The organism is Streptomyces sp. NRRL B-3229 (assembly GCF_000719505.1).
GTDB classification, from domain to species: Bacteria; Actinomycetota; Actinomycetes; order Streptomycetales; family Streptomycetaceae; genus Streptomyces; species Streptomyces griseorubiginosus.
Genome location: NZ_JOGP01000014.1, coordinates 1 through 57,671, shown reverse-complemented (window position 1 = coordinate 57,671; position 57,671 = coordinate 1). Strand labels below are relative to the sequence as shown.

41 protein-coding genes are annotated in these 57,671 nt (G+C 71.4%); 17 read left to right on the top strand and 24 right to left on the bottom strand.

The annotated features are described in order from the left end of the window. Position 1 precedes the first annotated feature (1 nt). On the top strand, positions 2 to 922 hold the full coding sequence (locus IF54_RS0123300) for a helix-turn-helix domain-containing protein (RefSeq protein WP_030321778.1): 921 nt from the start codon (positions 2 to 4) through the stop codon (positions 920 to 922). Positions 923 to 1,310: 388 nt separating this feature from the next. On the opposite strand, the gene IF54_RS0123295 is transcribed toward IF54_RS0123300, so the two are convergent. Then, complete coding sequence (locus IF54_RS0123295) at positions 1,311 to 1,910, bottom strand: YdcF family protein (protein ID WP_030321776.1); 600 nt, start codon at positions 1,908 to 1,910, stop codon at positions 1,311 to 1,313. Between the two features lie 325 nt (positions 1,911 to 2,235). Between IF54_RS0123295 and IF54_RS0123290 the strand changes: the two genes are divergently transcribed. Together IF54_RS0123290 and IF54_RS0123285 are read left to right on the top strand one after the other, a co-directional pair. Continuing rightward, the gene (locus IF54_RS0123290) at positions 2,236 to 5,415 is read left to right on the top strand and encodes an amidohydrolase family protein (protein ID WP_030321775.1); all 3,180 of its coding nucleotides are present in this window, start codon (positions 2,236 to 2,238) and stop codon (positions 5,413 to 5,415) included. Positions 5,416 to 5,570: 155 nt separating this feature from the next. Continuing rightward, positions 5,571 to 7,046 carry a glutamate-cysteine ligase family protein gene (locus tag IF54_RS0123285; protein ID WP_030321773.1) on the top strand — a complete coding sequence of 492 codons (1,476 nt, stop codon included), beginning with the start codon at positions 5,571 to 5,573 and terminating at the stop codon, positions 7,044 to 7,046. Here IF54_RS0123285 and IF54_RS0123280 read toward each other — a convergent pair whose 3' ends face one another. Together IF54_RS0123280 and IF54_RS0123275 are read right to left on the bottom strand one after the other, a co-directional pair. Continuing rightward, positions 7,047 to 8,144, bottom strand: coding sequence for a Gfo/Idh/MocA family protein (locus IF54_RS0123280; RefSeq protein ID WP_030321771.1), 1,098 nt, complete (start codon positions 8,142 to 8,144; stop codon positions 7,047 to 7,049). Beyond that, positions 8,114 to 8,824, bottom strand: coding sequence for a ThuA domain-containing protein (locus IF54_RS0123275; RefSeq protein WP_030321770.1), 711 nt, complete (start codon positions 8,822 to 8,824; stop codon positions 8,114 to 8,116). The genes IF54_RS0123280 and IF54_RS0123275 overlap by 31 nt, the downstream gene beginning before the upstream one ends. 208 nt (positions 8,825 to 9,032) lie before the next feature. Here IF54_RS0123275 and IF54_RS0123270 point away from each other — a divergent pair, with 208 nt between their 5' ends. Beyond that, a complete protein-coding gene (locus IF54_RS0123270; protein WP_030321768.1) occupies positions 9,033 to 10,175 on the top strand; it encodes a S1 family peptidase in 1,143 nt (380 codons plus the stop codon). Between the two features lie 53 nt (positions 10,176 to 10,228). On the opposite strand, the gene IF54_RS0123265 is transcribed toward IF54_RS0123270, so the two are convergent. Then, positions 10,229 to 12,427, bottom strand: coding sequence for a protein kinase domain-containing protein (locus tag IF54_RS0123265; protein WP_234439040.1), 2,199 nt, complete (start codon positions 12,425 to 12,427; stop codon positions 10,229 to 10,231). A gap of 279 nt (positions 12,428 to 12,706) precedes the next feature. On the opposite strand from IF54_RS0123265, the gene IF54_RS0123260 reads away from it, so the two are divergent. The 3 genes from IF54_RS0123260 to IF54_RS0123250 all read left to right on the top strand — a co-directional run bounded on the left by IF54_RS0123260 (position 12,707) and on the right by IF54_RS0123250 (position 17,703). Further along, complete coding sequence (locus IF54_RS0123260; RefSeq protein ID WP_037820451.1) at positions 12,707 to 15,091, top strand: tetratricopeptide repeat protein; 2,385 nt, start codon at positions 12,707 to 12,709, stop codon at positions 15,089 to 15,091. Positions 15,092 to 15,214: 123 nt separating this feature from the next. Beyond that, positions 15,215 to 16,432, top strand: a complete 1,218-nt coding sequence (locus tag IF54_RS0123255; RefSeq protein WP_234439039.1) for a hypothetical protein — start codon at positions 15,215 to 15,217, stop codon at positions 16,430 to 16,432. Then, positions 16,429 to 17,703 carry an alpha-glucoside ABC transporter substrate-binding protein gene (locus IF54_RS0123250; protein WP_030321760.1) on the top strand — a complete coding sequence of 425 codons (1,275 nt, stop codon included), beginning with the start codon at positions 16,429 to 16,431 and terminating at the stop codon, positions 17,701 to 17,703. Before IF54_RS0123255 ends, IF54_RS0123250 begins: the two co-directional genes overlap by 4 nt. A 28-nt stretch (positions 17,704 to 17,731) precedes the next feature. Here IF54_RS0123250 and IF54_RS0123245 read toward each other — a convergent pair whose 3' ends face one another. Then, positions 17,732 to 18,478, bottom strand: coding sequence for a phosphotransferase family protein (locus tag IF54_RS0123245; RefSeq protein ID WP_030321759.1), 747 nt, complete (start codon positions 18,476 to 18,478; stop codon positions 17,732 to 17,734). Between the two features lie 82 nt (positions 18,479 to 18,560). On the opposite strand from IF54_RS0123245, the gene IF54_RS0123240 reads away from it, so the two are divergent. Beyond that, positions 18,561 to 19,205, top strand: coding sequence for a DUF6629 family protein (locus IF54_RS0123240; protein ID WP_037820449.1), 645 nt, complete (start codon positions 18,561 to 18,563; stop codon positions 19,203 to 19,205). Positions 19,206 to 19,224: 19 nt separating this feature from the next. Here IF54_RS0123240 and IF54_RS0123235 read toward each other — a convergent pair whose 3' ends face one another. The 5 genes from IF54_RS0123235 to IF54_RS0123215 form a co-directional block, all read right to left on the bottom strand. Continuing rightward, positions 19,225 to 20,256 (bottom strand): LacI family DNA-binding transcriptional regulator, encoded by a 1,032-nt coding sequence (locus tag IF54_RS0123235; RefSeq protein WP_030321756.1) that lies wholly within the window; start codon positions 20,254 to 20,256, stop codon positions 19,225 to 19,227. 89 nt (positions 20,257 to 20,345) lie between these two features. Then, on the bottom strand, positions 20,346 to 21,413 hold the full coding sequence (locus tag IF54_RS0123230) for a glycerophosphodiester phosphodiesterase family protein (protein WP_030321754.1): 1,068 nt from the start codon (positions 21,411 to 21,413) through the stop codon (positions 20,346 to 20,348). A gap of 138 nt (positions 21,414 to 21,551) precedes the next feature. Continuing rightward, positions 21,552 to 21,875, bottom strand: coding sequence for a hypothetical protein (locus IF54_RS0123225; RefSeq protein WP_030321752.1), 324 nt, complete (start codon positions 21,873 to 21,875; stop codon positions 21,552 to 21,554). Between the two features lie 197 nt (positions 21,876 to 22,072). Then, positions 22,073 to 24,244, bottom strand: a complete 2,172-nt coding sequence (locus IF54_RS0123220; RefSeq protein WP_030321750.1) for an MMPL family transporter — start codon at positions 24,242 to 24,244, stop codon at positions 22,073 to 22,075. A 292-nt stretch (positions 24,245 to 24,536) separates the two neighbouring features. After that, positions 24,537 to 25,541, bottom strand: a complete 1,005-nt coding sequence (locus tag IF54_RS0123215) for an aldo/keto reductase (protein ID WP_030321747.1) — start codon at positions 25,539 to 25,541, stop codon at positions 24,537 to 24,539. 87 nt (positions 25,542 to 25,628) lie between these two features. Between IF54_RS0123215 and IF54_RS0123210 the strand changes: the two genes are divergently transcribed. Further along, entirely contained in the window at positions 25,629 to 26,543 is a 915-nt protein-coding gene (locus tag IF54_RS0123210; protein ID WP_030321745.1) for an AraC family transcriptional regulator, read from the top strand. Positions 26,544 to 26,760: 217 nt separating this feature from the next. Continuing rightward, entirely contained in the window at positions 26,761 to 29,991 is a 3,231-nt protein-coding gene (gene icmF / locus IF54_RS0123205; protein ID WP_030321743.1) for a fused isobutyryl-CoA mutase/GTPase IcmF, read from the top strand. Here the strand turns inward: icmF and IF54_RS39725 are convergent. After that, a complete protein-coding gene (locus tag IF54_RS39725; protein WP_037820426.1) occupies positions 29,942 to 31,390 on the bottom strand; it encodes an MFS transporter in 1,449 nt (482 codons plus the stop codon). The genes icmF and IF54_RS39725 overlap by 50 nt on opposite strands. 148 nt (positions 31,391 to 31,538) lie before the next feature. Then, entirely contained in the window at positions 31,539 to 32,585 is a 1,047-nt protein-coding gene (locus tag IF54_RS0123195) for a LacI family DNA-binding transcriptional regulator (RefSeq protein ID WP_030321739.1), read from the bottom strand. Positions 32,586 to 32,732: 147 nt separating this feature from the next. Between IF54_RS0123195 and IF54_RS0123190 the strand changes: the two genes are divergently transcribed. The 3 genes from IF54_RS0123190 to IF54_RS0123180 all read left to right on the top strand — a co-directional run bounded on the left by IF54_RS0123190 (position 32,733) and on the right by IF54_RS0123180 (position 35,260). Continuing rightward, positions 32,733 to 33,791, top strand: coding sequence for a glycoside hydrolase family 5 protein (locus IF54_RS0123190; RefSeq protein WP_030321737.1), 1,059 nt, complete (start codon positions 32,733 to 32,735; stop codon positions 33,789 to 33,791). 298 nt (positions 33,792 to 34,089) lie between these two features. Further along, positions 34,090 to 34,695, top strand: coding sequence for a restriction endonuclease (locus IF54_RS0123185; RefSeq protein ID WP_051735508.1), 606 nt, complete (start codon positions 34,090 to 34,092; stop codon positions 34,693 to 34,695). Between the two features lie 94 nt (positions 34,696 to 34,789). Next, positions 34,790 to 35,260, top strand: coding sequence for a carboxymuconolactone decarboxylase family protein (locus IF54_RS0123180; protein ID WP_030321734.1), 471 nt, complete (start codon positions 34,790 to 34,792; stop codon positions 35,258 to 35,260). 58 nt (positions 35,261 to 35,318) lie between these two features. On the opposite strand, the gene IF54_RS0123175 is transcribed toward IF54_RS0123180, so the two are convergent. Genes IF54_RS0123175 through IF54_RS0123150 form a run of 6 tightly spaced genes read right to left on the bottom strand, consistent with a single transcriptional unit; the run spans position 35,319 to position 42,002 of the window. Beyond that, positions 35,319 to 36,335 (bottom strand): ABC transporter ATP-binding protein, encoded by a 1,017-nt coding sequence (locus IF54_RS0123175; protein WP_030321732.1) that lies wholly within the window; start codon positions 36,333 to 36,335, stop codon positions 35,319 to 35,321. After that, positions 36,332 to 37,393, bottom strand: coding sequence for an ABC transporter ATP-binding protein (locus IF54_RS0123170; RefSeq protein ID WP_030321730.1), 1,062 nt, complete (start codon positions 37,391 to 37,393; stop codon positions 36,332 to 36,334). The genes IF54_RS0123175 and IF54_RS0123170 overlap by 4 nt, the downstream gene beginning before the upstream one ends. Further along, complete coding sequence (locus tag IF54_RS0123165; RefSeq protein ID WP_030321728.1) at positions 37,386 to 38,354, bottom strand: ABC transporter permease; 969 nt, start codon at positions 38,352 to 38,354, stop codon at positions 37,386 to 37,388. The genes IF54_RS0123170 and IF54_RS0123165 overlap by 8 nt, the downstream gene beginning before the upstream one ends. A 2-nt stretch (positions 38,355 to 38,356) precedes the next feature. Beyond that, the gene (locus tag IF54_RS0123160) at positions 38,357 to 39,382 is read right to left on the bottom strand and encodes an ABC transporter permease (RefSeq protein WP_051735502.1); all 1,026 of its coding nucleotides are present in this window, start codon (positions 39,380 to 39,382) and stop codon (positions 38,357 to 38,359) included. Continuing rightward, complete coding sequence (locus IF54_RS0123155) at positions 39,370 to 41,088, bottom strand: ABC transporter substrate-binding protein (RefSeq protein ID WP_030321723.1); 1,719 nt, start codon at positions 41,086 to 41,088, stop codon at positions 39,370 to 39,372. Before IF54_RS0123155 ends, IF54_RS0123160 begins: the two co-directional genes overlap by 13 nt. Positions 41,089 to 41,105: 17 nt before the next feature. After that, on the bottom strand, positions 41,106 to 42,002 hold the full coding sequence (locus tag IF54_RS0123150) for a proline iminopeptidase-family hydrolase (protein ID WP_030321722.1): 897 nt from the start codon (positions 42,000 to 42,002) through the stop codon (positions 41,106 to 41,108). 241 nt (positions 42,003 to 42,243) lie between these two features. On the opposite strand from IF54_RS0123150, the gene IF54_RS0123145 reads away from it, so the two are divergent. Beyond that, entirely contained in the window at positions 42,244 to 42,999 is a 756-nt protein-coding gene (locus tag IF54_RS0123145) for a FadR/GntR family transcriptional regulator (protein ID WP_030321720.1), read from the top strand. Positions 43,000 to 43,110: 111 nt separating this feature from the next. Here IF54_RS0123145 and IF54_RS0123140 read toward each other — a convergent pair whose 3' ends face one another. After that, complete coding sequence (locus tag IF54_RS0123140) at positions 43,111 to 44,583, bottom strand: L-fucose/L-arabinose isomerase family protein (RefSeq protein ID WP_030321718.1); 1,473 nt, start codon at positions 44,581 to 44,583, stop codon at positions 43,111 to 43,113. A gap of 25 nt (positions 44,584 to 44,608) precedes the next feature. Further along, entirely contained in the window at positions 44,609 to 45,907 is a 1,299-nt protein-coding gene (locus IF54_RS0123135) for an MFS transporter (RefSeq protein WP_030321716.1), read from the bottom strand. Between the two features lie 240 nt (positions 45,908 to 46,147). On the opposite strand from IF54_RS0123135, the gene IF54_RS0123130 reads away from it, so the two are divergent. Next, on the top strand, positions 46,148 to 50,107 hold the full coding sequence (locus tag IF54_RS0123130; protein WP_030321714.1) for a glycosyl hydrolase: 3,960 nt from the start codon (positions 46,148 to 46,150) through the stop codon (positions 50,105 to 50,107). Here IF54_RS0123130 and IF54_RS0123125 read toward each other — a convergent pair. Further along, complete coding sequence (locus IF54_RS0123125; protein WP_030321713.1) at positions 50,084 to 51,109, bottom strand: LacI family DNA-binding transcriptional regulator; 1,026 nt, start codon at positions 51,107 to 51,109, stop codon at positions 50,084 to 50,086. The two genes, IF54_RS0123130 and IF54_RS0123125, sit on opposite strands and share 24 nt — an antisense overlap. A 381-nt stretch (positions 51,110 to 51,490) precedes the next feature. On the opposite strand from IF54_RS0123125, the gene IF54_RS0123120 reads away from it, so the two are divergent. Then, a complete protein-coding gene (locus IF54_RS0123120; RefSeq protein ID WP_020137002.1) occupies positions 51,491 to 51,688 on the top strand; it encodes a hypothetical protein in 198 nt (65 codons plus the stop codon). A 104-nt stretch (positions 51,689 to 51,792) separates the two neighbouring features. Then, positions 51,793 to 53,022 carry an aminotransferase class V-fold PLP-dependent enzyme gene (locus IF54_RS0123115; RefSeq protein WP_030321710.1) on the top strand — a complete coding sequence of 410 codons (1,230 nt, stop codon included), beginning with the start codon at positions 51,793 to 51,795 and terminating at the stop codon, positions 53,020 to 53,022. A gap of 100 nt (positions 53,023 to 53,122) precedes the next feature. Here IF54_RS0123115 and IF54_RS0123110 read toward each other — a convergent pair whose 3' ends face one another. The 3 genes from IF54_RS0123110 to IF54_RS0123100 form a co-directional block, all read right to left on the bottom strand. After that, positions 53,123 to 54,574 carry a glyceraldehyde-3-phosphate dehydrogenase gene (locus tag IF54_RS0123110; RefSeq protein ID WP_030321709.1) on the bottom strand — a complete coding sequence of 484 codons (1,452 nt, stop codon included), beginning with the start codon at positions 54,572 to 54,574 and terminating at the stop codon, positions 53,123 to 53,125. Positions 54,575 to 54,650: 76 nt separating this feature from the next. Continuing rightward, positions 54,651 to 55,880, bottom strand: coding sequence for a DegT/DnrJ/EryC1/StrS family aminotransferase (locus IF54_RS0123105; RefSeq protein ID WP_030321706.1), 1,230 nt, complete (start codon positions 55,878 to 55,880; stop codon positions 54,651 to 54,653). A 118-nt stretch (positions 55,881 to 55,998) separates the two neighbouring features. Continuing rightward, positions 55,999 to 57,138: a GNAT family N-acetyltransferase gene (locus tag IF54_RS0123100; RefSeq protein ID WP_030321704.1), complete on the bottom strand. Its 1,140-nt coding sequence runs from the start codon at positions 57,136 to 57,138 to the stop codon at positions 55,999 to 56,001. Positions 57,139 to 57,671 lie beyond the last annotated feature (533 nt).

The following is a 57,671-nucleotide window of genomic DNA, read 5'->3' as shown; positions in this document are numbered from 1 at the left end:
GGTGGTTCTCGGTGCACGCGACACCACGGCCGGGACGGGAGCAGTCGAGATCGCGCGGCTCGGTGGCCTGTGGCGGGTCACGCGGCCCTGGCATCCCGGACTGCGGCCGCACTTGCGCAGTTACGTCGGCTACTGGGAGGCCGTGCCCACGCCGTACGAGGCGAGGCTGGTGCCGACCGGGTGCGCGACCCTGCTGATCAGTCTCGCGGAACCGTTCACGCAGCTGCGCAGGCTCGGCATGCGGGACGGGGGCAGCGGGTCCATCGGATCGCTGGTGGTGGGGCTGGAGGACCGGCCCGCGATCTGTACCCACCCCGGCGGTCAGGAGGCGATCCGGGTCGAGTTCACCCCGCTCGGCGCGTACCGGCTGTTCGGCATGCCGATGAGCGAGTTGACGAACCTGGCCGTCGAGATCCGGGACGTCCTGGGTCCCGGGGCAGGGGAGTTGGTGGAACGGATGGCGGCCACCCGGGACTGGGCCGCCAGGTTCGACCTGCTGGACGCGGTGCTCCTCGACCGGCTCGGTCTCGGCCCCGAACCCACTCCGGAGGTCGACCAGGCCTGGCAGTTGCTCTCCGGCAGTGCGGGAGCGATCCCGATCGCCCGGATCGCCGCCGAAGTGGGCTGGAGCCAGGGGTACTTGATCCGGCGGTTCACCCAGCAGATCGGGCTCACGCCGAAGGCGTCCGCCCGGGTGCTGCGGTTCCGCCGTGCCGTGACCCTGCTCGGCCGCGGGACGGCGAGCCTGGCCGAGATCTCCACTGCCTGTGGCTTCTACGATCAGGCCCATCTCAACCGTGAGTTCCGGGCCATCGCCGGAACCACGCCCGGGCGGATGGTGGCGGCACGGCGGATCGAAGGGGCGGTGGCGCTGACCAGGAGTGCAAATTCTTCCAAGACCGCGTCGGCAGCGGCCCGATAGCGTCCCGGCTCGTACGACCGATGGCCGGTCGGACGGCACGGGGGACCGTCCGACCGGCCGGACCTAGGGCCTGTCTGACAATTCCCGTCTGCCTCGCGACGCCATGCACGCACTCTCGCCGCACCGGGCGCAGACCCAAGTACGTCCAGTACGAGGGCCTGCGCCCGGCACGCCGAGAGCACGCACCTGACGCCGCGAGGCCGCCCTTCGGGCGACGACGGGAACTGTCAGACAGGCCCTAGCGGTGCGGGGTGGCGTGCGCCGCAGCCCCGAGCTACGGCCGCTGTCCTTGCCGGAATCCACGCGACGAACGGAGTTGACTCTGAGCGGCCCTCGCACACCCCCTCCGCCGAGGCGGACTCCCAACGGCCCCCGCCGACACCCCCGCCTATGACGAGACAGTCCGCTCGTCGGCCTCCAGGACCCGCAGGGTCCACAGCCCGTACAGAGCCAGCAGCGGTTTGACGAGCATCCACTCGCCCACCCGGTAGTCCTCCGCACGCACCAGCTTCGCCGCCAGATCGGGGCGCTGCCGACGCAGGTACGCGCGGGCCTTGAGCGCGTGAGCCGGCTGCGACACGATCTTGATGCGGTCCACGTCCTCGATCAGCGGGATGACGTTCGTGATGTTCTCCCACGTCGTCGTGGACCGGTCCTCGAGGAGTACCGTGCCGTCGAACGCGAGCACCGATCGCGCGTAATCGGCCATCAATTGGGCCTCCGTGCCCCCGGCGCCGTTCTCGCCACCGCTGAAGACCACGCGGGTTTCCCGTGCACCGTCAGCGGTGACGGAGCGGAGGCCGACACGGACTCGCCAGCGGTTGATCAAGTTCGCCCTCGGCCCGGGATTGCGGTACCCCAACACCACCACGGCCGTCGAAGTGCCCGCTCGGTCACCCACGAGAACCCGGGACCAGCGCCAGTTCAGCCACTCACCCCACGCGAGGACGGCAACTGCGGCCGTCGCCAGTCCGGTTGATCGTCGCATCCGGTGACTCTAGGACACATCGACCTCACGCACCCCTCGTCTGCCGGAGACGTGTGGGGGGTCCGTCCGCTTCGTCAGCGACCGCAGTCACCTGACCGGGCAGACCGCACTCCGGCACCTGGACCCGCGCCCGAGCCACCCCTCTCGTCGGGGAAGTTCCGCGGATCGTCGCGGTCATGGTGCGTGACGTGCGGTGAGTTGAGGGGTTGGTGTCCGGGGGGCGCAAAACCGCTCCTGGACCCGGTGCCCGAGCGCAGGACCCGTCCTCACGGGGAAAGTCCCTCAGGTCCGGCACCGGCACCTCACCCGCGCACTGGAGACTCCCTTGGACGCCCACGGCACTCCCGGTCCTTCCCTCCCCGGCCCGCTCTCCCGCCGCACCTTCCTCCAGGCGGCCGGTGTCACGGCCACCGCCACGGCCGTATCGGGCGCCGGCACCCCCGCCTCGGCCGCCGCCCCCGCCCGGCCGGTCAGCCTCACCCTGACCGCCACCACCGGCGGTTCCGCGACCCTCTCCCCGGCCGGTGACCGGCTCGTCGCCGAGGTCCAGAACATCCTCTGGTCGCTGCCGCGGACCGGCGGCACCGCCGTCGCGCTCACCGCGCCCGGACTGGAACCCACCCGCCCGCAGTTCTCGCCCGACGGCAGCCGTCTCGTCGTCTGCGCCTACCACGGCGGCGGCTTCCACCTCTGGACACTGCGGCCCGACGGCAGCGACCTGCGGCAGCTCACCCACGGCCCCTGGGACGACCGAGGGCCCGCCTGGTCCCCGGACGGCACCCGGATCGCGTTCGCCTCCGAGCGCGGCGGCGACACCGTGACCGGCAGTCCCTACCGCGTCTGGGTCGTGGACGTGCGCACCGGCGCGCTGACCCGGCTCACCGGCCGACAGGGCCAGGGTTCGGCGGGCGCCTGGGAGGACTTCGACCCCACCTGGTCCGCCGACGGCGAGCGCGTGCTGTTCGTGCGCGCAGCCGCCACCGCGGCGGGCGGCCTGCGCGCCGACACCATCGCCTCGGTCGCCGCCGACGGCTCGGGACCGGTCACCGTGGAGCACACCGACGGCTCCGGCACCCAGCTCATGACCCCGGCCGTCTCACCGGGCGGCCGGCTGGCGTACCTGCGCACCACGCCCGCCCCCACTGCCTCCTGCACCCTCGTCGTGGACGGCACACCCGTCACCGTCGAAGGAGACGTACTGCCCGCCCCGCCCCGCTGGTCCGACGGCGAACGACTCCTGCTCGCTGTCGACGGGCAGTTCCGTCTGCTCGACCCCGACGCGCCCGCGGCGGGGGAGCGGATCCCGTTCACGGCGGCGATGCCCGTGCGACGACCCCGCTACCGCGTCAAGCCGTACGACTTCGAGGGCGCCGCCACCCGTCCGGTGCGCTCGCTCCACCTGCCCGCGCTCTCGCCGGACGGCCGTAGCGTGGCCTTCGCCGCCCTCAACGCCCTGTGGACCGCGGGGACTTCGGGCGGGCGGCCACCGCGGAAGGTCCTCCAGGTCCCGCCCACCCGCTATGTGCTGGGGCCGACGTGGACCCCCGACGGCACGGGCCTGGTGTACGCCGACGACCGCGACGGGCTGTTCGCGGTCCGGCGCCGTGCCCTCGACTCCGGCGAGGAGACCGTGCTCGCCTCCGGCGGCCGGGTCTTCCCGGCCCTCTCGCCCGACGGAACGCGGCTCGCCTGTCTCGACATGTCCGGCAACCTCCTCGTGCGCGACCTGCCCGACGGAAGCGAGAGAACCCTCGTCGCGCCCCTCGGCGCCGGCGGGCTGCCCGGCCGCCCCAGCTGGTCCCCCGACGGCCGCCACCTCGCCCTGTGCGACCGCAACCGGCTCAACCAGCGCTTCCGCGAGGGCTACAACCTCATCCGGATCGTCGACACCACCACCGGCACCGCCGACCTGCACGCCCTCGCCCCGCACACCTCCCTCTCGGACCGCTACGACTCCGGTCCGGTCTGGTCACCGGACGGCCGCCACCTCGCCGTGGTCGCCGAGTCCGCCCTGTGGCTGCTGCCGGTCCGCGCGGACGGCACCCCCGACGGGCAGCCGTACCGACTGACCGACGAGCCCGCCGATCACCCCAGTTGGTCCGCCGACGCCCGCAGCCTGCTCTACCTCTCCGCGGGCGCCCTGCGCCTGATCGACGTACGCGGTGGCAAGGCCCGTACCGTCAAGGTGCCGTTGGACTACCGCCGTCCGCGCCCCGTCGACACCGTCGTGCACGCGGGCCGGTTCTGGGACGGCACCGGGTCGGAGGTCCGCGAGGACGTCGACGTGCTGATCCGGGACGGCCGGGTCGCCGAGGTCGCACCGCACCGCGGCGGACGCCCCGCCGTGCGACGGGTCGACGCGAGCGGGCGGACCGTGCTCCCGGGGCTGTGGGACGCGCACACCCACCCCTGGCAGAGCACCTACGGCGGCCGCCAGACCGCGCTCCAACTCGCCTACGGTGTCACGACCGCCGTCTCGCTGGGCGGCTTCGCCTACGAGCAGGCCCGGATCCGGGAGGCGGTCGCCGCCGGCGTGCTCGCCGGGCCGCGGCTGCTGACCACTGGTGAACTGCTGGACGGGGCCCGCGTCGCCTACAGCATGGGCCGTGCCCACCGCACCCCCGAGGGGCTGCGCCGGTCGCTGCGGCGGGCGGCCGCGCTGGACTGGGACTTCGTGAAGACGTATGTCCGCGCACCGGGTTGGGTGATGAAGGAGGCCGCGGAGTTCGCCCATGAGCGGCTCGGTGTCCGCAGCGGCAGCCATCTCTGCACGCCCGGGGTGCAGTTGGGCCAGGATCTGACGACCCATCTACAGGCGACACAGCGACTGGAGTTCGGGCACGCGACCAGCGCCACCGGCCGGGCCCACCAGGATGTCCAGGAGATCTACACCCGGGCCGGCTTCCACCTGATCGCCACCCCGTTCACGGCGTTCCCCCTGCTGGGCGCCGACCCCGCACTGGCCGAGGACCGCCGCGTCACCACGTTGATGCCGCCGTGGGACGCCGCGTTGGTCCGGCAGCAGGCGGGACAGCCTCCCACGCCCGCCCAACTGGCCACCCTCGACCGCGAGCTGTCCGTCTATCGGCGCATCCTCGCGGACGGCGGTCTCGTGGCGCTCGGCACCGACCAGCCGCTCGTGCCGGTCGGGCTGCACCTGCACCTCGCGCTGCGGGCGCTGCACCGCGGCGGGCTCTCACCGGCCGAGGCGCTGCGCACCGCCACCCTGCTGCCCGCCCGTGTCTTCGGAGCGGACGCCGACCTCGGCACCCTGGAGGAGGGCAAGCTCGCCGACCTGACCCTCGTGGACGGTGACCCCTTCGACGACTTCGACACCCTGATCCGCACGGTGGCGGTCCTGCGCGGCGGCGTGCTCTTCGACCAGACGGACCTCGTGGACGCCTTCGGCTCCGCCCGGCGCAACACTGCCGCTGCAACGGACTGGCTCGAGGTGTCCCGCCACCTGCGACGGGAGGGCTGCTGTGATCCGGGGGCCACGTTCTGACGGTCCCGGGTCCGACTGACGGTCCCGGGTCCGACACGTACTGTGACCGATCCGTCGCATACCGCCTCCATGGCCCGCGCTGACTGTGCGAGGAGCTTGCGAGGTGGGACTCTGGGACCGGAGAGGCAACCGCCGGGGGGACTCGGGAGGGCCCTATGGGACGTGATGTGCCGGCTCTGGTGTTCACGCGGGAGGACCGCCGACGGTACCGGGACAAGATGCACACCTGCCTGGACGTCCTCGCCCAGATGCTGAGCGAGTCAGGTTTCGAGAGCGAGCGGCCGCAGGTCGGGCTGGAGATCGAGCTCAACCTGGTGGGCGAGGACGGCCGCCCCGCCATGCGGAACACCGAGGTGCTCGGGGCGATCGCCGACCCCGCCTGGTCGACCGAGCTGGGCCGCTTCAACCTGGAGATCAACATCCCGCCCCGCCGGCTCCTGTCCGGCGGCCCCGGCTCCTGGGAGCAGGAGATCAGGGACGCGCTCAACCACGCCGAGGAACGCGCCTCGGCGATCGGTGCACACCTGATCATGGTGGGCATCCTGCCGACGCTGGGGGAGTCGGACGTGGACGAGACCGCGCTGTCCGGCGACCCGCGCTACCGGCTGCTCAACGAGCAGATCTTCGCGGCCCGCGGCGAGGACCTGCGGATCAGGGTGGACGGCGTGGAGCGCCTCGCCATGTACGCCGACGCCATCACCCCCGAGGCCGCCTGCACCAGCACCCAGTTCCATCTCCAGGTCGCCCCCAAGGAGTTCGCGGACTACTGGAACGCCGCCCAGGCAGTCGCCGGGGTCCAGACCGCCCTCGCGGCCAACTCACCCTTCCTGTTCGGCAAGGAGCTGTGGCGCGAGACCCGCATCCCCCTGTTCGAGCAGGCCACCGACACCCGCCCCCAGGAGATCAAGGCACAGGGCGTACGGCCCCGGGTGTGGTTCGGGGAGCGCTGGATCACCAGCGTCTTCGACCTGTTCGAGGAGAACGTGCGCTATTTCCCGGCCCTCCTGCCGATCTGCGACGAGGAGGACCCGCAGCAGGCCCTCGACGGCGGCGGAGTCCCGGAGCTCGGCGAACTCACCCTGCACAACGGCACGATCTACCGCTGGAACCGCCCGATCTACGCCGTCACCGACAGCGGCCCCCACCTGCGCATCGAGAACCGGGTCCTGCCCGCCGGGCCCACGGTCGCCGACACCATCGCCAACGGTGCCTTCTACTACGGCCTGACCCGCGCCCTCGTCGACGAGGACCGGCCGGTGTGGACGCGGATGTCCTTCTCGGTCGCCGAGGAGAACCTGCACACCGCGGCCCGTGACGGCATCGACGCCCGCCTGTACTGGCCCGGGGTGGGCGAAGTGCCGGTCACGGAACTGGTGTTGCGGCGCCTGCTGCCCCTCGCCCACCAGGGGCTGGAACTGGCCGGCATGGACGCCGAGTGGCGCGAGCCCCTGCTCGGCGTCATCGAGCAGCGCTGTGTCACCGGCCGCAACGGCGCCCTGTGGCAGGCGGAGACCGTCCACCGACTGGAGAAGGCGGGCTGCGACCGGCAGGAGGCGCTCCGTCGGATGACGGTGACGTACATGGACTACATGCACCTCAACGCGCCCGCGCACACCTGGCCGGTGGACTGATCACCGCCACTGCTCCTCCGGTGTCAGCGGCACCGGGGCGGGCCGCTCCACCGACGTCGACAGCTCGATCCGGTGCCCCTCGACCGAGGAGCGCAGCAGTGCCGTCATCGTCTCCAGGACGTGCAGGGCGAGTTCACCGCTCGCCCGCGCCGGGCGCCCGTCGTCGGCGGCGACGAAGTCGAGCAGCCCGACACCCCGGGCGCCACCGACGTACCCGGCCGAGGGCGGGAGCGTGCGCCGGTCGGACCCGCCGAGCTCCAGGAGCCGTACCTCGCCGTCGAAGTGGTTCGGGTCCGGAAGGGTGAGGGTGCCGGTCTCGCCGTGCACCTCGATCGGCGCGGCCGTGGTCCCCACGCCGTCGAAGCTCGTCGTGAGCGTCGTCAGGGCCCCGCCCTCGTGTTCCAGGACACCGGAGACATGGCTGTCCACCTCGACCGGGATCCGCTCGCCCGCGCGCGGACCCGAGCCGATGACCCGCTCGGAGCGCAGCCGGCTCGACGCCCCGATCACGGCCCGCACCGGGCCCAGCAGATGCACCAGCGAGGTCAGGTAGTACGGCCCCATGTCCAGCAGCGGGCCACCCCCGGGGGCGTAGTAGAAGTCGGGCTGGGGGTGCCAGCGTTCATGACCCGGGGTGATCATGACGGCCGAGGCGAAGAGGGGGCGGCCGATCGCACCGGCCTCCACCGCCGCCCGTGCCGTCTGGACTCCGGTGCCCAGGACGGTGTCCGGCGCGCATCCCACCCGCACGGCCGCCTTCGCCGCCGCCTCCAGGACGGCCTGGGCGTCGGAGAGTTCGGCGGCCAGCGGCTTCTCGCCGTAGACGTTCTTGCCGCGGGCGACAGCACCCAGGGCGATCTCGGCATGGGCCGCGGGCACGGTGAGGTTCAACACCGTGTCCACATCCGGGCTGCTGAGCAGTTCCTCCACGGACAGCGCCCGCACGCCGGGCAGTTCGGCGGCCACGGCGGCCGATCGGGAGGCGTCCAGGTCGGCGACCGCGGTGACCCGCACCGCGGCGCGGCCGACGAGCGTGTCCAGGTAGGCGCGGGAGATGACGCCGAGACCTACGACGCCGATGCGGTGCGCGTCGCCCACAGCATGCCCCTTTCGATGACGGTACGGACGTTCGGGTTCTCCAGCACGTCGAGGCTGTGTCCCGGGGTCGTCACCACGACACGTCCCGCGCCCCACTGCCGGGTCCAGACCGCGGGGGAGGTGACCGGCCGGTGCCACGGCTGCCACGGCCGGGCGGGATGGGTGGTGGTGGCGAGGACGTCGATCAGGTCGTCGTGCAGCACCCAGTACTGCTCGGTGCGCAGTTCGAAGTCCTCGATCCCCGCGGTGACCGGATGCTCACGGCCGAGGTCGGTGACGGTGATCGTGTGCGGGAGGAAGTTGTCGGACTCGTCGCCCGTGCGCTCGCACGGTTCCTTGCCGGGGTGGGTCGCGAACTGCCCGCCCACCAGGTGGAGATAGTCGGAGGAGGCCCGGAAGGAGTCGGCGATGCCCCCGTGCCAGCCGGTGAAGCCGGTCCCCGCCACCACCGCCGCGCTCAGCCCCGAGAGCTGCTCGGGCTTGATCTCCGACATCGTCACGCACTGCACGACGAGATCGGTCCCGGCCATCGCGTCGGCGTCGGCGTACACGTCGGTCGACTCCTCGACCCGGACGTCGTAGGCGTGGTCGCGGAGGAAGGGCAGGAAGAGCTCCGTGGCCGCAACCGGCTGGTGCCCCTCCCAACCACCTCGTACCACCAGGGCTTTCTTCCGCGTCATCGCGTTCCTTCACGTGCGGGGAAAAGGGTCACCCCACTATCGCCCGCCGTCTCCGCCCGACAAAGGGGTGCCGGGTGCACGAAAATTTCGCGGCCGGAAATTGGTATGGACCTGACAGGCGGACGCGGTTAGGCTCTGCCCCGCCACACCACTGAGAGCGCTCTCAGAGAACTCTGCCATCCCGTTGGTACAACGAAGGGCAATCTCCATGAGACGCACCCGCATCCTCCGCGCGGGCCTCGCCGTGCTGCTTCTGCTCGGCGCCGGCGCCACCGCCGCGACCGCCCCCGCCACCGCCGAGGAGAAGGCACCCGCCTCGGCCGGGCTGCTCACCGCGATGCAGCGGGACTTCGGCCTCACGCGCCAGGGGGCCGAGGCTCGACTCGCCGCCGAGAAGAAGGCCACCGCCCTGGAACCCGTGGCGCGCAGGGCCGCCGGCGCGTCGTACGGCGGCTCCTGGTTCGACGCCGACCGGGGCACCCTCACCGTCGCCGTCACCCCCGGCACCTCCACCGGCACGCTCCAGAAGATCCGCGCCACCGGTGCCACCGTGCGCACGGTCGCGCACAGCGCCCGCGCACTCGCCGCCACCCAGGCCAGGATCGACGAACTCCCCGCGCCCGACGCCGTCAGCAGCTGGCACGTCGACGCGAAGGCCGGCAAGGTCGTGGTGAACGTCGTCCGGGGCCGACAGGGTGACAACGATGTCCGGGACTTCCTCGCCCGCGCCCGTGCGGCAGGACCCGTCACCGTCCGCGAAGTGGCCTCCGCGCCCAGCACCTTCGCCGCCGGAACCGTCGGCGGCGACCCCTACTACACCGGCAACGTCCGCTGCTCCATCGGCTTCTCCGTCTACGGCGGCTTCGTCACCGCCGGGCACTGCGACCAGCACACCGGCAGCGTCTACGGCTGGGACCGCAGCTACATCGGCACCTTCCAGGGCTCGTCCTTCCCGGACAACGACTACGCCTGGGTCAACGTGGGCAGCGGCTGGTGGACCGTCCCGGTGGTGCTCGGCTGGGGCACCGTCTCCGACCAGCTCGTGCGCGGCTCCAACGTGGCACCCGTCGGGTCCTCGATCTGCCGCTCGGGCTCGACGACCCACTGGCACTGCGGCACGGTGCTCGCGATGAACGAGACCGTCAACTACAGCCAGGGCGCGGTGCACCAGATGACCAAGACCAACGTCTGTGCGGAGGGCGGTGACTCCGGTGGCTCGTTCATCAGCGGCGACCAGGCCCAGGGTGTCACCTCCGGCGGCTGGGGCAACTGCTCCAGCGGCGGCGAGACCTGGTTCCAGCCCGTCAACGAGATCCTGGGCCGCTACGGCCTGACCCTGCACACCTACTGAACCGGCCGGCTTGGTGGGGGTCCGGCCCATGTGCCGGGCCCGCACCGCCCGTTTCAGGCGACGTCGGGCACCGAGAAGACACCCGGCCCGGTGACCCCGTACAGCACGTCGCCCACCAGCAGCGGTGGTACCGAGCTCGGGGAGAGCTCCTCGAAGGAGCGGCCCGTCGTGTCGAAGGACGGGGACGTACGGCCGATCTCCTTGCCCGTCCTCGGGTCCAGCGCCAGGACACTGGTGTCCGGCATCGTCACGTACAACCGGCCGTCGTGGTAGGACGGTTCGCTGAAGACGCGCAGGTCGCGGGAGCTGGACCACAGGGGCTTGCCGCGCTTGACGTCGAGGGCGAGCAGCGTCTCGTTGCCGTAGTCGAAGATGTACAGCGTGTCGCCCTGCACGAGCGGTGGTGCCTCCGGCTGGACGCTCCAGGGGAAGTCGATCCGGCGGCTCTTGCCGGTGCCGAGGTCCTGCACGAAGAACTCGGCGGAGACGCCCGAGTCGCCCTCCCAGCGGGCGTAGTAGGCCGTGCCGTCGTGGATCGTGGCCAGCCAGAGGCCGCCCTTCGGGGCCGCCACACTGCTCAGCGTCCGGCCGGTCCGCGCGTCGATGCGGGCGATGCCGCCGGAGCCGCCGCGCAGGTCCGCGTAGAGCGTGCCTTCGGGGCCCTCGTGGAAGGGGTTCGGCGAGCTGGTGCTCAGCTCGCGCCGCCACAACTCCTTGCCCGTGCGCGGCTCGTACGCCGCGTAGCGCGCGGTGGTGCCGCCGGAAGCCGGGGCGGCGTCGAGGGTGTCGAGGCGGACGAGCAGTGCCTTCCCCAGGTAGTCGAAGTCGCCGAGTGGTCCCTTGAGCTGCCACAGGAGTTCGCCGGTTCTCGCGTCGTAGGCGTCGACCCCCTGCGAGCGGTCCGCGCTGTAGACGAACACCACGCCGTCCCGGACGACGGGCTGCCGCAGCGAGAAGCTGCTGACCTGCTTGCGGCTCATGGGCTTGGTCCAGTCGGTGTTCCCCGTCGCCGGGTCCAGCCGCATCAGCGCGACCTGCTCGGAAGCGCAGAAGACACCGAGCGCGTCCGGAGTGCATGAGGGACCGAGGCCCCTCGGCTGGTCCTTCCCGTCCGACCCCAGCGCGTTGTGCCAGGGCCGCCAGCCCGCCGGGACCCTCCCGGCCGACGGCGACCCCGGGGCGGCCGGAACGGCTTCCCCGACCGTGCTCGCCGGGTCGTCGGCCATCACGGCGACCGCGGCCGCCCCGGTCCCGCCGAGAAGCACCACGGCGGCCACGGCGGCCCACAGCCCGCGCCGACGCCGCCCCTTTGGTCCGCGGCCTGCCGGCTGGAGCGCCTCGGTGCCCCCGAGCGGCGACGCCACCGCCTCCGTCGGCGCCGTCTCCGGAGCCGGAGAACGTTCCTCGTCCGGCGTGCCGTCGGACAGCTCCTCCGGCAGCGCCGCCAACGCCTCCAGCACCTCACTCGCCGTGGGCCGGTCCCCGGGCTCCTTCGCGAGGCACCGGGCGACCAACGGGCGCAGCTCCGACGGCAGTTCACCCAGCCTGGGCTCGCCGTGCACGGTGTTGTACGCGGCCAGGTAGGCGTTCTCCGCCTCGAAGGGGCTGTGCCCGGTGGCCGCGTACACGAGGACCGCGCCCAGCGAGAACACGTCCACGGCGGGGCCGACCTCGTGCGGTCTGCTGAACTGCTCCGGAGCCATGAAGGGCGGTGACCCCATCACCATGCCGGTCTGCGTGCGCACATCGCTGTCGGCCGCGCGGGAGATGCCGAAGTCGATGACCCGCACCGCCCCGTCGTCGCCCTCGCTCTCCAGCAGCAGCACGTTGCTCGGCTTGAGGTCCCGGTGCACGACCTCCGCGCGGTGGATCTCCCGCAGGGCCTCGGCGAGTTCGGTGCCCAGACGGCGCAGCGCGGGCCGGTCCAGCGGCCCCGTCTCGCCGACGCGTTCGGCGAGGGTACGGCCCGGGACGAACGCGGTGGCCATCCACGGCCGTGCCGCCTCCGGGTCGGCGTCCACGACGGGCGCCGTGAACGCGCCGCTGACCCGCCGGGCGGCGGCGATCTCCTGCCGGAACCTGGCCCGGAACTCGGGGTTGTCGGCGTAGCGGGTGTGCACCACCTTGACGGCGACGGCCCGTCCCGATGCCGATCTGCCGAGGTAGACGACACCCATGCCGCCGGTCCCGATCCGCGATTCGATCCGGTAGCCGCCGACGGACTCCGGATCGTGCTCGCGCAGGGTCACCATGTCTCCTTCACCGCTGCCGGCCTGGACGGCTGCGGTCCGGACCCCTTCTGACAGGAACTCCTCACTCTAGAGGGACACCGATCCGCGCGGGACGCCCCTCTCGGCCTTGCCGTGTCCCGAACCGGCAGCCCCACGGTTCGCGGGAGGAACGCAAGGGGTCAATCCCGGCACGTGGCCCTATTCTGAGGAGGCATGAAGGGGGCTCGGGGCGGGAGTGCATTCGGTGAGGTTCCGGAATCCGGGGGGTCGTTCGGTCCGCTCGTCGTCACCGGGCAGCCGATGTACCTGAGGACCGCCCAGGTCGAACTGCCCGCGGAGAACCCCGATCCGACCGTGCTGCCCTCGATCACCCTGCTGGGCCGCGGCTGGGCCCCGTCCGCCGAGGCCCAGGAACTGCCCCTGCCGCCGGGACGGTTGCTCGCCGGTCAGTACCGCCTCATCCGGCCCCTCGGCTACGGCGGCATGGGCGAGGTGTACCTCGCACTCGACACCAAGGTCGACGACCGCGAGGTCGCCATCAAGATGCTGCGCCCCGAGCGGGCGGGCGCCGCGGCCGGCGCGCTGGCCCGGGAGCGGCGCGCCCTGGTCGACCTCGGCCACGACGACATCATCCGCGTCTTCAACTACGGCCACCATCCCGAACTCGGCGACTTCCTGGTCCTCCAGTACGTGGACGGGCTCACGCTGGAGGAGGTGCGGGCGCGGGCCAGGCTCAACCCGGGGGAGTTCGGCGACCGCCGCTTCCACGAGTTCGTGCTCGCGTACGGGGTGCGGATCCTGTCCGCCCTCGCGTATCTGCACGCCGACCGGCCCGGCAAGGTCTACGGCGACCTCAAGCCCGACAACGTCATGCACGACGGCACCACCACGAAGATCATCGACGTGGGGAGCGTACGTCCGGTCGGGACGCCGGGGATGACGACGGACGGCTTCAGAGCACCTACGGTCGGGCCGAACGGCGAATCCAGGGGACAGGACGACCTGTTCAGCCTGGGGGAGACACTGCGGCGACTGTGCGGGCTGGGCCGATCGCCGGAGGATCTGGCGCGGTTGGGCGACCTCCGGACGCTGGGGGAGTTCCGGGGGGTGGGGGAGCGGGGTGGCGAGTTGGGGGAGGGGCTGGGTGTCGGGGAGGTGGGGGCACCCGGCAGGGAAGGTGCACCCGGCACAGGAGGCGCACCCGGCAGGGAAGGTGCACCCTGCACAGGAGGCGCACCCGCTCCCCGCACGCCCGCGCCAGTCGCCGAGGGCGCCTGGTCCGTAGCCGACTCCACCGCCCCCGTCCCCCATGGGCTCGGTCTGGTCTCCCTCGCGCGGGTGCTGCGTCGCGCGACCCTGCGTGTTCCGGCCGGGCGGTTCGCCGACGCGCGGGAGATGGACGAGCAATTACGCGGAGTCTTCCGCGAGTTGAGATCCCTGCGGACCGGTACCGAGACCTTCGAGCCCTCCCCGCTCTTCCTCCAGTCGCCCTACGCCCTCGACGGCGCCCTCGGCTCCGCCCCGCCGCTCGCCCACTGGGCCGCACCCGATGCCCCGACCCCGTTCGCCCCGCCGCCGCCCGCCGAGGTCGCCCAGCGCCTGCCCGTCCCGCGCCCCGACCCGCACGACGAGCACCACGCCGAGCTGAGCCGGCTGGCCGACGCCGCTCCGGAGGCCCTGCTCCAGCACATCGGCGACTGGCCGGACTCCACCGAGGTGCATCTCCTGCGCTGCCGACTGCGGTTGCGCAACCCGGCGGACGGACCGGACGCCGCGGAACGGGAGTTGCGCGCGGCCGAGACCCGGATCGGTCCCAGGCGTGCCCCCTACGACTGGCGACTGGGCTGGCACCGGGGTCTCCTCGCTCTGGCCCGGGGCCAAGTCACCGCGGCTTGGGGCCACTTCGACCGGGTGTACGCGGCGATCCCTGGTGAGTACGCGCCCAAGCTCGCCCTCGGCCACTGCGCGGAACGCCTCGGCCACGGGCACGCGGCCCTGACCTTCTACGAGGCCGTACGGCTGCGCAACCCGTCCCTCGGCAGCGCAGCCTTCGGCGCCGCGCGTGCCCGCCTCGCCCGGGACGGCGAAAGGGCGCGCGAGGAGGCCGTACGCGAACTGGACGCCGTACCGCAGCACTCGCGGCACCGGACCGCCGCGCGGACCGCGGCCGTGCGGATCGGCATCGAGTACGTGCGCCGGGCCGAGCGCGACGACGACGTGCCGAGGCGGCTGCGTGAGGTGCTGGACCGTCTCGCCCTGCTCTTCCACGCGCACGGTCTCACCGACGAGGAGGCCAGGGTCCGGATGACCGTCGAGGTCTGGGAGGCCGTACAGGGAGCCCTCGCCCGCGGTGCCCTCGACGCGGCGGGGCTCGCGGCCCTGTCCGCCGGTGCCGACCCCCGGCTCGGACTCCCGCCCGACGAGCACGCCCTGCGCGAGGACCTCTCCCGCCGTTACGTCACCCTCGCCCACCAGGCCGCCCGCTCCACCGCCGCCGAGGACGCCGCCGTGGCCGAGATCCTCCTGGACCGTGCCTACGAGATACGTCCGCTCGCTTTCCGGCATCGCCGGGACAGCCCGTGGCTCGGCAGGAGAGTCGCCGACTGGCTCCGGACGGCCGCCCACGCGTCCTCGCGGGGAACGCCCGCCCCCTCCCGCGGACCGGAACCGCCGGAACCGCCGTGACGGGCGAACTCGCTCGCCGGACGGCCCGTTCCACCGTCGCCGAAAACGCCGCCGTGGCCGAGTCCTTCTGGACCGTGCACACGAGATTCGTCCGTTCGCCTTCCGACTTCGCAGGGACACCCCATGGCTCGGCAGGAGATGCGCCCGCCGGCTCCCGGCGGCCGCCCACGTGGCCTCGCGCACACCGCACTTCGCCTCCCGCGGGCCGTAGCCGCCGTGACCGCCGAACTCGGCCGTCGGGTTCGCCGCTACGCCTGGCCGTCTAGCGCCGACCGTCGCAACCGCGGTTATCTGCGGGACCGGCTCGTCGCGCTGCCGTTGCTCGCCGTGGTGGCCTTCGGGGCGCTCGGCTGGGCCTACGCGGGCGCCCGCGACGACTCCGCCTACCTGCGCGATCGCGCCGCGCCCGCCCTGGTCGACCTCGCCGACGCCCGGGCCTCGCTGCTCATCGCGCAGGGCGAGGCCGAGCGCAACCTCGACGAGGGACGGGCGGCCGAGCTCAGCGGGCTCAGCGACCGCTACCGGACCCGGATCGCGCGTGCCACGCAGAGCCTGAACCAGGTCACCCGCAGCGGGGCCCTCACTGTTGCCGAAGAGCAGGAACTGCGGGTCGTGTCCGCGCTGGTGGTCGACTACACCAGCCGGATCGGCCGGGCCCAGGGGCATGCCGGCGATCCGGTCCTGCGCGAAGCCGAACTCTCCTACGCGCGCAGCATGCTCTGCTCCCGGGCCACCGACGCCACCCGCACGAACCCCTACCCCGCATGCCCGGCCGCGACCGGCTCCGCCGCGACCTCGATCGTGGACCGGGTGACCGGCCTGGAGGGGCGACTGCGCGCACGCCTCGCCGACCGGGCCGCCTGGGGGGCGGGCGGCGTCGCCGCGGTGGTCGTCGCCGCGCTCGCCCTCGTCCTCCTGGCCGCAGGGCTGTGGCGCACGGTGTCCTTCCTGCGCCGCCGCTTCCGGATCCGGCTGAGCATCCCCCTCGCGGCCGCCGCCCTGCCCCTGCTCGCCGTGCCCTTCCTGACCGTCGACGCCCTGCTCGCCCTGCACGCCCAGCACGAGACCGTCGCCCTCGCGGACGCCCTGGCCGAACGGACCTCGCCGACGGTCGAGATGATCGCCGAGGAACGCCCCTTCGCCGGACCGGACCCACGGGCCGTCGAGACGCTCCGGGGCCGGATCGACGAGAACCTCGCGGACGGACGACTGGCCGCCCTCGACGGAACCGCCCCGTTCGTGTTCCCCACGGGCCTGGTCGCCGCGGCCGTCATCGCCGGCGCCCTGCACACCTACCGCCGTGAGTACCTCGTCGTCACCCGACCGGGAGCCCTCGCATGAGCCGCCTGCTGCGCGCCCTTCTCACGGTCTGCCTGCTCGCCCTGGTCCCCGGCTGTGGCTCGGACACCCGCGACCCGCTCGTCGTCCTCGGCCCCTGGACCGGCGAGGAGGGCAAGGCCTTCGAAGCCGCCCTGGACGAACTGGACGACGGGACGGGACGGACGTACACCTACGAAGGCACCCGCTCGCTCCGCGAGACGCTCGTCTCACAGCTGGAGGCCGACGATCCGCCGGACGTGGCGGTCCTCAACAGCATCGGCGAACTCACCGAGTACGCCCGCCGCGACAAACTGAGGCCGCTCGTCGACGAGAGCGCCGAGCGGGCCTTCGCACCCTGGTCGCCGACCCTGATCGTGGACAACAGACAGCGCACCTTCTGGGTGCCGCTGAAGGTCGACCTCAAGAGCCTGGTGTGGAGCAAGCGGGGCGCGCCGGGCGACCGGCCCAGGTGGTGTGTCGGCCTCGCCTCGCAGGCCACCTCCGGCTGGCCGGGCACCGACTGGATCGAGGACCTCGTGCTCCACCGGGCCGGACCCGCGCTCTACACCCAGTGGGCCACGGGCCGCCTCGACTGGCGCGACCCGGCCGTCAAGGGGGCCTGGACCAGCTGGGCACGGCTGCTCGGCAAGCGCACCCCGGGGGCGGTCGAACAGTCCCTGACCACGTCGTTCGAGGGCACGTCCACGGCTGACGGGCAGCCGCGCGGACTGCTCGACTCGCCCGGCTTCGGCTGCACGCACGAGCACCAGAGCGCCTTCATCCGGTACGTCTACGCCGGCGACGACGTCGAGGTGGAGCCGTCGGCCCGCTATCTGGGCGGTCCGTCCGCCTACCGGGACACCTTCGAGGTCGCCGGTGACATGGCGGCCGTCTTCAGCGACGACCCGGACGCCCAGGAACTCGTGGCGCGGCTGTCGAGCCGGGCCGGGCGCGAACTCTGGCGCGCCGAGGCGGAACCCGAGGTGCGGCCGCTCTTCCCGGACACCGCCGGGCTGGCGCTGCCGAAGTCCGCGACCCCGGTCGAGCGCGAGATCCACTCCCTGCTCACCTCCCGCGCTCACACCCTGTGCTTCGACGCCTCCGATGTGATGGCACCCGAACTCCGCGACGCCTTCCACCGGGCCGTCCTGGAGTTCTTCCGCGACCCGACGGAGCGTCAGCTCGACTCGCTTCTCGACCAGTTGGAGACGATCCGCATCCAGACGAACACCGACTCGGGCACGGACAGCAGCTTCCGCCCACCCCAGGCGATCTGCGAGCCGCAGGGGTGAGCGGTCCGGCGGCCATGAGAACTCGGTCTCACATCCGGGATCTCAGCACATCGACCTCACACCCCGGCGCGAACGGGTCGAAGCCGTGTTCGCCGAGCCAGCGGACGATCAGCAGACTGCGCAACGACCACCACGCGTGGATCACGTCGAGGTCGACGTCCCTGCCGTAGCCGGCGAGGACGTCGTCCAGGTGCTCCTCGTGGCCGAGCGTGAAGGTGGCGAGGTCGTGGAGGGCGTCGCCACGGCCCGCCTCGGACCAGTCGATGATGCCCGTGACCTCGTCGTCCGCGACGAAGACGTGCGCGATCTGAAGGTCGCCGTGGGTGAACGCCGGAGTCCACGTCCGGAGCGCGGCCTCGGCGACCCGGCGGTTGCGGGCGACCAGGTCGGCGGGCAGGACACCGTCGGCCACGAGCACCTCGCACTCCTCGTCGAGTTCCGCCGCCAGTGCCCCGACGTCCCGGCCGGCCTGTCCCGGCCGTGGCGGCAGCGGCGCGTCGTGCAGTCGGCGGATGGCGGCGCCCGCCGCGGCCCAGGCCGCCGGTGACCCGGTCGACGGCCCGCCCAGGCGACCGAGCGTCGCCCCCGGGAGTGCGGCGAGCGCGAGCACGGGCGGCTTGCACCACAGGACTTCGGGGGTCGGGACCGGCGCGAGGGACATCGCCTCGACCTCGGCTTCGAGGCGCGCCCGATCGGCGTCCACCTTCAGGAACACGTCCCCGACGCGCAGAGTCGCCCGCTCGGCATGGGCGACGACGACCTCGACCTCATCCATGGACGCCCAGTATCCCGGCGACGTGCACCGATGTCGCCGGAATTCCCGCGTACGTGCGGCGCCCGCGGCTGACATGGTGGTCATGTGCTGGAGTGCGACAGCTGATCTCGTGGCGGGTACCGCCATCACCTGCGTCGGGGTGGCGTGTGTGGCCAGGACCCGGCGGGCCGGGGACCTCCCGCTGGCCGCGCTGCCCCTGCTGCTCGGCGCTCACCAACTGGTCGAGGCCCGGGTCTGGCACATGGGCGGCGGAACCGGCGCGGCCACCATGGCGTGGGCCGTCATCGCCCTGCCGCTCCTCGCGCTGTGGGTGCCGGCTGGTCTGTGGTGCGCCTCGGCACGCCGGGGGAGGCGCCGCGTGACACCCTTCGTCCTGCTGGGGACGGTGACGGCGGCGTTCCTCGCGTACGGGCTCGCCACCCGCCCGGTCCGGGCCGAGATCCGCGGCCACACCATGGCCCACGTCATCGGACTGCCCCACGCCCAACTCCTCGTCGCGGGCTACCTGGTCGCCACGGTCGGCGCCCTGCTGCTCTCCGGCGAGCGTCGGCTCACCGTGCTCGGGATCCTCGTCGGCGCGGGTGCCGTGGTGTGCTGGCTGCTGTGGCGGCTGGAGTTCGTGTCGACCTGGTGCGCGCTCGCGGCTCTCTGCTCGGTGGTGCTGTACGGCTGGGTGTGCCGAGGTCCCGCCCCGAGGTCCCTGCCGGCGTGGGACACCCGGTACTGATCGGCGCACGACGAGGGGTTCAGGCCGACGGTCGCCCCGTGCTCTCCCGAATGACCAGCTCCGGTACGGACACGGGGTGCGGAGCGATCGGCGCGGACTCCTCCAGGACGCCGTGCAGCAGGGCGAACGCGGCTCGGCCCAGACCGGTGAAGTCCAGGCGTACGGTCGTCAGGGACGGCGTCAGATAGGCGGAGTGCGGGGCGTCGTCGAACCCGGCCACGCTGACCTCGCCCGGCACTGAGCGGCCGGCCTCGTGCAGGGCGCGCAGCACCCCGAGGGCCAGGTCGTCGTTGCCGCACAGGATCGCCGTGACCGAGGGGTCCTGGGCGAGTTTCCGCCCCGCCGCGTGGCCGCCTGCCGGTCCCCAACTGCCCTGCACGGGGCGGGGTTGTGCGGCGCCGGCCTCCTTGAGGGCCTGTCGCCAGCCGCTGGTGCGGGCTCCGGTGCGGCGAGTGCTGGAGGGGATGGCGACGTAGTGCACGGTCTCGTGCCCGAGGGACAGCAGATGCCGGGTCGCCTCGTAGGCGGCCTCGCGGTCGTCGGTCCACACCCACGGTCGGTTGTCCGTGGGCGGGCGCGCCGGGGTCTCGACGATGCCGACGACTGGGACGCCGGCCGGGACCGCCGCCAGGGCCTGGACGCCCTCCGGGTCGTAGGCGATCACCACGAGTCCGCCGCCCGCGTCGGCGGCGCGCTGCACCTCGGCGGTGACGGCGGCCGGGTCGGCCGACTCGAGGACCGCCACGCCCACCGAGTAGGCTGCCGACCGGGCCGACTCCTCGACGCCCTGGAGGATCGAGGCGTAGCCGTAGTGGGTGGTGTTGGCGGTGAGCACGGTCACGGCCCTGCTGCGGCCCCTGGCCAGGGCGAGCGCGGTGGCGTTGCGGCGGAAGCCCAGCTCGTCGATGGCGGCGAGCACGCGTTCGCGCGTGGACTGCTTGACGCTCGGGTGGCCGTTGATCACCCGGGAGACCGTCTGGTAGGAGACCCCGGCGGCCGCGGCGACATCACGGATGCTCGCCGGACTGCGGTTGTGACCGGTCACATTCATCCCTGGAGTGTGTCTGGTCGTACCCGGGGACGTCAAGGGGACATGACGACGGATCACGCGGCAGGACGAGACGGTGCCGGGTCTCTCCGTCAGCGGGACCGGTACGGCCGGGGCAGGCGCATGCCGCGGTCGGCCATGATCTGCCGTACCCGGTTCGGGTAGTCCGTGATGATGCCGTCGACGCCCATGTCCATGAGCGCCTCCACGGTGGCCGGGTCGTCGCAGGTCCAGGGGATGACCTTGAGGCCCCGGGCATGGGCCGCGCGGACCATCGTGCGGTCCGCGTAGAAGCGGAAGCCGGGGTCGCCGACCTTGCCGGTCTGCGGGAAGCCGTAGTTGGGGGACAGGGCCTTGACGCCGGGGACGGTGGCGGCGGCCCTGACGAAGTCGCCGCCGTAGTCGTCGGCGTCGATCCCGCCGAGCCAGGGGGACGCCCCCGGTTTGCCGACCTGGAGGAAGTCGTAATTGGTGAGCGCGACGAGAGGCCAGGTCGGCGCCAGCTCGTGCATCGCCTTCAGCGCGCCCCAGTCGAAGGACTGGACGGTGACCTGGTTCTCGATGCCCGAGCGGTGGATCTCCTCGTACACGCGTCGCACGAACAGCCCACGCGGCGCGGTCTGTTCGGGAGCGCCCGCCTCGACCTTCGTCTCGATGTTCAGCGTGACCTGCCTGGCGCGGTAGCGCTTGACCAGGTTCAGGACGTCCTTCAGCTCGACCATCCGGAATCCCTGGACGACCTCCTGCTCGGGAAATCCGGGCAGTTGCTGATAACCGCAGTCCAACTTCCTGATCTGAGCGAACGTCAGATCCTTGATGTACTTGCCGACATACGGGTACATCGGGTCGTCGGGCGTCACGGGCTCTGTGTCACGGCACTTGACCGCGCTGATCTGCCGGTCGTGGTTGACGACGACCCTGCGGTCCTTGGTGACATGGGTGTCCAGCTCCAGTGTGGACACCCCGAGCCGCAGCGCCTTGCCGAACCCCTCCAGGGACTCCTCGGTCGTCATGCCGAGGCCGCCGCGGTGGGCCTGGAGGTCGAAGTGCGCCATCCGATCGGGCAGTTGGCGGCCTTCGTACGCCGCGGCGGGCACCGCGACCGAGACCGTGAGCAACGCCGCCGAGGTCAGGCCGGCGAGGACGTGCCTTGCGGACATCGACACCTCACTCGTGGGGGAGCGGGACACCCGCAGACGCTAGTGGGGACACGCGCCGGTTCAAGCCCTGGGAGGTGATGCCGTGATGAATGTCCGGGGAACGCGGCTCCGTTCGGTACCTCCGGTTCGGCTGTCTGCTCAGAACCCCGGTGCGGGGACGAGGCGCGGCCACCACGCAGGCACGCCGTCCGGGCACGCAGGGGTGGCGTCACCCAGCCAGAGCGAGAGGGTGCACCAGACCACACCGAGCAGCGTCGCCGCGAGGGCGAGGGCGTGCAGAAGGGGGTGGTTCCCGAGAAGAGCGCCCACCGCGACCCACGCCAGTACCAGGACCGCCCAGAGGCCCGGAATGAAGAGCCACGTCAGGAACGTGCTGTTGGCCGAGTCGTTCACTCCCACGTCACAGGCGTTCCACGCCCGGCCCAGAAGCATGGCGGTGGCCACCGCGAGAGCCAGTCCCACGACTGTTCCGAGGCATCCGTGCAGCCGTCGAGTTTTCACTGGTCCCCCTGGCGTTCGCTGCGCGCATCTTAAATGATCAGCGATCCGCCGCCCGCCCTTGACCAGGAGATCGACCGCTGGTCGGTGAGGAGGGGCCGTCCTGACGAACGGCGGCCACCGGGCCGTAGGGCCGGTGGCCGCCGTACGTCGGGGTGGGGTCAGTTGCGGCGTCCCGCCGGATCGGGCGCGAGTGTGTCCCGCTCGCCGCCGGAGACCGGTGCCAGGGGTGTCGCCGACTCCTTCGCCCGGTCCGCGTGGCCCGGCCACCAGGCGGCGTGGCCGATCAGGGCCGTGAGGCTCGGGGTGAAGAACATCGCCATGACGAACGCGGCGACCGCGATGCCGAAGGACACCGCGAAGCCCATCTCGGTGAGCAGGGCGTTCCCGGCCAGCATCATCGTGGCGAAGGTCGCCGCCAGGATGAACCCGGCCGCGGCCACCGTGGGACCGGCGTGCCGCAGGGCCATGCCCGCCGCCTCGCGGGGCTCCCGGCCCTCGCGGGCCTCCTCCCGCAGCCGGGCGATCATCAGGATGTTGTAGTCCGTGCCGATGGCGACCACGAAGAGATACATGATCACCGGGAGCATGAACATCAGGCCCGAATGACCGACCGCGCCCTGGAAGATCCAGACCGTCGCACCGAGCGTGGCACCGAAGCCCAGGCCGACCGAGGCGATCAGGTACCAGGGCGCGACCACGCTGCGCAGCAGCAGCCCGAGGATGAGCATGATCAGCAGGGCTGCGACGGGGAAGACCGTCTTGTAGTCGTGGGTGACGGCGGTGTCGATGTCCTTGTAGATCGAGGACATGCCGCCCACCACGGCCTCGGTCCCGGGCGGGGCGTCGGCGTGCGCGACCTCACGGACCCGGCCCACCGTCTCGATCGCCTTGTCCGTGGACGCCTCGTACTTGAGCGTCACGTTGAAGTCGATCGTGCTGCCGTCCTTGTTCAGCTGGGCCAGGCGGGCGTTCGCCACCCCGTCCACGGCCGCGAGCTTCTTCACGTACGCGTCGAAGACCGTCGTGTCGATCGCCTTGCCGTCGGTGCTGGAGAGGTACACGTCGGTGGGTGCGGCGGCACCGGCCGAGTAGGCCTTCTGCATCTCGTCCTGGACGACCATCGACTCCTTGGTCTTGGGCATGGAGCCCGACGCCAGGTCGAAGGTGGCGTTGAAGCCGAGGGTCCCGAGCGACAGCACGACCAGGACCAGCCCGGAGAGCGCGGTGGTGAGCGCCGGACGCTTCTGCACGCCCCGGCCGAGGGCGGCGAACCGGGCGTTCTCCGGCTCCCGCTGCCAGGACTTGGACGGCCAGAAGACCTTCGGGCCGATCAGCGAGACGACGGCCGGGATCAGCGTCAGGCCCGCGATCAGGGTGACGGTGACCGCGATGGCGAGAGCAGGGCCCATCTGCTTGAGGAAGCCCAGCGTGGACAGGACCAGCGCGAGGAAGGCGATGATGACCGCGCCGGCGGCGGAGGCGATGGCCTCACCGACCCGGTCGACGGCGTTGACCATGGCCTGCTTCGGTTCGTCGCCCAGGCGCAGCCGTTCGCGGTACCGGAACATCAGGAACAGGAAGTAGTCGGTGCCCACTCCGAACAGCACCACGATCAGGATCGAGGAGATCGAGCTGTTGGCCTGGAGGCCGAACAGCTTGGTGGCGTACGCGATCAGCCCGTTGGCGATGGCGGACACCAACCCGATGGTGATCAGGGGCAGGAAGGCCAGGATCGGGGCCCGGAAGATGATCAGCAGGGTCACCAGGATGATGACGAAGGTGCCGATGCCGATCAGCGCCTCGCCGCGCTTGGACGAGTCCTGCTGGTCGAGCGCCTGCGCGGCTGAGCCGCCGAGCTTGACCTCGAGGTTCGTGCCCTTGACGAGTTGTTTGACGTCGTCGCGCAACACCTTTGCCGCGTCGGCCTGCACGGGCTGGCCGGCGTTCTTGCTGTCCATCTGGACCAGGGTCATGGTGTACCTGCCGTCGGAGGACGGCTGGCCGGGGACGACCTTCTGCACCTGGTCGATCTTCTTCTCGCCGAGCTCGGAGGTGATCCGCTCGACGTCCTTCTTGTCGGCGGCGGTCAGTTTGCCGCCGTCAGTGCGCTGGTAGAGCGCGATCGCGGACGGGGTGAAGGCGGCGGGGAACGCCTTCGCCTGGATGTCCGCGGCCTTGATGGATTCATAGCTCTTGGGGAGAAAGCTGCTCTCGTCACTGTTCGAGGGCAGGCCGGGGGCGGTGGCCACGATCGCCACGGCGGCGATGAGCCAGGCCACGATCGTCCACACGGGATGTCGGACGACTACGTTGCCAATACGTCGGAACATGCGGGGGCGTCCTCCTGGACAGGAAGATCACCGCAGCCCGGGGAGCGGTCCCTGGCATCGGCGACCCCGGCCGCCCCTCAGGGGGTTCCCCTGTCGGGCGACCGGATGGTTGTCTTGGGCTCTTTTCTGGGCCCTCATCGTAGGGATCACGAACGAAGATCGCTCGCGAGTTATGGCCGCCGGGGTCGTCGTCGTGGTCGCCGAGGCCGTGCCTTCAGGGGATGGCGGGGCAACTCGCCGAGCAGGAGAGCAGGTTGCCCGCCCTCCTTCTGCACTCGGCACAGGCCTGTCGTTACCAGATCGGCATCATGCTCTGCGGGTAGCGGGAGCCGGCCGAGCCGTGCGGGAGGATCTCCTGGACCCGGGCGAGGTCCTCGGGCGTGAGCTCGACGGACGCGGAGGCGACGTTCTCCTCCAGGCGCCGGACGCTGCGGGTGCCCGGGATCGGCACGATGTCGTCACCCTGGGCCAGCAGCCAGGCGAGGGCCGGCTGGGTGACCGCGATGCCCTTGGACTCCGCCAGGGCGGTCAGCTCACGCACGGCGGCGAGGTTCTTCTCGTAGTTGCCGGGCTGCCACCGCTCGTCCCAGCTGCGCATGTCGTCCGACGGGTACTCGGCGGCCGGCCGCACCGCCCCCGTGAGGAAGCCGCGGCCCAGCGGCGAGTACGGCACGAAGCCGATGCCCAGCTCGCGCACGACGGGCAGCACCTCCGCCTCCACGGCCCGCTCGAACACCGAGTACTCGGTCTGGAGCACCGACACCGGGTGCACGGCGTGGGCGCGCCGGAGGATGTCGGGGCCCGCCTCGCTCAGACCGAAATAGCGGACCTTGCCTTCCGCGATCAGCTCACCGACGGTGCCGGCCACCTCCTCGATGGGCACGGCCGGATCGACCCGGTGCTGGTAGAGCACGTCGATGTGGTCGGTGGCGAGGTGGCGCAGGCTGTTCTCGGTGACCTCGCGGATGTGCTCGGGGCGGCTGTCGAGAGCACCGAGCTTCGTCGGGTCGCTCAGATCGAAGCCGAACTTGGTGGCGAGGACGACGTCGTCGCGGACGTCCTTGAGGGCCCGCCCGAGGAGTTGCTCGTTGCTTCCGGTGCCCATGCCGTACAGCTCGGCGGTGTCGAAGAGGGTGACGCCGAGTTCGTGGGCGCGGCGGAGGGTAGCGATGCTGCCCTGCTCGTCCGAGGTGCCGTAGGCCATGGTCATGCCCATGGTGCCGAGGCCGACGGCGCCGACCTCCAGACCCTGGGTGCCGAGGCTGCGGAGCGGGAGGTTCCTGTGCTGCTGAGTCATGCCTCCACGCTAGGAGCGCGCTGCCCGGACGTCATGGGACACTGATCGCATAGGATTGCCTGATCCTCTCAGGCGAAGGGTCCTCTCATGCTGGACGGACTGGCACGGGCCGTCGAACGGCACTGCGTGGGGCCGTGGTCGCAGACCGCCGTGCCCCGACTGTCGCTGGTCGCGGTCGACAAGATCATGGAGCCGATCGAGGTGACGTACGAGCCCATGGTCTGCTTCATCGCCGATGGCGCCAAGCGCACCGTGGCGGGTGAGCGCAGCTGGATCACTCCGCCCGGCTCGATGGCGCTGTTCACCCTCGATCTGCCGGTCACCGCCGCCTTCGAGGAGGTGCCCTACCGGGCCGCCGTCATGCGGCTCGACAACCAGGCGCTCTCCGCCCTCCAGCTGGAGCTGGCGACGGCCGGACCGCCTTCGCCGCAGCCCGCCGCCGCGGCGGTCACCGCGCCGATGGCGCCGGAGCTCGTCGACGCGGTCGCCCGCTGGGTCCGCCTCCTCGACGCCCCGGAGGACATCGGTCCCCTGGCGCCCCCCATCGAGACCGAGATCCTGTACCGCCTGCTGCGCAGCCCGCTCGGGCCCGTACTGCGCCACTGGTCGCTCGCCGACTCCGCCGCCGCCCGGATCCGTACGACGGCCCGCTGGATCCGCGACCACTGCACCGAGCGGCTCGGCATCGACGAGATCGCCGAGGTGGCCCGGATGAGCCCGGCCACCCTGCACCGGCACTTCAAGGCGGCCACCGGCATGAGCCCCCTGCGGTTCCAGAAGCACCTGCGGCTCCAGGAAGCGCGGCGGCGGCTGCTCACCGGGGAGGGCACGGCGGCTCAGGTCGCCCAGGATGTCGGGTACGTCAGTGCCACCCAGTTCAACCGCGAGTACCGGCGCGCGTACGGGCTGCCGCCCGGCCAGGACGCGGCGCGGCTCCGCACCAGGCTGTCCGAGGCCGGCGAAGTGCCGCTGCTGCGCGACGCGACGGGCGCGAAGCCCTGACTTGGAGGCGCACCGGCACCGGCTGCGGCTGCCCGGTGTTCGCCGGTGGCGGCTCCGGGCCCCGCGGTCCCGCGGTCCGAGGGTGCCGGGTTCGGGGACTGATCCCGCTCTCACGGCGAGGCGTGTGTTCTTCCGCACGCCGACCCCTGATAATTTACTAGGACGTCCTACTATTTTCTCAGCCCCGCTCTTCGTCGTGTCTTCGGAAGGCCTCGCCATGAGCGATCTGCACCGCCCCGTCCACCCCGTCCGCCTGGTCACCGCCTCGGCGCTGTTCGACGGGCACGACGCTTCGATCAACATCATGCGGCGGATCTTCCAGTCGCAGGGTGCCGAGGTCATCCACCTCGGCCACAACCGGTCCGTGCGGGAGGTCGTGGACGCGGCACTGGAGGAGGACGCGCACGGCGTGGCGGTCTCGTCCTACCAGGGCGGACACGTCGAGTATTTCGAGTACCTCGTCGCCTCGCTGCGCAAGCAGGGCGCGGAGCACATCCGGGTGGTGGGCGGCGGGGGAGGTGTCATCGTCCCCGACGAGATCGCCCGGCTCCGGGAGGCCGGCGTGACGATCTTCTCGCCCGAGGACGGCCAGCGGATGGGCCTGGCCGGGATGGTCAACACCGTCGTGCGGGACTGCGACTTCGACCTCTGGGACGGCAAGCCGGCCGACCTCTCCGCGGTCCTGGCAGGCGACCGGTTCGCTATCGCCCGGGCCGTCACCGGCGCCGAACTCGGCAAGCTGCCCGCGGAGTTCCGTGCGGAACTGCGGACCGCCGCGGCCGCGCGGCGCGTACCGGTGCTCGGCATCACCGGCACCGGCGGCTCGGGCAAGTCGTCGCTGACCGACGAGCTGGTGCGCCGGTTCCGGGTCGACCAGCGGGACGCCCTGCGCATCGCCGTGATCGCCGTGGACCCCACCCGGCGCCGGGGCGGCGGCGCGCTGCTCGGCGACCGGATCCGGATGAACTCCCTCGACGGCGAGCGGGTGTTCTTCCGCAGCCTGGCCACCCGCGGCAGCCGTGAGCTGCCCGAGCACCTCTCCGACGTGATCGACGTGGTGAAGGCCGCCGGGTTCGACCTGGTGGTCGTGGAGACGCCGGGCATCGGCCAGGGCGACGCCGCGATCGTGCCGTTCGTGGACGCCTCGCTGTATGTGATGACCCCGGAGTTCGGGGCCGCCTCGCAGCTGGAGAAGATCGACATGCTCGACTTCGCCGACGTGGTGGCCATCAACAAGTTCGAGCGGCGCGGCGCCAAGGACGCCCTGCGGGACGTGGGACGCCAACTCGTCCGCAACCGCGAGGCGTTCGGACAGCGGCCCGAGGACATGCCGGTCTACGGCACCTCCGCGGCCACCTTCAACGACGACGGCGTCACCGCGCTCTACCAGCACCTCAGGGGTACGCTGGCGGACAAGGGCCTGCCGCTGTCCGAGGGGGCACTGGACCCGGTGGACGTACGCCACTCCTCCGGCATCCGCCAGGTGGTCCCCACGGACCGGGTGCGCTACCTCGCCGAGATCACCGACGCCGTCCGGGGCTACCACGCCGAGACCCTCCAACTGGCCGAGCGGGCACGGCGGGTGCAGCGGCTGGAGATCGTCGAGGGTGAGCTCGCCGACGCCGGCCTGGACGCCGAGGACGTACGGTCCCTGCTGACCGAGGCGCGCAGGCAGCTGCCGTACGAGATCACGGAACAGATCACCCACTGGCCCGCCGTGATCGCCTCCTACTCCGGTGACGAGCAGGTGGTGAAGGTCCGTGACAAGGAGATCCGCACCAAGCTGACCCGTGAGTCCCTGTCAGGCAACAAGATCCCCCGGGTCGCCCTGCCCCGCTTCACCGACCACGGCGAGCTCGTTCGGTTCTGGCGCAACGAGAACCTCCCCGGCCGATTCCCCTTCACGGCCGGGGTGTTCCCCTTCAAGCGCGACGGTGAGGACCCGGCCCGCATGTTCGCAGGCGAGGGCGACCCGTTCCGCACCAACCGCCGCTTCAAGCTCCTGTCGGAGGGCCAGCCGGCGACCCGCCTGTCCACCGCGTTCGACTCGGTGACCCTCTACGGCCGCGACCCCGACGAACGCCCCGACATCTACGGCAAGGTCGGCACCTCCGGGGTCTCCGTGGCCACCCTGGAGGACATGAAGGCGCTCTACGACGGCTTCGACCTCGTGGCGCCCACGACCTCCGTCTCCATGACGATCAACGGCCCGGCCCCGGCCGTCCTCGCGTTCTTCCTCAACACCGCGATCGACCAGCAGATCGAGCGCTTCCGGGCCGAGGAGGGCCGCGACCCCGCGCCGGAGGAGGCGGCCCGGCTGCGCGCGCACGCGCTCGCGAACGTGCGCGGCACCGTGCAGGCCGACATCCTCAAGGAGGACCAGGGCCAGAACACCTGCCTGTTCTCCACCGAGTTCAGCCTGCGGATGATGGCCGACATCCAGGAGTGGTTCATCCAGCAGCAGGTCCGCAACTTCTACTCGGTGTCCATCTCCGGCTACCACATCGCCGAAGCGGGCGCGAACCCCATCAGCCAGCTCGCCTTCACCCTCGCCAACGGCTTCACCTACGTCGAGGCCTACCTCGCCCGCGGCATGAAGATCGACGACTTCGCCCCCAACCTGTCGTTCTTCTTCTCCAACGGCATGGACCCCGAGTACTCGGTCCTCGGCCGGGTCGCCCGCCGCATCTGGGCGGTGGCGATGAAGGAGAAGTACGGCGCCGGCGAGCGCAGCCAGAAGCTGAAGTACCACGTCCAGACCTCCGGACGCTCCCTGCACGCCCAGGAGATGGACTTCAACGACATCCGCACCACGCTCCAGGCGCTCATCGCCATCTACGACAACTGCAACAGCCTGCACACCAACGCCTACGACGAGGCGGTGACCACACCCACCGAGGAGTCGGTGCGCCGGGCCCTCGCCATCCAGCTGATCATCAACCGGGAGTGGGGCCTCGCGATGAACGAGAACCCCCTCCAGGGATCGTTCATCATCGACGAGCTGACCGACCTGGTCGAGGAGGCCGTCCTCCAGGAGTTCGAGCGGATCAACGAGCGCGGCGGAGTGCTCGGCGCGATGGAGACCGGCTACCAACGCGGCCGTATCCAGGACGAGTCGATGCTCTACGAGCAGCGCAAGCACGACGGCACGCTGCCCCTGATCGGCGTCAACACCTTCCGCAACCCGCACGCCGACACCGCCGAGCCGGCCGTGGTCGAACTGGCCCGCGCCACCGAGGAGGAGAAGCAGTCCCAGCTGGAGCGCGTACGGGACTTCCACGGCCGCCACCACGACGAGGCCCAGGCCGCCCTGGACGCCCTCAAGGACGCGGCAGTGCGCGGCGAGAACGTGTTCGCGGTCCTCATGGACGCCACCCGCGTCTGCTCCCTCCAGCAGATCACCGAGGCGTTCTTCGAGGTGGGCGGGCAGTACCGGCGGAACGTCTGAGGGCGCCGGTCCGACGGACCGGAAGGCGGCGGGCGCCACCTGGATGACGGGGCGCAGCCGTCGTGGGGGCGACATCGTGACCGTGTGGACCTCTTCGCCGACTTCGCCGACTTCGGCGACTTCGGCGACTTCGGCGGGGAGGTCTGCGAGGACCCCGACGGGCTCCGCCTCGACCGCCCGCACGCCGGAACCGAGGGAAGAGCACGAGCAGCAGCAGTGCCGCCGCGACGGTCAGGACACCGCCTCCCGTGACCGTCCACGTGACGCCGAGGCCGGCGCCGACCGTGCCGTGCAGGAGGTTGCCCACGCGCGGCCCGCCCACCGCGACCACCGTGTCGATGCCCTGGAGCCGGCCCCGCATCCCGTCCGGAACGGCCGTCTGGAGCACGGTCTTGCGGAAGACCCCCAGCGCGAGGAGCGCACCCCCGGCGAGCACCAGCCACGCCACCGCCGGGACCAGGGTGCCGGACAGCCCGAACCCGGCGACGGCCGCTCCCCACACGCCGACCGAGACCGCCACCGCGACACCGTGCCGGCCGACCCGTGTGAAGGGCCCGGAGAACACTCCCGCCAGCACACCACCGGCCGAGACGGCGGCGTACAGCACTCCGATGTCCGACGGACGGAAGGTCTCCGCGGCGAGCTGGGGGAAGAGCGCGGTCGGCAGACCGAGGGAGAGTGCGGCGAAGTCGGCGACGTAGACCAGGAGAAGCACCTGACGCCGCGTCACCAGCCGTACGCCGTCGCCGATCTGCCGCAGTACCGCTCCTCCCTTCTGGAGTTCTGCGCCGCCGTACGGAGGAAGATCCGGCAGCCGCCACACGGCCCACACCGTCGCGCAGACGGCGAGGGCGTCCGCCAGGTACAGCGTCCGGCTGCCGACGACCGGCAACAGGCCGCCCGCGAGCAGCGGTCCGGCGATCCCGGCGGCCAGGAGGACGGTCGACTGGAGCGCGTTGGCGGCGGGGAGCAGTTCGGGTGGTACCAGACGGGGGGTGACGGCTCTGCCGACTGTGGAGTTGGCGCCGAACAGGGCCTGTTGGACAGCCACCAGCGCGAACAGCACACCCACCGACCGCAGGTTCGCCCACGCCTGCGCCCACAGCAGCAACGACGTGGCGCCGATGCCGATCGTGGTCACCAGCAGCACCCGCCGTCTGTCCCGCAGGTCCGCGAGCGCCCCACCCCACAGCGCCGCCGCGGCCATCGGAACGAGTCCGACGAGGCCGGCCAGCCCCACGTCGGCCGACGAACCGGAGACCTCATAGATCTGCAACGGCACGACCACCGCGGTGAGTTGAGCCCCGAGACCGGTCACGATCCCGGCCACCCACAGCCGCCGGAACTCGCCCACCCGCAGCGGCCGCACGTCGACCAGCACCCGTTTCGCACACGTCATGCACCGAGGCTCCGGGTTCCCACAGGGTCAAGGTCAACCGAGCCGAGCGAGCACCTGCCCGGCCAACTCCCGGGTACGACGTGAGGGAGATTGCTGTGATCGTCTTGATCAACGGCGTGCAGCGGCAAGAGCACGCTCATGGACCGGTTCAGACCGACGGCGGTGCCGTGCTGCCCCTCACCACCAGGCTGGTCGGTACGAGGTCCGTGCCGGGGTGTGCCTCGGTCTGGGCTCGGATCTGCTCCAGGGCCTTCTGGACACAACGGTGGCCCACCTCGGCGAAGTCCTGGTGGACGGTGGTCAGCGGTGGCACGAAGAACCCCGCGTCGGGGATGTCGTCGAAACCCACCACGCTGACGTCGTACGGCACGGACAGCCCCCGCTCGTGGAACGCCCGCAGCAGCCCCAGCGCCATCTGGTCGTTGGCGGCGAACACGGCCGTGCAGTCCGGCGGTTCGGGCAGCACGAGCCCCGCCTCGTAACCGGACTCCGCCGACCAGTCCCCGTACAACGCGGGCGGCACCGGCCGCCCCGCCTCCCCGAGCACCGCCCGCCACGCCTGTGCCCGCCGCTGCCCCGCGAAGGACTCCTGCGGACCCGTCACATGCCACACGGTCCGGTGTCCCAGGTCGAGCAGATGCCGTACGGCCTTCCTGGCCCCGTCCGCCTGGTCGGTGTCGACCACGCTGTACCGGTCGCCGGCGTCGGAGTCCACCACGACGACATGCACCCCGGGCGGCAGCTGGACCGTCCCGGTGTCGAGGAGATGGATCTCCATGATGACGATGACCGCGTCCACGGCCAGCTCGCCCATGCGGGTGAACGCGCCCAGCACGTTGTCCTGGGTCGGGACGTCGATGGGGATCAGGGTGGTCGCGTACCCCTCGGCCGCCGCGTGCGTGGCGATCGCCTCGACGGTGCGGCTGTTGCCCGTCGAGGACAGGCTGAACAGGATCACGCCGATGGTGTTGAACTGGCCGTACCGCAGCGCCCGCGCGGCACTGTTGGGTCTGTATCCCAACTCGCGCATCGCCGCCAGGACCTGCTCACGCGTCGAACTGATCACCCCCGGGTGACCGTTGGAGACCCGTGAGACCGTCTGCGAGGAGACGCCCGCCAGCTTCGCGACGTCGGCCATGGACACCCGCTGCTTGCGCCGCCCACCGGGGACACCGGAACCTCCCCGCTCGACCACTGCTGCCTCCTTCACACACGCGGACGTGTTGTGTATCGCACCGGATGTTACGTGGGGGAAACCTTGACGGCCGCCGGAGCGGATGCCACGATTCCGGCGCCGTCATGTTTACGTAAACATGCTGTCATCCGGAAAGGGTTTCGGTCGATGCGCAAGACCCCCACCAGTCCCCGTCGCGCCCCCCACCTGCGTGCCTCCCTCGTCGCCGTCGCGATCGCCGCGATCAGCGGCGCCACCCTCACCGGCAGCCCCGCCTCCGCCGCCGCGCCGACCACCGACACGACCCAGTTCAAGGGCGTCAACTGGGCGGACCCGCGCGACAACTTCGCCGACGACGAGCTCCAGCTGTCGGGCCTGTCGACCACGGACACCTACGCCCAGACCTACACCAAGGCGAGCCGCGTCATCGCGGCGTTCCGTGCCAACCTCGGCGCCAACACCGTACGACTGCCGATCAACCCGTACACCGTCAACGGCTCGTACTGGAAGTCGTACCGGGGCGTCATCGACGCGGCCACCGCCCAGGGCTTCAAGGTCATCGTGTCCTACTGGGAGGGCACGGGAGACCGCAAGGACGGCTTCATCGACGATGAGGCCACCTACTGGCCCATGTGGAACACCGTCGTCAAGGCCTACAAGAACAACTCCCGGGTCTACTTCGAGCCGATGAACGAGCCCCACGGCTACACCGACGCCCAGTGGGCCGACGTCGCCGCCAAGTGGCTGGACACCTACAAGTCCGTGCCCCGCAACCGCGTCTTCGTCAGCGGCGCCGGCTACAACGACCACGTCACCACGGTGTGCGCCGACCCGCGCCTGAAGGGCACCTACCTGTCGCTGCACGACTACGGCTTCTGGAAGTCGTACGCCACCTACGACGAGTGGGTGGCCGACGTGAAGACCCGCATCGGCGACTGCGCGAACCGGACGGTGGCCGACGAGTTCGGCGCGCCGATGACGACCGGCCTGAACTACAACGTGAAGACCCCGGACGACAACTACGTCAACTTCATCCAGGCCGCCACCGACACCTTCCGCGAGCTGAAGATGGGCTCGGTGTACTGGCCCGGCCTGCGTACCGACGACATCTACTCGATCCAGAAGCTCGTCGGTCCGGCGGCCCGTCCGTGGCTGGAGACCACCAACCGGTCCGGCGCCGACCGGCTCGCCTGGGGCTGGGGCCGCGGCAAGCCCGTCCAGGGCTGACCCGCCCGTCGGCCGGCCGCGGTGTCTCGGGCATCGCGGCCGGGTCCGGGGTTGGGGCTTGGCCTCCGACCCACCCCCCGGCACCTGCCCGCATCCGCCCCGGCCCTGCTCGACATCCGGACATGGCCGACTCGCCCCCTACCCGCGCCGCCCCGACCTGCCCAGACTTCTCGGTAGGAGAACCGGGGGAGGGGAGGCCGGCGTGGCCACGCGTCGACGGGGTGCGGCCGTTCTCAGGCAGCGGGGCGAGCGGATCAAGTGGGGCGACGTGGGCGGCGCGGCGGCGCTGGTCGTCGTGATGACGTTCTGGTCCCATGTGTGGCCGTACGTGTTGGGTTTCCTGCTGCTCCGTATCCTCGTGGCCGTCGGCCTGAGACTGTGGCGCACGGACCGGCTCCTGCGCGGCCGGGACCGTGAATGGCGCCGGGAGGAGGCGGTGCGGGCGGGGCGGCGCACCCTCGCCGAGGTGGACGCCATGACGGGCACCGAGTTCGAGGAACTGGTCGCGGACCTGTGCCGACGGGACGGCTGCACGGAGGTCCGGCGCGTGGGCGGTGCGGGCGACAACGGCGCCGACGTCCTCGGACGGCTGCCGGACGGCCGCACGATCGTCGTCCAGTGCAAGCGCTACGCACCGCACCGGGCGATCCCCAACCGCGAACTGCGCGAACTGCTGGGCGCCCGGCTGCACTTCCGCGCCGACCTGGCCGTGTTCGTGACGACCTCACGCTTCACCGGCCCCTCCGAGCGGTTCGCGCTGGAGCACGACATCCTCGCCGTGCACCGCGACCACCTCGGCCTGTGGAACAACGGGGCCTCGCTGATGTCCCTGAGCGAGGTGAACGGCCGCGGCCAGGGCGACGCCCGCCACCGCAAGCGCTGGAAGCAGGCCTACGGCGACTAGGCGGGAGACGCAGGTCACATTTGTCCATGTCACAACCCGTCGGGCTCTTCAGTCATAGGTGTGTAGCCATCGACAACGGCAGAAGGAGCACACCATGGAAGCCCGACTCAACGTCTTCACCAGCCCGCTGGCCGGCAAGCTGCTGAAGCACTTCGCCTCCGCGGGCAAGGTGGTCACGGACTCGGGACTGCCGCTGACCACCCAGGAGTTGGTGAAGATCCGCGCCAGCCAGATCAACGGCTGCGGGTTCTGCCTCGACATGCACACCAAGGAGGCCGCCGCCGCGGGCGAGACCGCGCAGCGCCTCCACATGGTCGCCGCCTGGCGTGAGGCCAAGGTCTTCACCGAGGCCGAGCGTGCCGCGCTGGAACTGGCCGAGCAGGGCACCCGTCTCGCCGACGGGACCGGCGTGTCGGACGAGGTCTGGGAGAACGCCGGCAAGCACTACGACGAGGAGCAACTCCTCGCCCTGGTCTCCCTGATCGCCGTCATCAACGCCTTCAACCGGCTGAACGTCATCACCCAGCAGCCGGCCGGCGACTACGTGGTGGGTCAGTTCGGCTGAACCTGACGGCCGGGTCGGCCGCCGGGGGCTGCGCAGACCCCGGGTCCGGCCCGGTCCCTCATCCGGCCAGCGGATGGTGACAGGCCACCTGGCGGCCGGAAGCCGTCGTGGTGAGCCGCGGACGCTCCACCACACACCGCTCCTGGACATAGGGACACCGCGTACGGAACGCGCACCCCGTCGGCTTGTCCGCCGGGCTGGGCACCTCACCGGTCAGCACGATCCGCTCCCGCGGCCCCGCGCCCCCGACCGTCCCGTCGTCGATGTCCGGGACGGCCGACAGCAGCGCCTGGGTGTACGGGTGAGCGGGCTGCGCGTACAGGGCGTCCGTCCCGGCGAGTTCGACGATCTCGCCGAGATACATCACCGCGATCCGGTCCGACACATGACGGACCACCCCGAGATCGTGCGCGATGAAGACGTAGGTCAGGCCGAACTCCTCCTGGAGATCGGCGAACAGGTTCAGCACCTGTGCCTGGATCGACACGTCGAGCGCGGACACCGGCTCGTCGGCCACGACCAGCTTCGGGTTCGTCGCCAACGCCCGTGCGATACCGATGCGTTGGCGCTGCCCGCCGGAGAACTCGTGCGGATACCGGTCCAGATGGGCGGCCGCCAGTCCTACGACGTCGAAGAGCTCCCCGACCTTGCGGCGGACCGCGTGCCTGTCGCCGTACCGGTGCACCAGCAGCGGTTCGGCCACGATGTCCCCGGCGCGACGGCGGGGGTTGAGCGAGGCCTGCGGGTCCTGGAAGACCAGTTGCATGCCCGGCCGTACCGGCCGCAACCGTCGCGTGGACAGCGTCGAGATGTCCTGTCCGTCGAACTCGACCCGCCCGCCGGTGAGTTCGGTGAGCCGGACCAGACAGCGTCCCAGTGTGGACTTGCCGCAGCCGGACTCGCCGACGATCCCGAGGGTCTCGCCGCCGCGCACCTCCAGGGAGACCCCGTCGACGGCCCGCAGCACCTGGCGCCTGCCGCGCACGGGGTAGTGCTTGGTGACGTCGGTGGCGCGCAGCAGGACCTCCCCGGAAGGCGCCGCCTCGCCCACCGTCACGCTCTCCTGGGTCGTCACGACGCCACCTCCCTGTTCACGTCCTCGTCGGCCGCCGCATCGAGTCGCGCGCGGTCCTCGTCGGCCGCCTCCCTGAGCCGCGCGCGGTCCTCGCCCGGCAGCCAGCAGGCGTCCAGATGTGTGGGCTCACCGGTGCCCGCGGTCAGCGCCGGCCGGTCCCCGCAGCGCTCGTGCCGCAGCCGGCAGCGCGGAGCGAACGCGCAGCCCTCGGGGATCGCGCCCGGTGAGACAGGCGTGCCGGTGATGGTCGGCAGCCGCCGCACCCGGACCCCGCCGACCCGCGGCACCGAGTCGAGCAGGCCCCAGGTGTACGGATGCCGCGGACGGTGGAACACCGCCTGCCGCGGCCCCTGTTCGGCCGCCCGGCCCCCGTACATCACAAGCACCCGGTCGGCGATCTGTGACACCACGCCCATGTCGTGGGTGATGAGCACCATCGCGGAGCCCCGGCTGTTCAGCTCCCGCATCAGATCGAGGATCTGCGCCTGCACGGTGACGTCCAGCGCCGTGGTCGGTTCGTCCGCGATCAGCAGGGAGGGTCCGCAGGAGAGCGCCATCGCGATGACCGCGCGCTGGCGCATCCCGCCGGAGAACTCGTGGGGATAGGCGTGCGCCCGCGAGGCCGCGTCGGGGATGCCGACGTCCGAGAGCAACCGGACGGCACGGGCCCGAGCCTGCTTGCGGGAGACCTGTTCGTGGGCCCGGATCGCCTCGGCGATCTGCCAGCCCACGGTGTACACCGGCGTCAGCGCGGTCATGGGGTCCTGGAAGACCATCGCGATTTCCCGGCCGCGTACCGCGCGCATCTCCTTGTCGGGCAGGGTGAGCAGGTCACGCCCACGGAAGAGGACCTGGCCCGACACGGTGACGTTCGGGTTGGTGAGCAGCCGCAGCACGGCCAGCATCGACACGCTCTTGCCGGAGCCCGACTCGCCGACCACGCCCAGGACCTCACCGGGCGCGACGGAGAACGAGATCCCGTCGACAGCGGTGACGGCCCCCTGGCGGGTGCGGAAGCGCACGCTCAAGTCGCGCACGTCCAGCAGCGGTTCAGGCATGGCGGGCCCTCGGATCAAGTCGTGCGTACAGGATGTCCACCAGCGCGTTGGCGAGGACCACGAAGAACGCCGCGTACAGCACGGTCCCCATGATCACGGGCAGGTCCAGGTTCTGGAGGGCGTCGAAGGTGAGCTTGCCGATGCCGGGCAGACCGAAGACCACCTCGGTGAGCAGGGCCGCACCGCCCACCAGTGCCCCGAAGTCCAGGCCGAACAGGGACACGATCGGGATGAGAGAGCAGCGCAGGGCGTGCCGGATCAGGATCCGCCGCTCGGACAGGCCCTTGGCGCGGGCCGTACGGACGTAGTCCTCGTTCAGCGCGGTGACGACCTCCCCGCGCAGCAGCCGGGCGTAGATCCCGGCGTACAGCAGGGCCAGGGTCAGCCACGGGAAGAGCATGTGCAGCGCCCACTGGCCGGGGTCCTGTCCGAGGCCGACGTAGCCGGGCGGGGGCACCCAGGAGAACAACGAGTCGTGCAACTGCTTCTGGGTGAGGAGGTTGACGACCTCGCCGAGCCAGTACGCCGGAAGGGAGACGCCGACCACGCCGACGAGCATGATCAGCGGGTCGGCGGCCCTGCCGCGCAGGGTGGCCGCCGCGGTGCCCATGAGGATGCCCGCCGTCATCCAGATCAGGGCCGCCCCGACGACCAGCGACAGTGTCACCGGAGTGGCCTGGAGGATCTGCGGGATGACCCGTGAGCCGCGGTTGACGAACGACTCCAGGTCCCGGTCGATGAGCAGATGACGCATCATCAGCAGATAGCGGACCGGCATCGGGCGGTCCAGGCCGAACGAGTGCCGCACCTGGGCGAGTGTGGCCGGATCGGCGTTGCGGCCGGCGATACGGGCCGCCGGGTCGACCCCCGGGGTGGCGAAGAAGATCAGGAACACCAGCACACTGATCGCGAACATCACCAGCAGGGCCGAGCCGAAGCGCTTGAGGGCGAAGACGAGCATGGTCACACCCCTCCGCGCAACCGGGCGCCCGGGTCGAGCGCGTCACGCACGCCGTCGCCGAGGACGTTGAGTGCGGCCGTCGTCAGCGCGATCAGCAGGCCGGGCGCGATGGTCACGGCGGGCCTGGTGTAGAGGAGCCCCAGACCGTCCTCAATGATCGTGCCCCAACTGGCCTCGGGAGGCTGGACGCCGACGGACAGGAAGGACAGCGCCGACTCGGTGAGCATCGCGAGCGCGGTCATCAACGGCACGAACACGAGTGCCGTGGGCACCACGTTCGGCAGCACCTCCCGGCGCAGGATGCGCGAGGTGGCCGCACCGGAGCCGACGGCCGCCTGGATGTACTCCTTGTTCCGCAGCACCAGCACCTGCCCGCGCAACGGCCGTGCGATGTACGGCACGTAGATCGCCGCGATGATCGCGACGGGCAGCCACAGACTCCCCGCGTCGACGGTGAGCGGGCCGAGCTTCAGGCCGTCGGTGAGCAGTACCACCGACAGGCAGATGGCAAGCAGGTACACCGGGAACGCCCAGATGACGTCCAGGACCCGGGAGATGACCGCGTCCACGACCCCGCCCGCGTACCCGGCGACGACCCCCACGGCCGTACCGAGGACGCAGGTGAGCAGCGCCGCAGTGAACCCGATGAACAGGCTCGTACGGCCGCCGTACAGCAGCCGGGCCATGACGTCGCGGCCCTGGTTGTCGGCACCGAGGAAGTAGTGGGCGGGGTCCCAGGTCGGGCCGATCGGGGTGACGCCGAGACCGAGGCCGGTGCTGCTCGGGGTGAGCACCGGCACGGTCTTCCCGTCGACCACCGTGGAGCCGGAGACCTGGGACTGGAAAGGGTCGGTGTGGGCGATGTGCTCCGCGTAGAGCGGGGCGCACACCGTGGCCAGCACGACGAGGAGCAGGACCGCGGCCGAGGCCAGGGCGGACCTGTTGCGCAGCAGGTCGCCGGCGGCGGTCCGCCAGGGGCCCGGTGAGCGCCGGGCCCCGGCCGGCGGGGCGAGGGTCACTTCACCCACAGCTGCCCGACCAGCATGTAGAACTGCTTGCTGAACCGGTAGTTGCCGACCCGGGTCGAGGTGAAGTCGATCAGCTTCGGGTTGATCAGCGGGACGACCGGCGACTGCCCCATGATCTGCTGGTCGACGGCTCCCCACTGCTTGTCCGCGCCCGCCTTGTCGGTCTGCGAGGTCTTGATCGCCGCCTGCATCCTCGCGTCGATCCCCTTGTCGCAGAACCCGGAGATGTTGATGCTGGAGTCGCTGCCGGGGTGGTAACTCGCGCAGGACAGCAGCACGTTGAGGAAGTCGGAGGCCGCGGGGTAGTCCTGGTACCAGGACGTCAGGGCCAGTTGCACCTTGTTCTTCGTGTTCTGGATGTAGGTGAACTGGATGTTGCCCGACAGCGGCTTGAGCGTCGCCTTGTAGCCGAGCTGGGTGAGGAGGCTCTGGAGGTACTGCCCGATCGACTTGTTGACGTCGTCGTCCTGCACGACGATCCCGACCTCCTGCCCGGCCGTACCGGACTGCTTCACCAGAGCCTTCGCCTTCGCGAGGTCCGCCGCTTTCCAGGTCGTACCGCCGCCCTTGGTGTAGTCGCAGGAGTCGACGTGTCCGGGGAAGCCCGGCGGCAGGATCGTGCACGCGGGTGAGGCAAGGTTGGTGCCGCCGTACAGCCGCACCACGGCGGACCGGTCGACGGCCCAGTTGATCGCCTGCCGCGCGAGCTTGTTGTCGAACGGCGCCATGTGGACGTTCAGCGTGGCGTACCAGAAGGCGGTCAGCGGGTTCACATGCGCCTGGGAGGCGTACTTGGTGCCGATCTCGCTCAGCCGGTCGGCGGGCGGAGCGTCGAACATCCAGTCCGCCTGGCCGTTCTCCACGGCAGTCACCTCGGACTCGACCGTCTGCCCGAAGGTGTAGTCGATGACGTCCGGGTAGCCCTGCGGCTCGGCCTCCCGCGACCACTCCCTGAAGTGCGGGTTGCGCACCAGCTTCAGCGCCCGGTTCGGGTCGTACGAGGCCGCCGTGTAGGGGCCGGTCGACGGCAGCGGCTTGGTCCCGGCGTCCTTCGTGGGCGAGTCCTTCGGTACGACGACGGCATGCGGGACGGCGAGTTTGTACTCGAACTCGGGGTCCGGGGCGGTGAGGTTGATGGTCACCGTGTCCGTCTTGGCGTCACCGATCACGCCCTTGGACAGGGTGCAGCCGGCCGGCGTCTTCAGACAGGCGTCGGCTCCGACGATGCCGTTGTAGAAGGTACCTGCGGTGGGGCTGGAGACCTTGAAGATGCGCTGGAAGGACGCCACCACGTCGTCCGTGGTCAGTGGCTTGCCGTTGGAGAAGGTGACGCCCTTGCGGAGCGTGAAGATGTACGTCTTGCCGCCGTTGGTCACCTTCGGCATCGCGGTCGCCAGGTCCGGCACCACAGTGAAGGACTCCTGCCCGCCGACCTTCTTGAACGCGAGCAGCCCGTCGTACATCGACTGGAACAACTGCCAGTACTGGAGGGTGTAGTTGACCTGCGGGTCGAAGCTGCCCGCGGCCGCGTGGGCGACGAGCTTGAGTGTGCCGCCCTTGTGCTGGGCCTGGAACGCGGAGGAACCGGAGCCGGACGAGCTCGGCGCGGAGGAGGAGCCCGGGTCGGAGGAGGACGAACAGGCGGCGGTGAGGGTCAGGGCGGCCACGGCTGCGGCCGGCGCGATGCGTCTGGTGGTGCGGGACATGGCGGACAACTCCCGTGTCAGTCGGTGGAGTCGAGGAACTCGCCGACGATCCGGAGGTAGAGCTCCTCCTCCTCGACGTGCGGCATGTGGCTCGAGTGCTCGAACATGTGCCAGCGCACATCGGGGATGTGGTCGGCGAAGGGGCGGACGGTCTCGGGGGTCGCCTCGTCGAAGCGTCCGGAAACCAGCAGGGTCGGTGCCTCGATCAGGTGCAGCCGGTCGATGACGGACCAGTCCTTGAGGGTGCCGACGACATGGAACTCGTTGGGGCCGTTCATCGTGTGGTACACGGTCGGGTCGGCCGCGATGTTCTCCCACGTGGCCTGCACCTCGGGCGGGTTCGGTGTCAGGCGGCACACATGTCGTTCGTTGAAGACCTGTTCGGCCGCCTGGTACTCGGGGTGGTCCGTGGTCCCGGCCGCCTCGTGGGCGTGCAGGGTGCGCTGGACTTCCTCGGGAAGCGCGGCGCGCAGCTCGGCGGCCGCCTCCAGCCACAGCGCCATGGACGCGGGGGAGTTGGCGATGACCAGCCCCCGCAGTCCGGCGGGGCGCCGTACCGCGTGCTCGGCGGCGAGCATGCCGCCCCAGGACTGGCCGAGGATGTGGTACCCGTCGGCGATGCCCAACTCCGTTAGCAGATTGTCCAGTTCGTCGAGGAAGAGCTGGACGGTCCAGAAGTCGGCGCCCTTGTCGGGCAGATGGGTGGAGAATCCGGTGCCGAGCTGGTCGTAGTGGATCACGGGCCGGCCCTGCCGGGAGATGCCCGCGATGCTGAGCGTGTAGTGGTGACCGGCGCCGGGCCCGCCGTGCAGGACCACCAGGGGTGTCCTGCCCGGCTCGCCCGTGATCCGGTACCAGGTGGAATGCCCGTTGAAGTCGACGGTTCCGGTGTGGTTCGGTTCGGGGATCGCCACGAAGAGCCTCCCAGACCGGCCGGAACCAGCCGACCGAGGTCTGAAGATAGTTGGGTGTGACGGATGGGTGAGATAGTGGGGCGGTAAAAGGTCAGTCCACAAGACCTTTTAGCTGGGGCAGGGAAAGACGTAACGACGGGTTCACACGGCCCGTGTTCGTTTACAGGAACGACGACTTGCGGGAGGACACCTGACATCCGCATCCGAGCCCGGTGACGAGTTCTCGCGCGTCCTCGACCGCGTGCTCCTCGGCGACGGTCCGACGGCCTCGCTGCGCCCGGTCAGGGTGACCTCGGCGGTCGACGAGGTCACCGACCGGCTGCTCACCGCCATCGCCGTCGGAGACTTCCTGCCAGGGGAGCGGCTGCCCGCCGAACGCGATCTGACCGGGCTGCTGGGCGTCAGCCGCCCCACCGTGCGCGAGGCCGTGGCCCGCCTCCAGGCGCTGGGGGTCGTGGAGAGCCGCAGGGGCCGCAACGGCGGGGCGTTCGTTCGCGGCAGCTGGACCGAGTCCTCCGGCGCCGCGGTCCGCCGTACGCTGCTGCCCCGCTGGGAGGAGTTCGAGCAACTCTTCGATCTCCGCGGACTGGTGGAGGGCATGGTGGCCGCGACGGCCGCCCGGCGGCGCAGGCCCGAGGATCTGGTGCCGATGCGCGAGGCGCTGTCCGCGCACCTCTCCGCGAGCACACCCCGCGAGGAGCAGGCCGCCGACAGCGCGTTCCACAGGGCGATCTGCGCGGCCACCCACAATCCGCAGATCGCCCAGCTCAGCCGGGACCTGCTCACCCGCATCAGCCTGGGCTTCCCGGTCGAGCCCTGGGGCAGGGGCGAGCGGTCCCACCATGAGCGGGCCGGCCATGGGCACACCGCGCTCTACGAGGCCGTGGCGGCGGGTGAGCCGGAGCGCGCCGAGGAGATCGCGAGAGATCACTTCATGATCAGTGCGGAGATGATCCGGGACGTCCTGGCGCGGGTGCGGGCGGCACAGACCCCCTGATCCGCGGGGTGCGAGCGGCACAGACCCCCTGATCCGCGGGGTGTGGGCGCCTCAGACCCCCTGGCCCGCGGGTGTGGGCGGCTCAGCCCCCTGACCGCGGCCGGACCGCCCCTAGACCTCCCGGTGATCGATCCCCAGCAGGCTCGCCGCCGCCCCGAAATCGGCGCCATGCAGGCCCACCGCGAGCGACCAGTGATGCCCGACCCCCGTGGCGCTCCACGCGTCCACCCACTCCCCGGGGTCCCGGCCGAAGTCCACCCGGCTGGTCGTGTTGCCGATCTCCAGCACCGGTCCGGGGACGACCGTGCCCTCGGACGTGACGAAGGACAGGCTGCCGTCCGCGTCCTGGCCGAGCCCGAGCAAGGTGACCGGCCCCGGCCGGACGTCGAACTCCACACTGACGCCCCAGCCGCGCTTGCCGTGGTAGACGCCGAGGCCCCGCAGCAGGGGATCCCGGGAACTGAGCGCCAGATGGGCGGGCCCGTCGTGGCCCATCTCCACCACCCCGTCCTCGAAGTTCAGCGCCTGGATCTCCGTGAAGGAGCCCCCGGCGCCGATGCTCTGCGAGGCCAACTGGGCGATGCTGGTGCGCAGTTCGAACTCCCCGGCCGCGGGCACTCCCCGGGCGGTGAGCAGCGAGGCGCCCAGGATCATCCCGGCACCGAGCCGCTCGTGCAACTCGCCGTCGAGACCCCGGTGGTAGTAGGCGAGGGAGTCGAGCTGGAAGTCCTCCACCAACCGGTCCAGGGCGACCGACACGGTCGCGCCCCAGGCGAAGTCCTCGTCGACCACGCTGTCGTCGACACTGAACAGCCTGCGCGCCAGCGCCACCCGCTCCCGGGTCTCCGCCTCGGTGACCTTCTCCACCCGCTGCCGCAGGTCGTCGAACTCCAGCACCTCGACATGCGAGCCGAACGTCGCGGAGAGCAGCGTCGGGTCGGTCTGCACATCGAGCATCCCGGGATACACGTGCCCCATCAGCCCGTGCCGGGCGTGCCGCAGCGCGGCCCGGACGTGCGCGGCCCGCACCCACCGCTCGACGCGCCGCCACGCCGACTCCTGCCGCAGCCAGCCGGACACCGACCGGAAGGGGATCCCGGCCCGCCGGAAGACGTTGCCGACCTCCGGCACCGAGCACTGCGAGCAGTACGCCAGCCAGGCACCCGTGTCGAAGGACGCGTGGTCCATCCGCTCGGACGGCTGGAGGTCGACGACCAGGACCGGGGTGTGGGTCCGCTGGGCGATCGGCAGCACCATCGACGAGGTCAGGTACGTCGTCAGGAACAGCACGATCAGATCGCAGTCCGCCCGGCGCAGCCGCTCGGCGGCGGCCGCGCCCTCCTGGGCGTCGGAGACGAACCCGGCGTCCGTCACCTCCGCGTCCAACTGCCCCAGCCGCTCGGCGACATAGGCCGCCGACTCCTTCAACTGGGGCAGCAGGCCGGGGAACTGCGGCCAGTAGGTGCCGAGTCCGCCGGAGACCAGCCCGATCCGCGGGCGGCGACGGGTCATGGGCGGGAGCAACTCGGCCAGGGCGGCTTGCCGTTCACCGGGGCGGGTCGTGGTGGATTCGGTGGTCGCCATGGTCGGCGCTCCTTCGGTGGTCGGTTCAGGTCTGCGCGACCCTGACGTCGGCCGGAGCGGTGACGTCCGGGGACGCGCGGGGCACGAGGACTCGCACGATGTAGACGCCCGCGACCGCCGACAGCGCCATGCACCCGGTGATCACCCACAGCAACAGGCTGGGACTCCTGTCGAGCAGTGCGGGCGTGACGAACGCGACGCCCGCGAAGACCCCGCGGGAGACGGCGTAGGTGATGCCCTGCGTGGTGCCCCGGGTGTCGGCGGGCAAGGTCAGCTGCGACCACACCTTGTAGTTGGCCTCGCCCGCGAAGGGATAGGACAGCTGGTAGAGGACGTAGAAGACGAGGAAGCCCACGATGGCGCCGAGGGTGAGGGTGCCGATCGCGAAGGCGGCGATCTGCACGACCGTGGCGACGTAGAACATCTTGTCGCGCCGCGGCCCGTCGGCGATCCGCACGAAGGCGAGCGTCAGGATCAGACCGATGGGCAGACAGGCGAGGTTGATGCCGGTGGCCACGCTCTGCGAGGCCCCGCTGACGGTGACCAGCAGATACGTCGTGAACTGGCCCATGGTGTTGGCGCCCAGGCCCCACGTGACGTAGAAGGCGAAGGTGGCGAGCATGGGGATCAGCGCGGCACGGGTCCAGACGTTCTTCAGGGCCACACCCTGCTGCTCGGCCGGCTTCTCCGCCGGGACCCGGTCCTGCTCCGCGTCCGGGCCGGTGGCCAGCTCCAGCCGGGAGCGCAGATGCCAGGTGAGCAGTGCGGCGACCGCCAGATGGGCGGTGATCAGGCGGGCGCCGAGCATGCCGGTGTCCGACAGGGCGAAGCCGGCGAAGACCACGACGATGATGCCCAGCATCCACATGACCTGCGTGAACGCGATGAGCCTGCCCCGGGCGTGGTCGGGGGCCGCGTCGGAGACGACCGCCAGGGAGGTCGGCAGGTCGGCGCCTGCCGCGAGACCGGCGAGCAGGACACCCACCAGAAGGGTGATGTCGTCGGGCGCCAGCGTGATGATGATCGCCCCGACGGCGTAGCAGAGGATGTCGAGGTTGTAGAGGCGGCGGCGGCCGAAGACGTCGGCGAGACGGCCGCCGACCAGGGATCCGACCGCGATGCAGATGGTGACGATCGCGCTGATCGCCCCGGCCATCCAGACGCCCATGTCGTAGGCGTCGCGGTAGATGGCCAGGTTGACGCCGATGCTGACGATGAGCGCGGCGTCGAGGTAGGACGCCATGCCGGAGAGCGTCGCGACCTTCCACAGGCGCTTCTCGATGGGTGGTTCCGGCTGGTTCGGGGCAGGGGAGGTTCGGGCCATGATGCGGCTCCGTCTGGGGAGAGTGGGTCCGAGCGGAGGGGGACGTCGCTGTTCTCGGCCGATGTCCAGCGACTATAGGAGCGTAAAAACGTTCCAACAAGACGTCATGCGGCCATCCGTGGAAACGACCTGACGGCCCCGCAGCCCTGGTGGGCTCCTCGGGACTGTCTTACGGTGAGGCTGACGTAAAACGTTTTTGATCCGTGAGAGTGTCCGGGCCGTAGTCGGAAGGACCTATCCGTGATCTCTCCAGCTCTGCGACAGCTGTTCGACAACCCGCCCCGGGACTTCGGACCCACCCCGCTGTGGTGGTGGTCCGGCGCCAAGGTCACCCGCGAGCGCCTCGCCTGGCAGTTGCGCCGGTTCGCGGACGGCGGTGTCCACAACCTCGTGGTGATCAACCTGGCCCCGGCAGGACCGACCTTCGGCGCCCGCACCGACGATCCGGTGTGGTTCGGCGAGGAGTGGTGGGCCCGTTTCACCGACGCCTGCGAGATCGCCGGTGACCTGGGCACCCGACTGTGGTTCTACGACCAGATCGGCTTCTCCGGCGCCAACGTCCAGGGCGGCATCACCCGACGGCACCCGGAGGCGGCGGGCCGGGCCCTGCGCTCGCGCACGGCCCGCGTCTCGGGCGGCACGGTCGCGCTGCGGGGTGCCGAGACACTGCTGGGGGCGTACGACAGTTCGGGTGCACGGCTGCCGGTCGGCGGAACGGACACCGGCCGTCTCGCCGGGCTCGCGCGGATCGAGGCCCCCGACGGCGCCGAGGTACGCCTGGTCCTCGCCGTCCCCACCGCCTTCGACTACCTGAACCCCCAGGCTGTCGGCCACCTGTTCGACGCCATTCATCACGAGTACGACCGCCGCGTCCCCGAGTACCTGGGCAACGTCGTCGCCGGCAGCTTCCAGGACGAACTGCCCGCCACCAACTCCTGGACCGCCCGGTTCCCCGAGGAGTTCCGCACCCGGCGCGGCTACGACCTCCTCGACCACCTCCCGGCCCTCTTCACGGGCGACACCCCGAGGGCCCGCAAGATCCGCGCCGACTACTACGCCGTCCGTGCCGAACTCACCGAGGAGGCCCTCTTCCGCCCCCTCGCCGCCTGGCACGAGGAACGCGGCCTGCTCCTGGGCTGCGACCAGAGCCACCCGGCCCGCTCGGGCTTCCCGGCCCAGTCGACCCAGCTCTACACGGACTACTTCCGCACCCACCGCTGGTACAGCGCCGCCGGCAGCGATCACCACGGCGACGCCAAGGTGCACTCCTCCATGGCCCACCTCTACGGGCACGAGCGCGTCTGGATCGAGTCGTTCCACTCCTCCGGCTGGGGCGGCACCCTGGAGGAGACCTACGACTGGCTGCTGCCGTTCCTGCGCAGCGGCGCCAACCTGTACAACCCGCACGCCAGTTACTTCGGCACCGCGGGCGGCTGGTTCGAGTGGGCGCCCCCCTCCACCGACTGGCGCCAGCCCTACTGGCAGCAGTACCCCGCCTTCTCCCGGGCCGTCGCCCGGATCTGCTCGATCCTGTCCTGGGGCACCTACAGCGCCGACGTGGCGGTCCTGCACCCCACCGCCACCATGCAGGCCCTCATCCCGCTCGACGCCCCCGTCCAGCACTTCGGCGACGGCCGCCTCGGCGCGCCCCACGCCGACGCCGACGAGACCCAGCGCCACTACCTGGAGCTCTGCGGCACCAACAACTGGCTCGAACCCGCCGTGGGCGCCCTCGACCGCCGTCGCGTCTCCTTCGACGTGATCGACGACGCCTCGGTCCAGGGCGCCAAGGCCGGCGACGGCGCCCTGCGGGTCCGGGACCTGGCGTACACCGCCGTCCTGCTGCCCTCGACGAGCGTCCTGGAGCACGAGACGGCCCGTCGGCTGACCGAACTCCTCGACGCAGGGGGCCGGGTCGTGGTCGTCGGCCGGCCACCGATTCATGCCTCGGGGACGTCCGGTGACGACGCCGTCGTGGCAGCGCTGGTGGACCACCCGCGCCTGGAGCGGGTGCCCGACGCCGAGGCCGCCGCGGCGGCGGTCGCCGACGCCTCCGGCTACGCCACAGGGGAGGTGCCGCTGCTCGTCCGCAGGAACGGCGACATGGCGGTCGCGCTGGTCACGGGGGCGTTCCCCGACGCCCGTACGCATCCGCCGCGGGGCCGTCACGAGATCGACCCCGCCCGCTACGCCCGCAGCTCCACCCTCACCGTGCGGGGCCCGGTCGCCGAGGCGGAGGTCTGGAACCCCGCGACCGGCGACCGGCGGCCCGCACGCGTCACGGTCACCGGGGGCGTCTCCACCGTCGAGGTGCCCCTGGAAGGCGCCCCGGCCGCCCTCGTCGTATGGCGCGAGGGCCCGCCGACGGACGACACACCTCCGCCCGCGCGGCCGGAGCCGCAGGCGTCCCAGCCCCTCGACCTGTCGAGCGGCTGGGAGGGCAGCCTCGTCCCCACGATGGACAACACCTGGGGCGACCTGGCGCTGCCCGCCGGATCGTCCGTCGCCGAGCCGCAGATCTGGACCATGCGGTGGAGCGAGGGCGACGGCCCCTGGGAGCGGGCACGCGTGACCTACGGCAATCGGGTCCGCGTTCTCGCACCCTTGCCGTCCGCTCAGGCACCGGCTCCCCTCGACGCGGCCGCAGTCGAGCAAGTCCTTTCCGGGGAGCAGGAGTTGGCTCCGGCCGGGTGGGACGTCTCGCTGTACTCGTCGAGCCGCGGCATCCCGGACCCGAACGGGCTGCTGGGCAACAAGGGCCTGGTGCCCGAGGAGTTCGTCCGCGTTCCCGTGCCCGGGCCGGGTCTTGTCGCCCGGGTCAGGACCGTCGTGCAGACCGGCCACCGCGGGCCCGCCGACCTGCACATCGGCGCGGCCGCGACCAAACGCGTGTGGTGGAACGGCAGCAGGGTCGACACGGGCGGCGGCTACCTGGCCTCCGCCCGGGTGGAGGTCGGGCGGGCGCGCAACGTGCTCGAGTACGAACTGTCCGACGCCCAGGACCGCCCGCAGACCATCTCGGGCGCCGCCGGCACCCCCCTGGGCAGCTTCTTCTGCCTTTCCCGTCCGGACGGGTTCGCCCCGCGCCCGCTCTTCATGCGGGTCCCCGACGGCGTCCGCCCGGACGGACGCGTGACCTACCGCGGCCGGATCGGCACCCCGACCCCGGGCGCGACGGCGGTCCTCGTCGTGGGCGCCGCGGTGGGCGTGACCGTCCTGCTCGACGGAGCCGTCGTGGCGCGACAGGAGAAGGTCGAGTACTACGAGTCCGACTGGGGCGCGGTGCCGATGTTCTTCCGGCACGAACTGGCCCTGAGCGCGGGCGATCACGACCTGGAACTCGTGACGGACAGCGTGGACGCCCGGGACGCGGTGTTCGTCGACCTGGTGGCGGACACCACCGCCTTGGTCAGCGGCCCCGGTTGGGAGGCCCGGACGGGGAAGTGGAGCGGGCTCACCGTCGAACACGAGGGTCGCTGGGGTGAGTTGCAGCACTGTGCCGCTGCGGTACGACCGCACCCCCTGCCCGAGGCCGAGTGGCTGGCCGGAGCCCCTGTGCTCGGCTCCGCCGTTCTGCCGCTGCGGTCCACCGACGACGTCCGGGAGGCCGAGCAGCGCTTCCGGTTCACCGTGCCGGCGGGAACCATGTCCCTGGAGCTGCCGGTGGAGCTTCCGGCCCGGGTGAGGATCGGCGGCGGGGCCGAAATCGAGCTTGCCGAAGGAGAGCTGCCGCTCGACCAGCCCCTGTCCGAAGCAACGGAGTTCGAGGTGGTCACCGCCCCCACGGCCGTCCTGCGCGGTGGTTCGGCCTGGCGCGGGCCGGTGCGGGTGCGCACGGTTCCGGCACCTCTGCCGCTGGGGGAGTGGGGCGAGTTCGGGCTGGGAGGCTGGAGCGGAGGCGTGACCTACACGCGGACCCTTGAGCTGGCGGCCGGGCCGGATCCGGTGCTGGACCTGGGCCGGGTGCGCGGCAGCGCGGCGGTGTCCGTCGACGGGGAACTCGTCGGGGAGGCCTTCTGCGCGCCGTACCGCTTCGCACTGCGCGGCTGCGCCGGGCGTACCGTCCGCCTCGACGTGACCGTCCACAACACCCTGGCGCCCTACCTCGCCGAGGCCACCCCGACCGCCTGGGCGTTCCCCTCGCAGCTGCCGTCCGGTCTGCTGGGTCCGGTGACGCTAGAAAGGCCCGTCGGAGGCTGACCGGGTGGAGTCCCGCAGAACCATGCCCGGCGCGAACACCCTTGCCTCATGGGCGTGTTCGGTCCGGGCCTCCACCTCGTCGAGGAGCATCTCCACGGCCGCCCTGCCGAGCTCCTCGACGGGCTGACGGACCGTGGTGAGGGTCGTGCCCACGAAGCTCGCGATGTCCAGGTCGCCGTACCCGACCACCTGGACGTCCTCCGGGACCTTCACGCCGCGCTCGCCCAGTGCGCGGCACAGTCCCGCCGCCAAGAAGTCGTTGGTGCAGAAGACGGCGTCGGGCAGCTCGTCGAGACTCCGGGCTATGGCGGTGCCGTACGCCACCGTCATCTCCTCGGCGACGACCTGCCCGAGGCGGGCCTCGCGCCGGGTGCGTACGGCCTGGCGGGCGCCCTGGTAGCGGTCGGCGCACTGGCGGATCGTACGGTCGCCGTTGACGACGAGGATGTCGTGCGCCCCGCGGTCCAGCAGGTGCTGCACGGCCATGCGGCCGCCGGCGATGTCGTCCACGGAGACCGAGCAGCCTTCTTGGGCGGGTATCGCGCGGTCCGCCAGGACCAGCGGTATCCCGCGCTCGCGCAGCCGCGACAGCCGGGTGGGGTCGGCGCTGAGCGGGACCACCACCGCGCCGACCGCCCGCTGTTCGACCAGCATGGTGAAGTAGCCCTGCTCCCGCTCGGCGTCGTCGCCGCTGTCGCAGAGCACGAGGGAGTAGCCGTGCTTGTACGCCGCGTCCGCGGCACCGCGCGCTACGCGTGAGTAGAACGAGTTGGCCACGTCCGGCAGCACGAGACCGATCGACGAGGAGTGACCGGTGCGCAGACCGGCGGCTCCCGGGTGCGGGACGTAGTCGAGCGCGGCGACCGCGTCACGGACCCGCTCGGCGGTGCGGGCATTGACCCGCTCCGGCCGGTTCAGGACGTTCGACACCGTGGACACGGAGACTCCGGCCGCGGCGGCGACGTCCTGGATGCGGGCGGGGCGAAGCGAAATGGCGTCCACCCCCTCGCTGTTGCGGCCGTTCGACCGGGCGACGCAAGTCTACCCTCGCGGTACGTGAAACGTTTTTCGCAGGGGGACGACAAGAGCCGAGGACCAGGCGCCGCGACCTGGCCGTCATGGAAAATCCGGTGAACCTGCACACCGTTGTCGACCGGCTCGGAACCGCCGCGGACCGCGGCCGCGGTTGTGCCGTCACATGCCTTTTGCGTGTCGGTGCGACAGCGAAGTCTGTGAAGGAAATGACGTGTTCGGTGAGCGGGTTGCGACGCTGGTGAAGCCGGACGCGACGACCGGCGGGGAGCGACTGGCAGTCATGGCCTGGTCATGCTTCGATCCGGGAGCCGTCCCCCGGCATTGCTTCCGCGAAAGGAAACGCACGTCATGAACTCCGCTCCCCGCTTCGAGACCATCGAGATCAACGACGCGGACCTCGACACCATCTCCGGTGGTGTGGCCGTCGCCGCGACCTCCGGTCTGCACGTCGAGGCCGGTCCGCTCGCCGTCTGCGCCGACCTCGGCGCGTTCGTCTCGGCCCAGGGTGTCGCCGCGCACGCGAACGCCGACGTCGTGCTCGGCTGAGCAGGGCATCGCACGGTACGAGGGCCCCGGATCCGCTGATCCGGGGCCCTTGGTGTTTCCTCTGGAGGGCGACCGTCCCGACACCGCCGACGAGGGAGAGTTCCGTGAGCGACACCGAGCCGGCCGGAGCGCCGGCCCCACTGCTGCTGCCCGACGGCAGGCCCGCCGCCGAGGCGTGGTCGCTCGACCCCGCCCAACGGCACCTCAACCACGGGTCGTTCGGGGCGGTGCCTCTGGTCGCACAGGAACGCCAGCAGGCCCTGCGCGCCGAGATGGAACGCTCACCGGTGGTGTGGTTCCCGACGCTGCCGCAGCGCATCGCGGCGGCCCGCGTCGAACTCGCGGCCTTCCTCGGCGTCGACCCGGGCGATCTGGCCCTGGTGCCGAACGCCAGTGCCGGGGCGAGCGTCGTCCACCAGGCACTCACCAGGCGCCGCGGCGGCGGGATCGTCGTCACCGACCACGGCTACGGGGCGGTGAGCATGGGCGCCGAGCGGCTGGCCCGCCGCTGGGGCGGCCGGGTGCGCACCGTCCATGTCCCGCTGGGCGCCGACGAGGACACGGCGTACGAGGCCGTCGTGGCCTCGCTGAGTGCCGGCACCGACCTTGTGGTCCTCGACCAGATCACCTCGGCGACCGCCCGTCGGCTGCCGGTGGAGCGGATCGGCGCGGAGGCCGGGCGTCGCGGCATCCCGGTGCTCGTGGACGGCGCCCACGCGCCGGGCCTGCTCGAATCGCCGCTCGCGGGGGCGACGTACGACTTCTGGACCGGCAACCTGCACAAATGGGGCTGCGCACCCCGCGGTACGGCGGCGCTGGTCGCGCGTGGACCGCTCCGCGAGGCGCTCCACCCACTGATCGACTCATGGGGCGCGCGCGATCCGTACCCCGACCGCTTCGACCAGCAGGGCACCCTGGACGCCACCGCCTACCTCGCCGCGCCGACCGCTCTCGCCTTTGTCGCCGACACCTGGGGGTGGCCCGCCGCCCGCGGCTACATGGACCGACTCGCCGACTACGGTGCTCAGGTGATCGGGGCCGCCTTCGCCGACCTCACGGGTGCCGACAGCGCGGTCGACGTCGGCATGCCCGTGCCCGGCATGCGTCTGGTGCGGCTGCCCGACGGCCTCGGCCTCACCCGCCTCGACGCGGACGCCCTGCGCGACCGGGTGGCCGGCGAACTCGACGTCGAGGCCGCCTTCACCAGCTTCGACGGCGTCGGCTACCTGCGTCTGTCCGCGCACGTCTACAACACGGCCGAGGACTACGAGTACTTCGCCGAGAAATGCGTCCCGGTGCTCGGGGAGTGGGCCAGGGCGGCGAGCCGGCCCTGATCCCGGAGCGGATCAGCGCGCGGGTGCTGGAGATGTGCATTCCGAGCCCATCTCGCACCCTCGGTGCGCACTGATCCGCGAAGTTCCGGACGAGCCCGGATCAGACCGCCGACGGGTACGTCGGGTACTCGACCCCCGAGACGTGCTGGACGACCCGGATCACCTGGCAGGAGTAGCCGAACTCGTTGTCGTACCAGAGGTAGAGGATCGCGTTGTCGCCGTCGACCTTGGTGGCGCCCGCGTCGATGATCGAGGCGTGGCGGGAGCCGACGAAGTCCATGGAGACCGCGTCCGGGGCCGTCGTGAAGTCGATCTGGCGCTTGAGCGGAGAGGTCAGCGAGACGTCACGCAGGTAGTCCAGGACCTCCTCGCGGGTGGTCTCGCGGCCCAGCCGCAGGCTCAGGATCGCGATGGAGACGTCCGGCACCGGTACCCGGATCGAGCTGCCGGTGATCGGCGCCTTCAGGTCGGGCAGCGCCTTGGCGACGGCGGAGGCCGCGCCGGTCTCCGTGATGACCATGTTGAGCGGCGCGGAGCGGCCCCGGCGGTCGGCCTTGTGGTAGTTGTCCAGCAGGTTCTGGTCGTTGGTGAACGAGTGGACCGTCTCCACGTGGCCGCGCAGCACGCCGTACTCGTCGGCCATCGCCTTCAGCGGCGGCACGATCGCGTTCGTGGTGCAGGACGCGCAGGACAGGATCTGCTCGTCCGGCTTGATGGTGTCGTGGTTGACGCCGTGCACGATGTTCGGGACGTCGCCCTTGCCCGGCGCGGTCAGCACGACCTTGTCGATGCCGGGGCGCAGGTGCTGCGAGAGGCCCTCGCGGTCGCGCCACTTGCCCGTGTTGTCGATGAGGATGGCGTCGTTGATGCCGTACGCCGTGTAGTCCACCTCGGACGGGTCGTTCGCGTAGATCACCTTGATGGTGTTGCCGTTGGCGATGATCGCGCCCTCGGCCTCGTCGACGGTGATCGTGCCCTGGAACTGGCCGTGGATGGAGTCACGGCGCAGCAGCGAGGCCCGCTTGACGAGATCTTCGCAGGCCCGGCCCCCACCCCCACGGACCACGATCGCGCGCAGCCGCAGACCGTTGCCGGAACCGGCCTTCTCGATCAGCAGGCGTGCGACCAGGCGGCCGATGCGGCCGAAGCCGTAGAGGACGACGTCCCGCGGCTCGCGGCGCTCGATCTTGTTGCCGCCCGTCGCGCCCGCCACGGCCTCGGCGGTGAACTCGGCGACCGACAGGCCCCGTTCGTCGGTCTTGTAGATCTCGGCCAGGCGGCCGATGTCGATCTGCGAGGGGCCGAGGTCCAGCGTGGTGAGGGCCTGGACGAAGGGCAGCGTGTCGGTGACGGAGAGCTCCTCACCGGCGATCTGCCGGGCGAACCGGTGGGTCTTGAGGATGCTGACCACCGACTTGTTCACGAGGGAACGGCTGTGCAGGAGAACCGTTACGTCCCGCTCCCGGTGCAGCCTCCCGATCATCGGGATCATCGATTCCGCGATCTCTTCGCGGTTCTTCCAGTCGGTGAACGAGTCGTCCTTGACAGTCACAGAATTCTCTTTCGAGCTAGGCAGCGCTCATATGCTAACCCCCTGATGTTTTGATCGATCGTCGGGGTGGCAGAGCTCACTGCCCCAGGATCCGGGGCGGCGCGGCGTCCGGGACCGGCCGCAGCAGCGCGGGGTGCGCGTCGACCACCCGCTCCTTCGTGAACGCGGCCAGGATCCTGCGGACCAGCAGCGGATCGGCCGGGAGCGCGTGCGCGGCGAACCAGCGGGCGGCCGACGGATCGGGGGAGGGCTCCACGAACTCCGCGCCCGCGTAGTCGTCCAGCGGCGGGTCGTAGAGGTAGCCGGAGACCACGTCGTGCCGCACCAGGCGCTGGACGAGCGCGTCGCGGTCGTGGACCAGGAGCGGCACCCTGAAGAGGGGGAGGGGGCCGTCGTGCGCGGTACGGTCGCGCAGCGCGGGCGAGGCCCACGGTGTGCCCGACAGAAGCGCGACGCCGGCCCTGCGCCGGGCGAGGTCCTCGTCCAGGCGGGCCATCCGCACCCGCAACTGGCCGCGGACCAGGGAGCCGTGCCGGGAGCGGTAGCCGTGCAGATCGACCCGGATCCACCGGTCGTAGGCGGTCAGGCCCGGCGCCTCCCGGGCGGCGGCGGCCAGTCGCGGTGCCCGCAGGTCCATCCGGAACGCCTCGCGTTCCATCAGCCCCAGCCGCTCCATGGTCCGCCACACCGGCCGCACCAGGTGGAGCGACCGGACGGCGGACCTGGCCAGGGGGCGCAGTGTCGTGGCCAGGTCTTCGCGCAGCCGGCCGGGGGTCAGGAGGTCGTCCCGCAGCAGCTCCAGCTCGCGGCGGGTACGGGCGTCCTCGACGGCGAGGAAGCCGCCGGCCATCCCGGCCACGTGCTTGGAGAGGCTGAAGGCGGCCGCCCTGCCGAAGGTCCCGACCGGCTGCCCGTCCACATGGCTGCCGATGGCGTGCGCCGCGTCCTCGAACAGCGGGATGCCCAACTGCTCGCAGCGGCGCCGCAGTTCGAGGACCCGGTCGGGGACGCCGTACAGGTTGGTGGTCAGGACCGCGTCGACGCTCCGCCAGGTCGACTCCGGTACGGCGGCCGGGTCGATGTTGCCGTCCCACACGGACACGGGCGCCTGCACGGGGCGCAGTCCGGCCGCGAGGACCACGAACAGGATCACGTCGTCGTTCACCGGCGACATCAGCACCCGAGCCCCGGGCCGGCACCAGCGCCGGAGCGCCAGGTACAGGGCCAGCCGGGCCGAGGGCGTGTAGACGCACTCGCGGCCCAGTCGCCGTGTCATCGTCGTGGCCAGCAGTGAGCCGTACGGCATCGGCACCCCTTGTGTCGGTGGGCAGAGAAGAGCCGTGCGGGAGGTCAGCGTGCCCGCTGCGGGGAGGCGGTGAGCGGGCTCAGCTCGCCGGCGGTCCCCTGCCTCCGGAGGAGCGAGCTCAGCTCGCCAGCGGTCCCGCCCCACCGGAGTGCGCGTGCTGCCGGGAGGTGCGCAGGGTCCCGACGGTCTTCAGCAGGCGGTCGGCGGGCTCGCGCAGGGCCGGGTGCGCGTTGACCGTGTTGCGCAGGCCCCGCACCGGCCGCCGCCACATACGGTGGGCGGTCGCCACCGGGTGGGGGCGGGTGGCGAATCCTTCCGCCACGCGCAGCTCCCGGGTCTTGAGCCAGTCCTTCCACTCCTTGTCGCCGCGCCCCATGTCCATGAGCCGCGCCCCCCGCCGCCCCGCCGCCTCGGCCATGCGCAGGTGCATGATCAGGCCGGGGGAGTAGTAGCGCAGCTCGGGGTCGTACGCGGTGAACCAGGGAGCGAAGACGGTGCGCGAGATCGGCCCGAAATGCGCGGCCACCGGCCGGTCACCGGCGTACACCACCGACAGGACACCGGAGAAGTGCTCCTCGCGGACCTGGAAGAGGTCCTCCACGAGATGCACGATCCACGGCCGCGCGAACCGGTCCATCCGGCCCGTCCTGCGGTACTGCGCGGACTTCCATCGCATCAGCGTGCGCAGCGCACTCGGGTCCCGCTCGTCGAACACGAACCGCAGCTCGCCCAGGTCGCGGGTGAGCCGGCGCTCCTTCTTGAGGGTCGTCTTGGCGAGCCCGGGGTAGGCGCCGCGCAGCCACTCCGGGTAACTGTCGCTGCCCACCTTCAGATCGATCACCGGGGAGGCGAAGGTGCCGGTGACGTAGGGGGCGAAGGGCTTCTGCTCGTCCACGAGGTGGTCGAACTCGAACACCGAGAGCCCGCAGGCCTTCAGCAGCGCCCGGGTGTCCCAGGTGACCCCGGGGCGGTGCACGAGGCCCTGGCAGTCGGAGAGTCCGAGGCCGACGGCCCGGCCCACACCGAAGCTGCCGCGCTCGTACGGCAGGAAGCCCACGGCCTCGCCTCGCTGGTGCAGGACCGCCACCCGGGTGCCGGCGCGGTGTCTGCCGATCCCGGCCGCGAACTCCGGTGCCAGGAACGGGTTGGCGTAATCGGGGGACTCGTCCATCGCCCGGTGCCAGGCCCCCCGCAGCGCGGCATCGAGTTCGTCGGGTCTGTGGATCGTGATGTGCGTGTCGCTGCTCGTCGATCGCATGGGCGACCGCCCCCCATTCCCCCATTGCCGATCGAACGGTCGGCAAGGATCAAACGTCGCGAAACAGTACGCACGCTGTCAAGGGTGCCCGCTGTAACGGAACAACGCCGAACGTATGCATATGGTTCCCACGGCCGGTCGCGACCGCGGTCGCCGCTCCATGAGCACGGCCACGACGGCCTACGGGGTTTCGCCGCCCGACTTGCCTTGGATTCGACCCACTTGGCCGGAAGGGGCTCACACCTGGCGAGTCCAGGATCCGGGTGACCGGTCGGGGTGGGCGCCTCCGCGCACAGGGCCCCTTGCGTCCGTATCGAGGCCGGCGTCGCTGTGTGGTCCGTAGGCGGACCTGACGTGCGCGGGGCCCGCGGCGGGATGGGCGGGGGCGGGTTGCCTGTCGGCGGGACGGTCGGACCCGCACGGGGTCCCCCCCCCAATCGGAGCCCGCCCCCGCCGAGCGCCATCCCGCGCGGCACCGCCAAGACCCGCCGTCGAACCCCCTCCGCACCCCACCCCGCAGCCTGCACCCCGCC

Bases quoted from the DNA above. Each gene is read 5' to 3' on its own strand.
- IF54_RS0123295 (WP_030321776.1), bottom strand. From the start codon at position 1,910: ATGCGACGATCAACCGGACTGGCGACGGCCGCAGTTGCCGTCCTCGCG.
- IF54_RS0123285 (WP_030321773.1), top strand. From the start codon at position 5,571: ATGGGACGTGATGTGCCGGCTCTGGTGTTCACGCGGGAGGACCGCCGA.
- IF54_RS0123275 (WP_030321770.1), bottom strand. From the start codon at position 8,824: ATGACGCGGAAGAAAGCCCTGGTGGTACGAGGTGGTTGGGAGGGGCAC.
- IF54_RS0123270 (WP_030321768.1), top strand. From the start codon at position 9,033: ATGAGACGCACCCGCATCCTCCGCGCGGGCCTCGCCGTGCTGCTTCTG.
- IF54_RS0123265 (WP_234439040.1), bottom strand. From the start codon at position 12,427: ATGGTGACCCTGCGCGAGCACGATCCGGAGTCCGTCGGCGGCTACCGG.
- IF54_RS0123260 (WP_037820451.1), top strand. From the start codon at position 12,707: ATGTACCTGAGGACCGCCCAGGTCGAACTGCCCGCGGAGAACCCCGAT.
- IF54_RS0123255 (WP_234439039.1), top strand. From the start codon at position 15,215: ATGGCTCGGCAGGAGATGCGCCCGCCGGCTCCCGGCGGCCGCCCACGT.
- IF54_RS0123250 (WP_030321760.1), top strand. From the start codon at position 16,429: ATGAGCCGCCTGCTGCGCGCCCTTCTCACGGTCTGCCTGCTCGCCCTG.
- IF54_RS0123245 (WP_030321759.1), bottom strand. From the start codon at position 18,478: ATGGATGAGGTCGAGGTCGTCGTCGCCCATGCCGAGCGGGCGACTCTG.
- IF54_RS0123240 (WP_037820449.1), top strand. From the start codon at position 18,561: ATGTGCTGGAGTGCGACAGCTGATCTCGTGGCGGGTACCGCCATCACC.
- IF54_RS0123235 (WP_030321756.1), bottom strand. From the start codon at position 20,256: ATGAATGTGACCGGTCACAACCGCAGTCCGGCGAGCATCCGTGATGTC.
- IF54_RS0123230 (WP_030321754.1), bottom strand. From the start codon at position 21,413: ATGTCCGCAAGGCACGTCCTCGCCGGCCTGACCTCGGCGGCGTTGCTC.
- IF54_RS0123220 (WP_030321750.1), bottom strand. From the start codon at position 24,244: ATGTTCCGACGTATTGGCAACGTAGTCGTCCGACATCCCGTGTGGACG.
- IF54_RS0123215 (WP_030321747.1), bottom strand. From the start codon at position 25,541: ATGACTCAGCAGCACAGGAACCTCCCGCTCCGCAGCCTCGGCACCCAG.
- IF54_RS0123210 (WP_030321745.1), top strand. From the start codon at position 25,629: ATGCTGGACGGACTGGCACGGGCCGTCGAACGGCACTGCGTGGGGCCG.
- icmF (WP_030321743.1), top strand. From the start codon at position 26,761: ATGAGCGATCTGCACCGCCCCGTCCACCCCGTCCGCCTGGTCACCGCC.
- IF54_RS39725 (WP_037820426.1), bottom strand. From the start codon at position 31,390: ATGACGTGTGCGAAACGGGTGCTGGTCGACGTGCGGCCGCTGCGGGTG.
- IF54_RS0123190 (WP_030321737.1), top strand. From the start codon at position 32,733: ATGCGCAAGACCCCCACCAGTCCCCGTCGCGCCCCCCACCTGCGTGCC.
- IF54_RS0123185 (WP_051735508.1), top strand. From the start codon at position 34,090: ATGACGTTCTGGTCCCATGTGTGGCCGTACGTGTTGGGTTTCCTGCTG.
- IF54_RS0123180 (WP_030321734.1), top strand. From the start codon at position 34,790: ATGGAAGCCCGACTCAACGTCTTCACCAGCCCGCTGGCCGGCAAGCTG.
- IF54_RS0123170 (WP_030321730.1), bottom strand. From the start codon at position 37,393: ATGCCTGAACCGCTGCTGGACGTGCGCGACTTGAGCGTGCGCTTCCGC.
- IF54_RS0123165 (WP_030321728.1), bottom strand. From the start codon at position 38,354: ATGCTCGTCTTCGCCCTCAAGCGCTTCGGCTCGGCCCTGCTGGTGATG.
- IF54_RS0123155 (WP_030321723.1), bottom strand. From the start codon at position 41,088: ATGTCCCGCACCACCAGACGCATCGCGCCGGCCGCAGCCGTGGCCGCC.
- IF54_RS0123140 (WP_030321718.1), bottom strand. From the start codon at position 44,583: ATGGCGACCACCGAATCCACCACGACCCGCCCCGGTGAACGGCAAGCC.
- IF54_RS0123135 (WP_030321716.1), bottom strand. From the start codon at position 45,907: ATGGCCCGAACCTCCCCTGCCCCGAACCAGCCGGAACCACCCATCGAG.
- IF54_RS0123120 (WP_020137002.1), top strand. From the start codon at position 51,491: ATGAACTCCGCTCCCCGCTTCGAGACCATCGAGATCAACGACGCGGAC.
- IF54_RS0123105 (WP_030321706.1), bottom strand. From the start codon at position 55,880: ATGCCGTACGGCTCACTGCTGGCCACGACGATGACACGGCGACTGGGC.
- IF54_RS0123100 (WP_030321704.1), bottom strand. From the start codon at position 57,138: ATGCGATCGACGAGCAGCGACACGCACATCACGATCCACAGACCCGAC.